This window comes from Providencia sp. PROV119 (genome assembly GCF_028482435.1).
GTDB classification, from domain to species: Bacteria; Pseudomonadota; Gammaproteobacteria; order Enterobacterales; family Enterobacteriaceae; genus Providencia; species Providencia stuartii.
Window position 1 is genome coordinate 115,343 of sequence record NZ_JAMPQL010000007.1, and the last position, 57,671, is coordinate 173,013.

At 41.9% G+C, this 57,671-nt stretch carries 49 protein-coding genes (2 of these 49 running past the window's edge); 27 read left to right on the forward strand and 22 right to left on the reverse strand.

Annotated elements, in window-relative coordinates; translation table 11 throughout:
- Positions 1 to 321 carry the final stretch of a DASS family sodium-coupled anion symporter gene (locus PSF11_RS08375; protein ID WP_004922475.1) on the forward strand. Its footprint begins 1,065 nt before the window's first position, so the window shows 321 of its 1,386 coding nt (coding positions 1,066–1,386); the start codon falls outside the window, past its left edge; it ends in the stop codon at positions 319 to 321.
- A 129-nt stretch (positions 322 to 450) separates the two neighbouring features.
- Here PSF11_RS08375 and PSF11_RS08380 read toward each other — a convergent pair whose 3' ends face one another.
- The 3 genes from PSF11_RS08380 to PSF11_RS08390 all read right to left on the reverse strand — a co-directional run bounded on the left by PSF11_RS08380 (position 451) and on the right by PSF11_RS08390 (position 6,159).
- A complete protein-coding gene (locus PSF11_RS08380; RefSeq protein WP_004922472.1) occupies positions 451 to 1,380 on the reverse strand; it encodes a two-partner secretion domain-containing protein in 930 nt (309 codons plus the stop codon).
- Positions 1,381 to 1,794: 414 nt separating this feature from the next.
- A complete protein-coding gene (locus tag PSF11_RS08385; RefSeq protein WP_004922465.1) occupies positions 1,795 to 4,956 on the reverse strand; it encodes an efflux RND transporter permease subunit in 3,162 nt (1,053 codons plus the stop codon).
- A gap of 15 nt (positions 4,957 to 4,971) precedes the next feature.
- A complete protein-coding gene (locus PSF11_RS08390) occupies positions 4,972 to 6,159 on the reverse strand; it encodes an efflux RND transporter periplasmic adaptor subunit (RefSeq protein ID WP_004922461.1) in 1,188 nt (395 codons plus the stop codon).
- Between the two features lie 133 nt (positions 6,160 to 6,292).
- On the opposite strand from PSF11_RS08390, the gene acrR reads away from it, so the two are divergent.
- The 3 genes from acrR (at position 6,293) to mscK (ending at position 10,770) form a co-directional block, all read left to right on the forward strand.
- Entirely contained in the window at positions 6,293 to 6,943 is a 651-nt protein-coding gene (gene acrR / locus PSF11_RS08395; RefSeq protein WP_004922458.1) for a multidrug efflux transporter transcriptional repressor AcrR, read from the forward strand.
- A gap of 14 nt (positions 6,944 to 6,957) precedes the next feature.
- Positions 6,958 to 7,311, forward strand: coding sequence for a DsrE/DsrF/TusD sulfur relay family protein (locus PSF11_RS08400; protein ID WP_004922455.1), 354 nt, complete (start codon positions 6,958 to 6,960; stop codon positions 7,309 to 7,311).
- A gap of 69 nt (positions 7,312 to 7,380) precedes the next feature.
- Complete coding sequence (gene mscK / locus PSF11_RS08405) at positions 7,381 to 10,770, forward strand: mechanosensitive channel MscK (RefSeq protein ID WP_121874628.1); 3,390 nt, start codon at positions 7,381 to 7,383, stop codon at positions 10,768 to 10,770.
- A gap of 6 nt (positions 10,771 to 10,776) precedes the next feature.
- Here the strand turns inward: mscK and PSF11_RS08410 are convergent, their stop codons facing one another.
- Positions 10,777 to 10,947, reverse strand: coding sequence for a DUF2496 domain-containing protein (locus PSF11_RS08410; RefSeq protein ID WP_004922449.1), 171 nt, complete (start codon positions 10,945 to 10,947; stop codon positions 10,777 to 10,779).
- Positions 10,948 to 11,348: 401 nt separating this feature from the next.
- Here PSF11_RS08410 and PSF11_RS08415 point away from each other — a divergent pair, with 401 nt between their 5' ends.
- Positions 11,349 to 12,314, forward strand: coding sequence for an FUSC family protein (locus PSF11_RS08415; RefSeq protein WP_014656558.1), 966 nt, complete (start codon positions 11,349 to 11,351; stop codon positions 12,312 to 12,314).
- A gap of 83 nt (positions 12,315 to 12,397) precedes the next feature.
- On the opposite strand, the gene priC is transcribed toward PSF11_RS08415, so the two are convergent.
- Positions 12,398 to 12,946, reverse strand: a complete 549-nt coding sequence (gene priC, locus PSF11_RS08420; protein ID WP_053110366.1) for a primosomal replication protein PriC — start codon at positions 12,944 to 12,946, stop codon at positions 12,398 to 12,400.
- A 146-nt stretch (positions 12,947 to 13,092) separates the two neighbouring features.
- Here priC and apt point away from each other — a divergent pair, with 146 nt between their 5' ends.
- The 9 genes from apt to PSF11_RS08465 all read left to right on the forward strand — a co-directional run bounded on the left by apt (position 13,093) and on the right by PSF11_RS08465 (position 23,394).
- The gene (gene apt / locus PSF11_RS08425) at positions 13,093 to 13,644 is read left to right on the forward strand and encodes an adenine phosphoribosyltransferase (protein ID WP_004922439.1); all 552 of its coding nucleotides are present in this window, start codon (positions 13,093 to 13,095) and stop codon (positions 13,642 to 13,644) included.
- 108 nt (positions 13,645 to 13,752) lie between these two features.
- Positions 13,753 to 15,684 (forward strand): DNA polymerase III subunit gamma/tau, encoded by a 1,932-nt coding sequence (gene dnaX, locus PSF11_RS08430; protein ID WP_072502457.1) that lies wholly within the window; start codon positions 13,753 to 13,755, stop codon positions 15,682 to 15,684.
- A gap of 49 nt (positions 15,685 to 15,733) precedes the next feature.
- Positions 15,734 to 16,063 carry a YbaB/EbfC family nucleoid-associated protein gene (locus PSF11_RS08435; RefSeq protein WP_004922433.1) on the forward strand — a complete coding sequence of 110 codons (330 nt, stop codon included), beginning with the start codon at positions 15,734 to 15,736 and terminating at the stop codon, positions 16,061 to 16,063.
- Positions 16,063 to 16,662 (forward strand): recombination mediator RecR, encoded by a 600-nt coding sequence (gene recR, locus PSF11_RS08440; protein WP_004922431.1) that lies wholly within the window; start codon positions 16,063 to 16,065, stop codon positions 16,660 to 16,662. The genes PSF11_RS08435 and recR overlap by 1 nt, the downstream gene beginning before the upstream one ends.
- A 268-nt stretch (positions 16,663 to 16,930) precedes the next feature.
- Complete coding sequence (gene htpG / locus PSF11_RS08445) at positions 16,931 to 18,805, forward strand: molecular chaperone HtpG (RefSeq protein ID WP_272682754.1); 1,875 nt, start codon at positions 16,931 to 16,933, stop codon at positions 18,803 to 18,805.
- Between the two features lie 192 nt (positions 18,806 to 18,997).
- Positions 18,998 to 19,642 (forward strand): adenylate kinase, encoded by a 645-nt coding sequence (gene adk / locus PSF11_RS08450; RefSeq protein ID WP_072502456.1) that lies wholly within the window; start codon positions 18,998 to 19,000, stop codon positions 19,640 to 19,642.
- Positions 19,643 to 19,770: 128 nt separating this feature from the next.
- Entirely contained in the window at positions 19,771 to 20,742 is a 972-nt protein-coding gene (gene hemH, locus PSF11_RS08455; protein WP_040132310.1) for a ferrochelatase, read from the forward strand.
- A gap of 118 nt (positions 20,743 to 20,860) precedes the next feature.
- Entirely contained in the window at positions 20,861 to 21,979 is a 1,119-nt protein-coding gene (gene wzz(fepE), locus PSF11_RS08460) for an LPS O-antigen length regulator Wzz(fepE) (RefSeq protein WP_004922411.1), read from the forward strand.
- A gap of 101 nt (positions 21,980 to 22,080) precedes the next feature.
- On the forward strand, positions 22,081 to 23,394 hold the full coding sequence (locus PSF11_RS08465; protein WP_004922409.1) for an inosine/guanosine kinase: 1,314 nt from the start codon (positions 22,081 to 22,083) through the stop codon (positions 23,392 to 23,394).
- 379 nt (positions 23,395 to 23,773) lie between these two features.
- On the opposite strand, the gene ybaL is transcribed toward PSF11_RS08465, so the two are convergent.
- Together ybaL and PSF11_RS08475 are read right to left on the reverse strand one after the other, a co-directional pair.
- A complete protein-coding gene (gene ybaL / locus PSF11_RS08470; protein WP_004922404.1) occupies positions 23,774 to 25,516 on the reverse strand; it encodes a YbaL family putative K(+) efflux transporter in 1,743 nt (580 codons plus the stop codon).
- 262 nt (positions 25,517 to 25,778) lie between these two features.
- Entirely contained in the window at positions 25,779 to 27,002 is a 1,224-nt protein-coding gene (locus PSF11_RS08475; RefSeq protein ID WP_004922399.1) for an MFS transporter, read from the reverse strand.
- A gap of 376 nt (positions 27,003 to 27,378) precedes the next feature.
- On the opposite strand from PSF11_RS08475, the gene ushA reads away from it, so the two are divergent.
- Entirely contained in the window at positions 27,379 to 29,046 is a 1,668-nt protein-coding gene (gene ushA, locus PSF11_RS08480; protein ID WP_004922398.1) for a bifunctional UDP-sugar hydrolase/5'-nucleotidase UshA, read from the forward strand.
- A gap of 78 nt (positions 29,047 to 29,124) precedes the next feature.
- On the opposite strand, the gene PSF11_RS08485 is transcribed toward ushA, so the two are convergent.
- From PSF11_RS08485 to copA, 5 genes are all read right to left on the reverse strand, one after another.
- Complete coding sequence (locus PSF11_RS08485; protein WP_014656548.1) at positions 29,125 to 29,910, reverse strand: nucleotidyltransferase domain-containing protein; 786 nt, start codon at positions 29,908 to 29,910, stop codon at positions 29,125 to 29,127.
- A gap of 166 nt (positions 29,911 to 30,076) precedes the next feature.
- Positions 30,077 to 31,168 carry a 3-oxoacyl-ACP synthase III family protein gene (locus PSF11_RS08490; protein WP_072502455.1) on the reverse strand — a complete coding sequence of 364 codons (1,092 nt, stop codon included), beginning with the start codon at positions 31,166 to 31,168 and terminating at the stop codon, positions 30,077 to 30,079.
- Between the two features lie 419 nt (positions 31,169 to 31,587).
- Positions 31,588 to 32,064, reverse strand: a complete 477-nt coding sequence (gene ybaK, locus PSF11_RS08495) for a Cys-tRNA(Pro)/Cys-tRNA(Cys) deacylase YbaK (protein ID WP_004922388.1) — start codon at positions 32,062 to 32,064, stop codon at positions 31,588 to 31,590.
- 19 nt (positions 32,065 to 32,083) lie between these two features.
- On the reverse strand, positions 32,084 to 32,884 hold the full coding sequence (locus tag PSF11_RS08500; RefSeq protein ID WP_004922384.1) for a TraB/GumN family protein: 801 nt from the start codon (positions 32,882 to 32,884) through the stop codon (positions 32,084 to 32,086).
- A 177-nt stretch (positions 32,885 to 33,061) separates the two neighbouring features.
- Positions 33,062 to 36,007 (reverse strand): copper-exporting P-type ATPase CopA, encoded by a 2,946-nt coding sequence (gene copA / locus PSF11_RS08505; RefSeq protein ID WP_072502454.1) that lies wholly within the window; start codon positions 36,005 to 36,007, stop codon positions 33,062 to 33,064.
- A 141-nt stretch (positions 36,008 to 36,148) separates the two neighbouring features.
- Between copA and cueR the strand changes: the two genes are divergently transcribed.
- The gene (gene cueR, locus PSF11_RS08510) at positions 36,149 to 36,559 is read left to right on the forward strand and encodes a Cu(I)-responsive transcriptional regulator (RefSeq protein WP_014656544.1); all 411 of its coding nucleotides are present in this window, start codon (positions 36,149 to 36,151) and stop codon (positions 36,557 to 36,559) included.
- Here cueR and PSF11_RS08515 read toward each other — a convergent pair.
- From PSF11_RS08515 to tesA, 5 genes are all read right to left on the reverse strand, one after another.
- Positions 36,513 to 36,992 carry an NfeD family protein gene (locus PSF11_RS08515; RefSeq protein ID WP_004922378.1) on the reverse strand — a complete coding sequence of 160 codons (480 nt, stop codon included), beginning with the start codon at positions 36,990 to 36,992 and terminating at the stop codon, positions 36,513 to 36,515. The genes cueR and PSF11_RS08515 overlap by 47 nt on opposite strands.
- Positions 36,989 to 37,933, reverse strand: coding sequence for an SPFH domain-containing protein (locus tag PSF11_RS08520; RefSeq protein ID WP_014656542.1), 945 nt, complete (start codon positions 37,931 to 37,933; stop codon positions 36,989 to 36,991). The genes PSF11_RS08515 and PSF11_RS08520 overlap by 4 nt, the downstream gene beginning before the upstream one ends.
- A 13-nt stretch (positions 37,934 to 37,946) precedes the next feature.
- Positions 37,947 to 38,804, reverse strand: a complete 858-nt coding sequence (locus PSF11_RS08525; protein ID WP_014656541.1) for a co-chaperone YbbN — start codon at positions 38,802 to 38,804, stop codon at positions 37,947 to 37,949.
- Between the two features lie 59 nt (positions 38,805 to 38,863).
- Entirely contained in the window at positions 38,864 to 39,649 is a 786-nt protein-coding gene (locus PSF11_RS08530) for an SDR family oxidoreductase (RefSeq protein ID WP_004922369.1), read from the reverse strand.
- A 68-nt stretch (positions 39,650 to 39,717) separates the two neighbouring features.
- Positions 39,718 to 40,359, reverse strand: a complete 642-nt coding sequence (tesA, locus tag PSF11_RS08535) for a multifunctional acyl-CoA thioesterase I/protease I/lysophospholipase L1 (protein WP_053110361.1) — start codon at positions 40,357 to 40,359, stop codon at positions 39,718 to 39,720.
- On the opposite strand from tesA, the gene ybbA reads away from it, so the two are divergent.
- The 3 genes from ybbA to PSF11_RS08550 all read left to right on the forward strand — a co-directional run bounded on the left by ybbA (position 40,327) and on the right by PSF11_RS08550 (position 45,046).
- Positions 40,327 to 41,013, forward strand: coding sequence for a putative ABC transporter ATP-binding protein YbbA (gene ybbA / locus PSF11_RS08540; protein WP_014656538.1), 687 nt, complete (start codon positions 40,327 to 40,329; stop codon positions 41,011 to 41,013). The genes tesA and ybbA overlap by 33 nt on opposite strands.
- Positions 41,010 to 43,457 (forward strand): putative ABC transporter permease subunit YbbP, encoded by a 2,448-nt coding sequence (gene ybbP / locus PSF11_RS08545; protein ID WP_004922364.1) that lies wholly within the window; start codon positions 41,010 to 41,012, stop codon positions 43,455 to 43,457. Before ybbA ends, ybbP begins: the two co-directional genes overlap by 4 nt.
- Before the next feature lie 224 nt (positions 43,458 to 43,681).
- Entirely contained in the window at positions 43,682 to 45,046 is a 1,365-nt protein-coding gene (locus PSF11_RS08550; protein WP_072502453.1) for an esterase-like activity of phytase family protein, read from the forward strand.
- A gap of 90 nt (positions 45,047 to 45,136) precedes the next feature.
- Here the strand turns inward: PSF11_RS08550 and PSF11_RS08555 are convergent, their stop codons facing one another.
- The 5 genes from PSF11_RS08555 to ppiB all read right to left on the reverse strand — a co-directional run bounded on the left by PSF11_RS08555 (position 45,137) and on the right by ppiB (position 49,474).
- Positions 45,137 to 46,387 carry an MFS transporter gene (locus PSF11_RS08555; RefSeq protein WP_014656536.1) on the reverse strand — a complete coding sequence of 417 codons (1,251 nt, stop codon included), beginning with the start codon at positions 46,385 to 46,387 and terminating at the stop codon, positions 45,137 to 45,139.
- Positions 46,388 to 46,489: 102 nt separating this feature from the next.
- On the reverse strand, positions 46,490 to 47,572 hold the full coding sequence (purK, locus tag PSF11_RS08560) for a 5-(carboxyamino)imidazole ribonucleotide synthase (RefSeq protein ID WP_072502452.1): 1,083 nt from the start codon (positions 47,570 to 47,572) through the stop codon (positions 46,490 to 46,492).
- On the reverse strand, positions 47,572 to 48,087 hold the full coding sequence (gene purE / locus PSF11_RS08565; RefSeq protein WP_004922352.1) for a 5-(carboxyamino)imidazole ribonucleotide mutase: 516 nt from the start codon (positions 48,085 to 48,087) through the stop codon (positions 47,572 to 47,574). Before purE ends, purK begins: the two co-directional genes overlap by 1 nt.
- A gap of 128 nt (positions 48,088 to 48,215) precedes the next feature.
- Positions 48,216 to 48,965 (reverse strand): UDP-2,3-diacylglucosamine diphosphatase, encoded by a 750-nt coding sequence (locus PSF11_RS08570; RefSeq protein WP_036941271.1) that lies wholly within the window; start codon positions 48,963 to 48,965, stop codon positions 48,216 to 48,218.
- Between the two features lie 14 nt (positions 48,966 to 48,979).
- A complete protein-coding gene (ppiB, locus tag PSF11_RS08575; protein ID WP_004922346.1) occupies positions 48,980 to 49,474 on the reverse strand; it encodes a peptidylprolyl isomerase B in 495 nt (164 codons plus the stop codon).
- Between the two features lie 409 nt (positions 49,475 to 49,883).
- Between ppiB and cysS the strand changes: the two genes are divergently transcribed.
- From cysS to PSF11_RS08615, 8 genes are all read left to right on the forward strand, one after another.
- A complete protein-coding gene (gene cysS / locus PSF11_RS08580) occupies positions 49,884 to 51,272 on the forward strand; it encodes a cysteine--tRNA ligase (protein ID WP_036943984.1) in 1,389 nt (462 codons plus the stop codon).
- A 726-nt stretch (positions 51,273 to 51,998) separates the two neighbouring features.
- Positions 51,999 to 52,514 (forward strand): fimbrial protein, encoded by a 516-nt coding sequence (locus PSF11_RS08585; RefSeq protein ID WP_014656533.1) that lies wholly within the window; start codon positions 51,999 to 52,001, stop codon positions 52,512 to 52,514.
- Between the two features lie 70 nt (positions 52,515 to 52,584).
- On the forward strand, positions 52,585 to 53,310 hold the full coding sequence (locus PSF11_RS08590) for a fimbrial biogenesis chaperone (protein ID WP_014656532.1): 726 nt from the start codon (positions 52,585 to 52,587) through the stop codon (positions 53,308 to 53,310).
- On the forward strand, positions 53,294 to 53,845 hold the full coding sequence (locus PSF11_RS08595; protein ID WP_004922332.1) for a fimbrial protein: 552 nt from the start codon (positions 53,294 to 53,296) through the stop codon (positions 53,843 to 53,845). The genes PSF11_RS08590 and PSF11_RS08595 overlap by 17 nt, the downstream gene beginning before the upstream one ends.
- A gap of 16 nt (positions 53,846 to 53,861) precedes the next feature.
- Positions 53,862 to 54,458 carry a fimbrial protein gene (locus PSF11_RS08600; RefSeq protein ID WP_014656531.1) on the forward strand — a complete coding sequence of 199 codons (597 nt, stop codon included), beginning with the start codon at positions 53,862 to 53,864 and terminating at the stop codon, positions 54,456 to 54,458.
- Between the two features lie 5 nt (positions 54,459 to 54,463).
- On the forward strand, positions 54,464 to 55,192 hold the full coding sequence (locus tag PSF11_RS08605) for a fimbrial biogenesis chaperone (protein ID WP_072502451.1): 729 nt from the start codon (positions 54,464 to 54,466) through the stop codon (positions 55,190 to 55,192).
- Complete coding sequence (locus tag PSF11_RS08610; RefSeq protein ID WP_042116748.1) at positions 55,192 to 55,923, forward strand: fimbrial biogenesis chaperone; 732 nt, start codon at positions 55,192 to 55,194, stop codon at positions 55,921 to 55,923. Before PSF11_RS08605 ends, PSF11_RS08610 begins: the two co-directional genes overlap by 1 nt.
- Before the next feature lie 96 nt (positions 55,924 to 56,019).
- Positions 56,020 to 57,671: the 5' portion of a fimbria/pilus outer membrane usher protein gene (locus PSF11_RS08615; RefSeq protein WP_014656528.1), read on the forward strand. It continues 949 nt past the right edge of the window; 1,652 of the gene's 2,601 nt are visible here — the first part of the coding sequence; the start codon lies at positions 56,020 to 56,022; the stop codon falls past the right edge of the window.

The following is a 57,671-nucleotide window of genomic DNA, read 5'->3' on the forward strand; positions in this document are numbered from 1 at the left end:
CATTGGTTCGTCATTATCTTAGCGGTCACTACGTTTATCATTATCTTAACGGAATTTACAAGTAATACAGCGAGTGCGGCGTTGTTAGTACCTATTTTTGCTACCGTAGCTGAAGCATTGGGCATGCCTGTTATGGCATTGACGATGATTATTGGTATTGGTGCATCTTGTGCCTTTATGCTACCAGTGGCAACACCGCCAAATGCTATTGTCTTTGGTTCTGGTTATATCAAGCAGATCGAGATGGTGCGTGTTGGTGCAGTGTTAAACGTTGCTTGTATTATTGTGATATCACTATTTGCTTGGTTCTTCTGGCTGTAATTCGAGTCAGTCATAACCGCAAAGTGATTGGAGGCCTCATGTTGATGAGGCCTCCAGCTATTTAGCCCCGCTTGGCTTAAGGTAATAGTCAAAGAGTAAAGGAATAAAATGGCATTTTATACTCAATGATTATTCGACAGTTTGTCTCACCAACTCTTGCTGGTTGCTGCCAAGGCGTAATCGTCCTGTAAGGGCAAACTGGCTATCCCCCTGTAAAGAAAAGTTCATCGCTTCAATGAGACCTTTTATATCAACCTTATTTTGTGGACACATAAAGCTGTCCTTACATTGATATCGATGGCTTTCGAGTAAAATAGAACGCCCCGTCAGTTTACCATTTTCACTTAGTTCGAATTGGCTCCCTTCACTATGCAGTGTTGTTGCTTTATATTTTGCTCCTGAAACCAGTAGACCTTCACGAATAGAGAGAGAAGCATTACCTGAGCTACTTAGATAGTTTTGGACGGCAGAGGTGATGTTGACTGCATTTTGTAGTTTTATACGGTCAGCGAATACATTGATTTTAGATAACTGTATAGGGTTAGCTTGTTGTTGATTAATGGTGACTTGGCTACCGGGAGAGACGGTAAATTTTAATTGGCTATAGTCTTTTAATGGTTTCGGTAGCAGTTTTTTGGGATCTGTTTTGTCTTTAATAAACTGTCTTTCAAAATTCCCTGCGACCAATGATAGGCTAGCAATATTGCTTGCAGAGCCGTTGTTCCATGTAATGCCATTAGGATTAGCAATGACTAAGTTGGCTGTTTGGCCTTTTATACCAATAACTCCTTGAATATTTGTAGCTTCGCTCCCGGTCACTTCGGCAAGGATCATTTTAGCGGCTTTCCCACCGAGAGCGCTATTGTCGCTGATATCATTATTAAATACTAAACCATGTTCATTAGAAGAGAGTGTTTCAAAGCGGTTAAATGAAATATGGTTCTCTAATGGAGCGGTAATATTGATGACTTTGGCTTGAGTTGTGTTGGTGGATGCGATTGCGTAGTGGTAAAAGGTAAATAAAAATAACGAGGTAATACAACGATAACGTAGTTGCATGGTGATGCTCCTTGCGATGAAAGATCCTATAAATTTAATTAAAGTATATCGGTAAAAGAAAGCGGTTAACCATATCAAAAAATATGGGGAGATAATCAAAAACAAAAAGAGTGAACATATAATAAATAAATTATTGCTTTGATTTAATAAGAGATATTTAACTTAAGAGTATTTGAAGTGAGATTGTAAACAATGACTATCAGTAGAGCCGCAAAGATACCTATTTCAGTTAAGCGTTAATTTAAATGAATAATAATGATTATTTGGTGTTTAGTATCTCTTGTGGTATCGAATGGCATTGACTGCGTCAGGCGTTATAGGGAAGGGAAGAATAATGTCACGCTTAAGCTGACAAGTAATGCATTAAAAAGGGCCACTGTTGTGGCCCTTAGCGATTATTTTAGCTGAATATAATTATTCGGCTTTTTTGACTGGATGAGCATGCTCAAGCTCTTCTGTTTTTCCTGCAAAGCGGCGACGGATCACCACGTAGAATACAGGAACGAAGAAGATAGCCAGTGAGGTTGCAGCGAACATACCACCCAGAACGCCTGTACCAACGGAGTTCTGTGCTGCTGAACCTGCACCATTACTGAATACCAGTGGGATAACACCTAACATAAAGGCCAGTGATGTCATCAGAATGGGTCGTAAACGCATTTTCACAGCTTCTAATGTCGCTTCAACTAATCCTTTGCCTTCTTTTTCCATCAAGTCTTTGGCGAATTCAACAATCAATATTGCGTTCTTCGCCGACAGACCAATGGTTGTTAAGAGGCCCACCTTGAAGTAAACGTCGTTCGACAGTCCACGAACGGAGGTAAACAGTAATGCACCGATAATACCCAATGGAACAACCAACATAACAGAGAATGGTACAGACCAGCTCTCATATAGGGCTGCCAGACATAGGAAGACAACAATCAGTGAGATAGCATACAGGGCAGGTGCCTGGTTACCAGACAAACGCTCCTGATATGACATACCTGTCCACTCATAACCAATCCCTTTCGGTAGGTTTTCAGTTGTCAGTTTTTCCATCATCAGCATAGCATCACCCGTACTTTGACCAAATGCTGCTTGCCCTTGAATGTTCATTGAAGGAACACCGTTATAACGCTCTAAACGCGGTGAACCATATTTCCAAGGATCTTGAGATTCATCCAAGAAGGCAGAGAATGGCACCATGTTCCCTTCGGCATTTCGAACATACAATGAACTAATATCCGAAGGTAGCATACGGCTTTCTGCATCACCTTGTACGTAAACTTTCTTAACACGACCACGGTCGATAAAGTCGTTTACATAAGTACCACCGAAAATTGAACTAAGCGTTGCATTGATATCTGCAATAGCGACACCTTGTGCTTGCGCTTTTTGTTGATCAATATAGATACGGTATTGTGATGTATCATCTTGCCCGTTAGGACGAACACCTTGCAAAATTTCAGGGTGTTGAGCCGCTAAACCAAGTAACTGGTTACGTGCCGCCATTAAGGCATCATGTCCTAAGTTACCTTGGTCAACCAATTCAAAGTCAAAGCCGTTGGCCGTACCTAACTCAACAATAGCAGGTAGGTTAAAGGCGTAAATCAATGCTTCTTGCTTTTGTGATAGTGCAGCGTTTGCACGACCCACAATCGCTTCAACGTGGTTTTCATCGCCTTTACGTTCACTCCAATTCTTCAGAACCACGAATGCGAGACCCATGTTTTGGCCTTGACCCGCGAAACTGAATCCACCAACGGTAAAGACAGACTCAACGTTACGTTCTTCTTTGGTATGGAAGTAAGTGTTAACTTCATCCAGTACAGCTTGTGTTTGCTCTTGCGTTGATCCTGGTGGTAATTGAACCATCGCTAAGAATACCCCTTGGTCTTCTTCTGGTAAGAATGAAGAAGGAAGGCGGATAAACATTAACGCCATACCTGCCACTAATACGAGATAAATGAGCAAGTAACGGCCTGTACCATTCAACATGCGGCTAACACTATCAGTATAGTGGTGTGCTTGCTTTTCGAATGTACGGTTAAACCAGCCGAAGAACCCTTTTTGGCTACCATGACTGCCTTTTTTAATTGGCTTTAATATAGTGGCACAAAGTGCAGGGGTTAAGATCATTGCAACCAGTACCGATAAGATCATGGCTGAAACGATGGTAATGGAGAACTGACGGTAAATTGCACCTGTTGAGCCACCGAAGAAGGCCATTGGAACAAATACCGCGGACAGTACCATGGCGATACCCACCAACGCACCTTGAATTTGCCCCATGGACTTCTTGGTTGCTTCTTTTGGTGATAAACCTTCTTCTTGCATAACACGTTCAACGTTTTCAACCACAACGATGGCGTCATCCACGAGAAGACCGATAGCGAGTACCATCGCAAACATGGTTAAGGTGTTGATCGAGTATCCAAATGCGGCCAAGACGGCAAATGTTCCCAACAAGACGACAGGAACCGCAATTGTTGGTATCAATGTGGCACGAATGTTCTGTAAGAACAGATACATTACTACAACAACCAGCATGATTGCTTCAACGAGCGTTTTAACAACTTCGTTAATCGAAATCTTAACGAATGGCGTTGTATCATATGGATAAACAATTTCTAACCCTTCAGGGAAGAATGGTTCCATATTCGCTAGTGCTGCACGGACATTGTTCGCCGTATCCAGCGCGTTAGCGCCCGTCGCTAGCTTAATACCGATACCTGCTGCGGCTTTACCATTAAATCGCGCAATGGTGCTGTAGTTTTCAGCGCCAAGTTCAACCGTTGCTACATCTTTTAAACGTACTTGAGAACCGTCTTTATTGACTCGTAAGAGGATATTGGCGAATTCTTCAGGGTTGTTTAAACGGGTTTGTGCAATGATAGAAACGTTCAAGCGTTGGCCTGCAACTGGAGGTGTTCCCCCTAATTGACCTGCCGCCACTTGGTTGTTTTGTACTTTAATTGCATTGATAACATCGGTTGTTGTCATGTTGTACTTAACGAGCATTTCTGGTTTTAACCAGATACGCATCGCATATGGCGTACCAAACAACTGTGTTTCACCAACACCATTAACACGGCTAAGTGGGTCTTTAATATTAGAGCCAACGTAGTCGGCAATATCATATTGTCCCATTGAGCCATCGGCAGAAACGAAGCCGGCTACCATTAAGAATGAGCTGGTAGATTTATCAACGCTAATACCTTGTTGCTGTACTTCTTGGGGAAGTAATGGCATCGCGAGCTGAAGTTTGTTTTGCACTTGAACCTGTGCAATGTCGCCATCCGTACCGGCTTCAAACGTCAGCATGATATTAGCAGAACCTGATGAATCACTGGTTGATGACATATACACCAAGTTATCGATACCATTCATATTCTGTTCGATAACCTGAGTCACTGTGTTCTGTACCGTCGATGCATCGGCGCCCGGATAGTTTGCCGAGATAGAAACAGACGGCGGTGCAATGGTCGGATACTGTGCCACAGGTAACTTGATAATTGCCAACAGACCAGCAAGCATAGTAATAATAGCAATTACCCATGCAAAAATTGGTCTTTCTATAAAAAACTTAGGCATTAATCAACCGCTCCCTTACTTAGACTTTTGTTCAGGTTGTGCCTGATTGTCTATAGATTGCGCTTCTAAATTAGCTTCCTTAGGAACGACAACAAGACCTGGTTTGATTTTTTGGAGGCCAATCACAATAACGCGATCGCCATCTTGCAAACCATCAGTGACTAGCCATTTGTTGCCTACAGCTTGTGCTGTTTTTACTTTTCGGACTTCAACTTTATCGTCTTTACCTACCACCATGACTTGAGCGTCACCTTGTGGAGTACGAGCCAAACCTTGTTGAGGAACCAAAATCGCTTTTTCCATGACACCATCTTCTAAGATAGCGCGCACAAACATTCCTGGCATAAGCTCTTTATTTGGGTTCGGGAAGACTGCTCTCATTGTGATTGAACCTGTTGTTTCATCCACAGTGACATCAGAGAATTCCAGAGCACCTTTTTGGGCATACTCTTGGCCATTATTAATGACTAAGCTCACAGGGGCTTTGCCCGGCTCTTTTTGTAGAGCGCCTTTTTCTATCTCGTTACGTAGACGCAAGAAATCTTCACTGGATTGCGTCACATCAACATAGATAGGGTCAAGCTGTTGAACTCGCATCAACTCAGTGGCTTGACCAGAAGAAACTAAAGCACCTTCGGTGACATTTGATTTCCCCGTGCGACCACTGATTGGCGCAGTAACTTTGGTATAGTTCAGATTAATACGCGCAGTTTCAACGGCAGCTTCTGCTGCTTTCACAGCCGCTAAAGCTTGTGCATAAGTTGATGTTGCCTGATCGTATTCTTGCTGACTAATGTAATTAGTACCTAAAAGTGGCTTGTAGCGTTTTACCGTCAAACCGGCCAAATTTGCATTAGCTTGCGCTTTAGCAAGTTCAGCTTTCGCACTATCATAAGTGGCTTGGAAAGGCGCTGGATCTATCTGATATAAAGACGTTCCGGCCTCAACATCGCTACCTTCTTTGTAGTTACGTTTGAGTATAATGCCACTTACCTGTGGACGGACCTCTGCGACACGATATGCGGATGTACGTCCAGGTAATTCGGTCTTGATAGTCAGAGGTTCGGCTTTTAGCGTAACAATTCCTACTTCAGGCGCCGGGCGTTCACCGCCACCTTTCTGTTCATCGTTACAACCTGATAAAGCTAAGCCACCTGAAAGAACCAACAGAGCCAGAGGTAACACCCCTCTGTTTTTTCGCATAAGTTAACCTCAATTAATCAACATGAGTAAAAAACAATATAAGAAAAATGGTAAACAATAAGATTTATCACTATGCTATAGTACAAACATACACGAATGTATGTAAATCAGCTTTGTCGATAAACGAGTTACAATGGCACGAAAAACTAAACAACAGGCCGAAGAAACCCGTCAGGAAATTTTAGATGCTGCCATCAAAACCTTTTCTGAACGAGGTGTATCGGCGACATCTTTAGCCGATATTGCCAAATCCGCTGGTGTGACCCGCGGAGCGATATACTGGCATTTCAAAAATAAAGTCGACCTATTCCACCAAGCTTGTGAGTTTAGTGACAGTCAAATACAACAGGCCGAAAATTATTATCGTTTGAAGTATAGTAATGATCCACTGGCAATTCTAAAAGAAATTTTAGTTTATATTTTGACAGATTTTATTGAAAGCCCTAAAAACCGCGCTTTGATGGATATTCTGTTCCACAAGTGTGAATTGGTAGGGGAAATGGCGGCCATTGTTGATTTAAAAAAAGAGAATTACGTTGCTAGCCATCATCGTATCATTGAACTCCTACGCCATTGTGTTGAAGCAGGGCAACTCCCAGCTAATCTCGATTTAGAGTGTGGGGCAATTATGATCCGCGCCATGATGGCTGGGTTACTTGAAAACTGGTTATTGCAGCCTGATAGTTTTAAGATACATAAACGTACGGAAATATTGGTGGAAACGATGCTAGAAACATTGAAATACAGTCCATCATTACGCGTAAAAACGGATCAGACTGAATAACCGGAGAAAATACCATGTCATCAATTTTGATTATTGCTAATGGCGCCCCTTATGGTAATGAAACTTTATTTAACTCATTACGTTTGGCGATTACACTCAAAGAGCAGCACCCACAAACAGAACTGAAAGTGTTTTTAATGTCAGATGCGGTTACAGCGGGTCTTAAGGGGCAAAAGCCGAAAGAAGGTTATAATATTCAACAGATGTTGGAAATTCTAACGGCACAGCAAGTGGCGGTGAAATTATGCAAAACCTGCACAGATGCACGTGGTGTGAGTGAACTTCCCTTAGCCGATGGCGTGGAAATTGGCACTTTAGTTGAACTTGCAGCTTGGACATTAGAAGCAGATAAAGTTCTGACATTTTAAAAATATAATGTGCTGTTAACAAAAGTTAGCAGTACATTATTGACTCAACAAGATACAAAAAAACCTTTTATGGGTTCATCCATGCAGACGACTAAATATCAATGGGTTCGGCAATTCATCATGATTTGCGCACTCTTTATGTTGCTTTTTTCTGGCTATAGCCATGCGGTGGTAAATAGCTCTCTTCCAAATAAAAATGATATTCAAAATAAACTGAATACATTAAATAAAAAAAGCCATCCGAGTGCTGAAGATAAACTGGCTATTGCAGATATTGAAAAGTCGCTGGGTTTTTATGATGAGTTAAACAAACTTGATAGCAAGTCGGATGAACTGCAAAAAAGTCTAGATAGAGCGGGTGAAGATGCAAGGCACGCTGTTCGTGCTTTGCAGCAGCTTAAAAAGAGTAGCGAAGAAGATGCACTGAATTTTGCTAATAGCATCAAAAACATTCCCCAAAGTCAGCTGGAAACTATGCTCAGTAATACCTTAGAGCAGCTACAAGCAGAGCAAAATGATTTGGCTAGCTATAATAGCTATTTAATTAGTTTGCAAACTCAGCCTGAAAGGGCGCAAACCATCATGTTGGAGAATGCTCGTCGGTTACAAGAAATTCGCAATGAATTAAATAATGTATTTAATGACTCGGCAAAGTTACGCGATACGCAAATTGAGCTACTGCAAATAGAGCAGAATTATTTGCAACAACAAAATGAATATCAAAAGCGGGTATTACAAGGCAATACTCAGTTGCAAGAAGTATTACAAAAGCAACGTGACTATACGATTTTTTATATCGAACAACTTGAAAAACGGATTGAATTGCTTCAATCCTATATCAGTGATAAACGGCTTAATGACTCTGAAGCAACGGCAAGAGAAGCACAAACCTCCACTGAAAGCGATTTACAACTAAAACAAAACCCATTAATTCAAAAAGAATTAGCGATGAATAATGCCCTGAGTGAGCGCTTGATTGAAGTCACTCAAGGAAATAACCGCATGGTACAAAATAGCATTCGCGTGAAAGCGTGGCTAGAACGAGCAACGCAATCAGAACGCAACTTGAAAGAGCAAATTAATGTCCTACGTGGAAGCCTATTGTTATCGCGTATTTTATTCCAGCAACAAATTGACCTTCCTGATGATATTTTAACCAAAAATCTGCCTAATACGATTGCTGATTTACGTCTGGAGCAGTTTGACGTTAATCAACAACGTGACGCTTTATACCAAGTGAATAATTATATTGCGAATATAGAAAAGCAATTAGCAGAAAAATCAGGCGCTGAGCAAGGTAATAGCCAATTACTTTCCACAGAAGATAAAGAGGCATTAACGAAGCTGCTGGATGTAAGGCGTGAATTACTAGATGAATTAAACCTGCAATTAGGTAACCAAATTTCTCAGGCCATTAATTTGCAGCTCGACCAAAAACAGTTATTGAGTGTAGTGAGTTCACTGGAACATACGTTGGCGCAACAAATTTTCTGGGTAAACAGTAATAAGCCGATCGACCTTACTTGGGTCAGTGCATTTCCAGAAGCGGCAACACAACAAATCAATAATTTTGATTTTAGCCTGTCAAAAGGCAGCATCAAAAAAGGAATAACAAACTCATTATTTGTCGTTGTTCCACTGCTATTATTGGCGTTAGTGTTTGTTTGGTTATACCACAAAATTTCGGCTCGCCTACAACAGATAAATCAAAGCTTATCTAGCTTAAGGCAAGATAGTTTATTAAATACGCCATTCGCGCTGTTCTTGACTCTTTTGCAAACCTTACCGACGGCGTTAGTGCTGGTGGCTTTAGGTTACTGGTTTTTAAAAACAGGTAATGTTCAAGGTGAATTTGTTTGGGCGCTCTGTTTGCAATTAGCCACTTTTTGGGTGTTATTTGAATTAACTTGGCGTGTGTTAAAACCCAAAGGAATCGCAGAAAAACATTTTGGTATTGACCCCAAATTTGCCGCACAAACACGGCGTCGAGTAACGCGTCTGTCACTGCCTTTATTGCCATTAATTTATTTTTCTACGTATGGGGTGATTAATCCTCTAAAAGTTTCTGAAGACGTGATTGGGCAATTAATTGTTTTATTGTCATTGTTGATGCTGTTTATTTTTACATTGCCATTTTGCAAACATATTTGGAAAGAGAAGGGCAGCCATTTAACGCGTTCAGTAGTGATAACAATATTAACGTTCTCGCCTTTGGTATTGATTGGTTTAATGATGGCTGGGTACTACTATACAACGTTGCGTCTTGCTAATCGTTGGTTAGATAGCCTGTATTTATTGCTGCTTTGGTATATCACTTATAATGCGTGTTTACGTGGTCTAACATTAGTGGCTCGGAAACTCGCTTATCAACGCGCAATTGAGCGTCGTAAAGCACAAAACCAAGAGGAGAGTGAGAACGAGCCAATTAAAGAGCCACCAATGACGATTGAGCTTATTAGCCAACAATCATTGCGCTTAACCACAATGGTCTTGTTTATTATCTTTGCATTAGGTTTTTATGCCATTTGGTCTGATTTCATTACTATTTTCTCATTTTTAGATAGTGTTGATTTATGGCATTACACGGCAACGACCGCCGAAGGTAGCAACACCTTACAGTCGGTGACCTTAGCAAACTTATTATTGGCTATGGTGATTATTGTGGTGGCATGGATCATGACTCGTAACTTGCCGGGATTATTAGAGGTTTTAGTATTATCACGGTTAAAATTACGTCAAGGCTCAACCTACGCGATCACGACAATTTTAACTTACATTATTGTCGGGATCGGGGCGATAACTTCTCTAGGTATGCTAGGTATCACATGGAGCAAACTGCAATGGTTAGCGGCCGCATTAACGGTTGGTTTAGGTTTTGGTTTGCAGGAAATCTTTGCTAACTTTGTTTCCGGGATCATTTTGTTATTTGAGCGCCCGATCCGTATTGGCGATACCGTGACTATCGGCACCTACTCAGGTACGGTGAGTAAGATCCGTATTCGAGCAACAACCATAATTGATTTTGATCGCAAAGAAGTGATCATCCCAAATAAAGCATTTGTAACGGAACGCCTAATTAACTGGTCGCTTTCAGATACCGTCACGCGGATCACGGTTGCACTTGGTGTGGCATACGGCTCTGATCTCGATAAAGTGAAACAAGTGCTACTTAATGCGGCGACATCGAATAGTAAGGTGATGACAGATCCTGCACCAGCGGTATATTTCACAGGATTTGGGGCGAGCACCTTAGATCATGAATTGCGTTTTTATGTACGCCAAATTGGTGATAGAGGAACGACCAGCGATGAAGTACATCGTGCAATCGACAGGTTATGCCGTGAAAACGATATCAATATCGCCTTTAACCAACTAGAAGTTCACCTTCATAATGACCAAGGTGAAGTGATCCAAGAAATTAAGCGTGACCCAAATTTAAAGAAAGGGGATAACGATTAACACGGTTTAGTCATTGGTTAAACAGGTTGCTTCGGCAGCCTGTTTGACTAAATAGTCATGTTTTACAATTTCAAGGGCTTTGAGAACAATATCAGTTTCAATATCTGATGTTTCAAGTAAGTAGATTAAATCAACAGCAAGCTGTGTTTCTTTTGGGGCATCTTTTAAAGAATCCATTCTGACTCCTTATTATTGACAGCGGGCTATTATGATACGAATTTTTTGCTATTTATATATTGATAGATATTAAATTTTTATCGAAATGTGAGCAAGTTGATATTATTTAATGATAACGGTGATGATTTTCACTGTAAAACATGAACAGATATTGAGCATATTTATCATGAGTATATGAATTGCTAAATCGAATAATGATACTACTAATGTTAAATATATCGGAAAATTATTAATTCAACTCATCTTTTATTGATGACTGAAAATAGATTGTATTGATTTGATAATCTAAAAATTGTTATTTCTTTATTTATTAACATTATGACAGTATATTTATTGTTATTGAATTATATGCATGCTAATGTTGCTAGTTATTATTAGTGGTATAACTAGGTGATTTTGTGGTGAAATTATCAGAAAGTTTTTATTTAACAATTTGTATAGTGATAAGTTTTATTGTTACTTATTATATTGCAGGTATTGATGCGACGTTATGGAGCTCGCTATCAACACTTCATGGTTATACTATTTTTAATAAAGCCACACGTTATAAAAATATAATTTATTCATTATTATGCTCGCTGTTTGTTTTTGTAGGAACTGCACTTGGCTACTATTTAGGTTTTAGCTATCTATTTTTTATTGTTTTATTCTTATCACCTTTTTTCTACTATCAACTTTATAATGTTGACTCCTCTTTAGAGATGTCATTTAAGTACTTTATGATTTTCTTCATCATAGGGGCGACATTGAATAAATCCAGTTTTGATGGTCTGGTGATAGGGTTACTGATCGGGACGTTCATAACACTAACCTTTTGTTATAGCATCAGTAAACGGAAGAAAATTACTTTTTTTCAAATTAAAAGGTATATTTCATTAAAAAGGGATAGGGTCACTTACCATTTGATCTGCCAGTCACTGATCTACGCAGTTGGTTTATTATGTTGTGTCTTATCATCAAGAGCAATCAACGTTGATCACTTCTTTTGGGCGCCTTTGACCTTTATTTTTGTATTAAATCCTAAGTTAACAAATATTGTTAAATTAACTCGTGATAGAGTGATTGGCACATTGATTGTTGTTTTTGTTCTTTACTTGGCATTTAACGCATCGGTATTAATGCCATACATTGGTTTTGCATTAATTCTTCTCTTTTCGTTTTTAATTCCAATTAGTAATACAAAGAAAAATAACGTATTTGGAACAATTTGTCTCACAGGGCTTGTATTATCGCTTATTGAAATGTCGATTTACTTTAATAATGTTGACTATCACTTATTGTCCGAAAGGATCATGGAAACATTGATAGGGGGTCTATTTGCGATAGTAAGTAGCTACTGTATTAAATTGGTTATGAAAGGTAAGTAATCAAGATTATTAATATAAAGCAATTGTGTAGCCTTCGTTTTCTGTTATGGAATGAGGCTACATCCAAAAATGGTTCGCTTTATTTAATCTAAATATTGATTTTCTTGATGTTCTATTGCTTTTTCGATTCGTATCAACGCTTGTCGGCAACGGTATAAACGGCCGGCTAATGCGGCGATATCTTTTTGGCATTGGTGGCGTTGTGCCTGATTGGTTAGACTGTTTAACTGTAATTCGCGTTCACTCACCATTGCTAATAAACGGCGCTCATAGTCTTGATGTTGGGATAAACGCTCATATAGGTCGACTTGCTCTTTCTTTTCTTGATAATGACTCTCCTTTTTACGTAAGCCCTGTGTCGATAGTTCACGAGATAGCGCTTGAATTTGGTGAGCAATTTTTTCTGTCAGAAAGTTAACTTGTTCTTTATGGTTGAGTGACACACTGTGACAAAGTTGCTGATACAACTTATCTAACTCTTTCTGGCAATCTCCTAGATGCGTTGATTTTGTACTAAAAAGCTGAGTATCAAAGCGAGCGTGTGAAAATTCCTGATCTGCAATAGGCGCAATACGAGCTTGCAATGCGTCAATTTGCGTTTTTAGCGCATCTAAAAGAGGCTGTACTTTCATTTTTGTTCTCGCTAAAAGTGAAAAATCATGGAAAATTGATGTGTAACAATAAAACTTGCCGCAAATAAGCAGCCCCTTATTGCATTTTTATGGTACTTTAAATAGATTCTACCTTTTCGTGTTTACTATACTGATTGGCACTTATTATGACTGCTAAAGAGCAACAACTGCAATTAATTAAAGAAAGTATTGCAACCATCCCTAATTACCCAAAAGAAGGGGTGCTATTTCGCGATATTACCACACTATTAAATAACCCTGCTGCTTATCAGGCCACCATCGATTTGTTGGTTGACCATTACAAAGATAAAGGGGTAACTAAAATTGTAGGTACTGAAGCCCGCGGTTTTCTGTTTGGTGCACCAGTCGCATTACGTTTAGGGGTTGGTTTTGTTCCTGTACGTAAAAAAGGGAAATTGCCCCGTGAAGTATTAAGTATGACCTATGACTTGGAATATGGTACAGATACTCTTGAAATCCATCGAGACAGTATCCAGCCAGAAGATAACGTCTTAGTCATTGATGACCTGCTGGCAACAGGGGGAACGATTGAAGCGACAGTAAGAATGATCAAGCAACTCGGTGCTAAAATTGTTGATGCTGCCTTCATTATTAGCCTACCTGATTTAGGTGGCGAGGAGCGCCTTGCCGCAGAAGGGATCCACTCATTTAGCTTAGTCGAGTTCCCAGGTCACTAATTCTCGTTTCCTCACTATTTTCCTTACTATTTTTATCACGGTCTCGCCGTAAGGGCAGAGGCTGTGGTAGCATGGTGCTATATACCATGTTTAGAAACTGCATAATTCATGAGCTATCAGGTACTTGCCCGTAAGTGGCGCCCCCAAAAATTTTCAGATGTCGTAGGTCAACAACATGTATTGACCGCGCTTGCAAATGGTCTGGAACACCAGAGGCTTCACCACGCCTATCTTTTTTCAGGCACTCGTGGTGTCGGCAAGACGACAATTGCTCGTCTGTTTGCTAAAGGTCTTAACTGTGAAACGGGGATCACTGCGACACCTTGTGGTAAATGCACAAATTGCCAAGAGATAGAACAAGGGCGGTTTGTGGATTTGATTGAAATTGATGCGGCATCCAGAACAAAAGTGGAAGATACGCGAGAGCTACTGGATAACGTTCAGTATGCCCCTGCACGTGGACGCTTCAAAGTTTATCTGATTGACGAAGTTCATATGCTATCGCGCCATAGCTTCAATGCGTTGTTAAAAACCCTTGAAGAGCCGCCTGAACATGTCAAATTTCTTTTGGCGACGACAGATCCGCAAAAATTGCCAGTGACTATTTTGTCACGTTGCTTGCAATTCCACCTAAAAGCGTTGGATGTCAGCCAGATAAGCGAGCAACTTGAGCATATTCTCACCGCAGAAAATATTGAACACGATACTCGCGCGCGCCAACTGATCTCTCGCGCTGCTGATGGCAGTTTGCGAGATGCCCTCAGCCTAACTGACCAAGCGATTGCGATGGGGCAAGGAAAAGTGACGGCAGATATTGTCAGTCAAATGCTCGGCACGCTCGATGATGAGCAGCCACTCGCTATCATCGAAGCCTTGGTTCGAGCTGACGGTATTGCGGTCATGTCAGAGGTAGAGCATGCGGCGAGCCGAGGAGCGGATTGGGAGAATTTGCTGGTTGAAATCCTCTCCTTGTTGCATCGTATTGCCATGATCCAGCTGTTACCAGCCGTTAAAGAGACGGATCCATCATCAACAGAGGGGCGGCTCAGGCAAATTGCCCGAATGATCTCACCTGCTGATTTGCAACTCTTTTATCAAACCTTGCTTGTTGGTCGTCGAGATCTTCCCTATGCCCCTGAGCGTCGCATGGGGGTTGAAATGGCGCTGTTACGTGCACTGGCATTCCATCCCAAAAGCATTATTGAGGAGCCAGTGACACCCACGGTAGTGGCTGCACCAGCACCGACAGCGATAGAGCCTGCTCGTTCTGTACCGCCTAAGCCAACAGCGGCAACAGCAAATGCTGCAATATCGGAAAATAGCCCGACATTGCAGCTACTAAAAGCAAAGGAAGCGTTACACTCCTCTCAAAATGAGGGACCTGACGCAAAAAAGAATAAACCGGCCGCGCCTGAAAAGGCTAAGCCGGCGATGTCAGCACTTGAGAGGCTGGCCGCCGTCACTAGCCAGCACCAACAAAATATGGCTAGCCGCGCATCTGACGTAAAAAAAGCGGCGAAACCAAAACCTTATCAGTGGCGTCCACAGTCTGAAGAGGCTAATACCAAAGAGGCGGTTACAACACCAACAGAAATAAAAGAAGCGTTGGAATATGAGAAAACCCCGGAATTAGCCGAGAAAATTACTGAAGAAGGTCGGGCGCGTGATAGCTGGTCTGCCGAGATCGCACAATTAAATATTCCTAAGCTGGTTGAACAATTAGCTTTGAATTCATATATAGAGAAAATAGACAGCTCGCACATTGTACTTCATTTACGCTCAGCACAGCGTCATTTGAATAAGCCTTCAGCGCATGAAGCGTTACAAAGTGCATTGAGCCAACATTATGGTCAACCTGTTGAACTGAAAATCGTTCAAGATGATAATACGGCAGTAAAAACGCCACTTGAATGGCGACAGGCGATTTATGAAGAGAAACTGGCGCAAGCCCGTCAGTCAATTATTGCGGATAAAACGATTCAAAAGCTACGCTCAATGTTTGATGCGCAGCTAGATGAAGAGAGTATTCGCCCCGTTTAACGCTACAGTCTCTGTTAGTAAGCTGTAGCCTCAGTAGTGAGAGATAACTATGTTTGGTAAAGGTGGTTTGGGCAATTTGATGAAACAAGCCCAACAAATGCAAGAAAAAATGCAGAAAGTTCAGGAAGAAATCGCCAATCTAGAAGCAACAGGCGAATCTGGTGCTGGCCTAGTCAAAGTTACCATCAATGGTTCACATAACTGCCGCCGTGTTGAAATCGATCCGAGTCTTCTTGAAGATGACAAAGAGATGCTAGAAGACTTAATTGCGGCAGCATTTAATGATGCGGCTCGCCGTATCGAAGAAACGCAAAAAGAAAAAATGGCAAGTGTTTCCAGTGGAATGCAATTGCCACCAGGCTTTAAGATGCCGTTCTAATGCAAACAAGTCCGCTTCTTGAGTCATTGATGGAAGCCTTGCGCTGTCTCCCTGGTGTAGGACCAAAGTCAGCGCAGCGTATGGCATTTCATCTGCTTCAGCGTGATCGTAGTGGCGGCATGCGCCTTGCGCAGTCGCTCACTCGAGCCATGTCTGAAATTGGTCATTGTCGCGATTGCCGCACCTTTACAGAACAAGAGGTGTGCAATATTTGTGAAAATCCACGTCGCCAACAAAACGGGTTGATCTGTGTGGTCGAAAGTCCAGCAGATATCTATGCTGTTGAGCAGACAGGGCAATTTTCTGGGCGCTACTTTGTACTGATGGGGCATTTATCACCCCTTGATGGTATTGGGCCGATGGATATTGGGCTTGATAGGCTAGAAGAAAGGTTGTCTTCTGAAACCATTATCGAAGTGATACTTGCGACAAACCCAACTGTAGAAGGTGAAGCGACGGCAAACTATATTGCACAAATGTGTGCCCAATATGGGGTGGCTGCAAGCCGCATTGCGCATGGCGTACCTGTCGGTGGTGAATTAGAAATGGTTGACGGCACAACGCTATCGCATTCACTTGCGGGTCGTCAGCGCCTCTAATTTTTACTCCAAGCTACAGCTTTACAGACTTCCTAACTATCTGAGTCACATACTTAGGTATGCGACTTGGAGTGCGTACGCTTACGGCCCGCTGTAGCTCGCAGCTTCCCGCCTTTCGCCATTCTTTTTTCGCTTTTCGTTAGCTGTTATCTTTATTGTCGTAATGCATTTTTTACCTTAATGAGTTGAATTCCTATTTTTTGCCCCCAATTAAACTCCATCGATAAGTCAAAATTATCCCATTAGATTGATGATATAAGAGGCATTAATGAGTATGAAAGGACAAGAAACTCGTGGGTTCCAATCCGAAGTTAAGCAACTTCTCCAGTTAATGATCCACTCTCTTTACTCAAACAAAGAAATCTTTTTGCGTGAACTTATTTCAAACGCATCTGATGCGGCAGATAAATTACGTTTTCGTGCACTTTCAAAGCCTGAGTTGTATGAAAATGATGGTGAGTTACGTGTTCGTATCAGCGCGAACAAAGAAGATGGCACCCTAACAATTAGCGATAACGGTATCGGTATGAGCCGTGATGAAGTGATTGAGAACTTAGGGACTATCGCTAAATCAGGAACAAAAGCCTTTTTAGAATCTCTGGAAAGCGACCAAGCGAAAGATAGCCAAATGATTGGTCAATTCGGTGTTGGTTTCTATTCTGCATTTATTGTGGCTGATAAAGTGACCGTCCGCAGCCGTGCGGCTGGTGCAGCAGCAGATCAAGGGGTATTTTGGGAATCAGCAGGTGAAGGCGAATACACTATCGCTGATATCGAAAAAGCCGATCGTGGTACGGAAATAACCCTTCATTTACGCGAAGATGAGAAAGAATTTTTAGATAGCTGGCGCTTGCGCTCGGTAATCAGCAAATACTCTGACCATATTGCATTGCCTGTTGAGATTGAAGTTAAGAACGAAGAAGATGGCACTATCACTTGGGAAAAAATTAACCAAGCGAAAGCACTGTGGACGCGTAATAAGTCTGAAATTTCCGATGAGGAATATACCGAGTTTTATAAGCATATCTCTCATGACTATGCAGACCCACTGACTTGGTCTCATAACCGTGTTGAAGGTAAACAAGAGTACACAAGTTTACTGTATATCCCTTCACAAGCCCCGTTTGATTTGTGGAATCGTGAGCAACGCCATGGTTTGAAATTGTATGTTCAGCGCGTCTTTATTATGGATGATGCAGAACAATTTATGCCAAACTATTTACGTTTTGTCCGCGGTGTATTGGATTCAAACGACCTACCACTCAACGTGTCGCGTGAAATTTTACAAGACAGCGCATTGACTCGTAGCCTACGTAGTGCACTCACTAAACGTGTTCTGCAAATGTTAGAAAAATTGGCGAAAAACGACGCAGAAAAATACCAATCTTTCTGGCAACAGTTCGGTTTAGTGATGAAAGAAGGGCCTGCAGAGGATATGAGTAACAGTGAAGCTATCGCTAAACTGTTACGTTTTGCATCAACCCATAACGATAGCAGCGTGCAAAATGTGTCTTTGGAAGAGTATGTTGCTCGCATGGTTGAAGGTCAGGAAAAAATTTATTACATCACTGCTGATAGCTATGCTGCCGCGAAGAGCAGCCCACATTTAGAGCTATTCCGTAAGAAAGGCATTGAAGTATTGCTACTTTCTGATCGTATCGACGAATGGATGATGAACTATCTGTCAGAGTTTGATGGCAAACAGTTCCAATCTGTTAGTAAGGCTGATGAGTCACTAGATAAGCTGGCGGATGAAAACAAAGCTGAGCAAGAAGAAGCTGATAAACAGTTAGAGCCATTTGTTGAGCGAGTAAAAACGTTGCTGGGTGATCGCGTCAAAGAGGTTAAGTTAACGCATCGTTTAACGGATACCCCAGCGATTGTCACGACCAATGCGGATGAAATGAGTACTCAAATGGCGAAACTCTTTGCCGCAGCGGGTCAAACAGCGCCAGAAGTTAAATACAACTTTGAACTGAACCCTTCACACCCATTGGTTAAAAAAGCATCTGAAATAACGGATGAAGCGCTGTTTGCAGATTGGGTTAATGTGTTACTTGATCAAGCGCTATTCGCTGAACGCGGTACCTTAGAAGATCCAAACTTATTTATCCGCAAAATCAATGAATTATTAATGAAATAATGAGATAATTGATTTTCGTTTTTGAACAAAAACCACGTTTTAGCGGGCGCTTTAGCGTGGTTTTTTTCTTTTGCGAAAGAAGTTAAATGCGAAAACGTTTACGTGTCTTCTTGAGTAAAGCGGCATGCTAATGGTATGGTATCTTGTTTTCTTTTCAAATTATAAAAAACTAAATAGCAAGGGGTTTACGCAATGCGTATTATTTTGCTCGGTGCTCCAGGCGCCGGTAAGGGCACTCAAGCTCAATTTATTATGGAGAAATTTGGTGTCCCACAAATTTCAACTGGCGATATGTTACGTGCAGCAGTTAAAGCAGGTAGTGAGCTAGGTTTAAAAGCAAAAGAGCTAATGGACAATGGTAAATTAGTGACTGATGAGTTAGTGATTGCATTGGTTAAAGAGCGTATCAAACAAGATGACTGCCGCAATGGTTTCTTGTTGGATGGGTTCCCACGTACCATTCCTCAAGCAGACGCGATGAAAGAAGCAGGCATTAATGTCGATTTCGTATTAGAATTCGATGTGCCTGATGAAATCATTGTTGAACGTATTATTGGTCGCCGTGTGCATGCGCCATCAGGTCGTGTTTATCATGTGACATTTAACCCACCTAAAGTTGAAAACAAAGATGATGTCACTGGTGAAGAGCTGACTATCCGTAAAGATGACCAAGAAGACACCGTGCGTAAGCGTCTGGTTGAATACCATGACTTAACAGCACCTTTGGTTGCTTACTATCAAAAAGAAGCTGATGCGGGTAACACCAAATACTTCAAAATCGATGGTACACGCAAGGTCACTGAAGTGAGTGAAGAATTAGCGAAGATCCTTGGCTAATATTCAACAATAGTTATCAACAAAGGCAGCGATTATCGCTGCCTTTGCTTTTCAAGCATTAGAAAACAATAAAAGACAATATTTTGTGATATAAAGTTGGGAATAATTATCATTAAGGAGTAATTACCATGTCAAAAAGTCAATACGGCATTTTATTGGTTAACTTAGGAACCCCTGATTCCCCAACAACCCCAGCAGTGAAACGTTACCTTGCAGAGTTTTTAAGCGATGTACGAGTGATTGATGTTTCACGTGCGATTTGGAAGCCTATTTTATACGGTATTGTCTTGCCATTTCGCTCACCAAAAGTGGCTAAACTCTATCAATCGATTTGGACAGAAGAGGGGTCACCCTTACTTGCTTACACGCTACGTCAGAAAGCAAAGCTATCAGCTTGTTTTCCTGAGATCCCAATGGAAGTTGGGATGAGCTATGGTTCACCATCATTGAAAAGTGCAATTGATTCATTAATGAGCCAAGGTGTGACAGAGTTGATTGTGCTACCTTTATATCCACAATACTCTTGTTCAACCACCGCCGCAGTTTATGATGGGATCTCGGCAATTTTCCGCCAAATGCGCACGATACCGTCCTTACATTTTATTCGTAGCTATGCGACGCATCCTGCCTACATTCAAGGGTTGGTCAATTCCATAGAGCAAAGTTTTGAGCAGCACGGGGAGCCTGATCGATTAATACTGTCATTTCACGGTATTCCTAAACGCTATGCAGACACTGGGGATATTTACCCTCAAGAGTGTGAAGCAACGACACGTTTAGTCAAAGAAGCCTTGAATTTCCCAGCAGAGAGAGTATTGATGACCTATCAATCTCGGTTTGGGAGAGAGCCGTGGTTAACCCCTTATACTGATGAAACGATGAAGCAATTACCCTCACAAGGTGTAAAGTCAGTACAAGTTATTTGCCCCGGATTTTCAGCGGATTGCTTAGAGACACTAGAAGAAATTAGTGAGCAAAATCAACACTTTTTCAAAAGTCAGGGCGGAGAATCGTATCATTATATCCCTGCGTTGAATGATAATGATGATAGTATTAACTTATTTAAATTACTTATTACTAGTACAATAAATACAATCTAAAGTTGTAATTGATATTAAATATGGCGTTAATCGATATATCATAAGTATCAAAATTCACTATACTAGTTAATATAAAAAGTTAATTTATTGTTAATATTTGTATTTTATTGGAACTGATATGAGCACTGATAGAGAGTCACCGGATGGCAAAACCGCAAAAGGAAAGCAAGTCTCACCATTTAACTCACAGCAAAGCGATGAAATCGATTTGATGGCTTTATTCGCTGTTTTATTAAGGAATAAGCTTCTTATTATCGTTATTACTGTTGTTATCACGCTTATCAGTATATTTGTGGTATTTCAGTTGCCTCAAAAGTGGAGCAGTACGGCTGTTGTCATCCCACCTTCTTCTGAGGAAATTAAAGATATCAATACATTGAGCGCGCAGTTGAGTGTGCTCGATGTTAAGATTGATTTATCGGCACAGCAGATCTTTAATGCCTTTATTGACCAGTATCGTTCGAAAGTTAACCAAGAAGCTTATGTTCGGAGTACCAATTACTTCAAAAAGTTGTCAGAGCAAGTGAATTCTACAGATAAAGAAAATGAGCAGCAGCGGCTAGTCAATACTATTATTTCGAATAATATCGGCCTTAAGGACCAGTCAAAAGAGAAAAACAGTACCTCTAGCGACATCATACTGACTTTTGTGGCGCCAACACCTTCTGAGGCCCAAGACTTACTGTCTGGTTATGTTCGCTATACGGCAACTAAGGTCAGAGAGCAGTTTAAGAAAGATATTCAAAATGCGATTGCACAGCAATTGGTCTATGCTAATGAAACTTTTAAGCAAGAAGTGACAAAGATCCGTTCTGAATATGATGTAAAAGTTGAAAGGTTAAAACGTGCTATTGATATTGCAAAAGCAGCGGGTGTGCGCAAGCCCATTGTTAGTGATTCGGCAATCATTAGTGATGACCCCGATTACCCTATTGCATTAGGTACGGAAGCTCTTGAGAAGAAGTTAGCGATTGAATTACAAAACCGTGATATCGCTCTGTTGAATGAAGACCTACAAATTCGCCAACATTACATTAAAAATCTATCAGAGCTTGATATTGATACCCTTGACTTTATCCCTGCTAAATTTATGTTAGCGCCGGATCTACCCACTCAAAAAGATTCACCTAAATCAGTATTGATTATCATGCTGAGCGCTATTTTAGGCTTTATTCTGAGTTGTGCTTATGTACTGTCGCGCGAGCTATATCGCGACTATCACAAGAATAATAGCTAACTAAAAGGTGTTATTGATGTAAGCCAGCGCCTTTGTCTAAGGTGCTGGTTTGCATTTATCGTGCTAGAATAGTGCCATGTATACTCTCTAATTTATCCATTATGAAATTCCCCGGTCAACGTAAATCAAAGCACTACTTTCCTGTTAGCCTCAGAGACCCGCTGTTACAGCCTATTAAAGAGCGTTTAGATGATGGCGAAAACTGCCAATCTTATATTGTCGGTATCGATCAAACACTGGTCGATATTGAAGCTAAAGTCGACGATGCATTCATTGAACGCTATCAACTCAGTAAAGGTCACTCTTTAGTGATTGAAGATGATGTTGCAGAGGCTTTATATAAAGAGCTAACCAGTAACGCATTAATCACACATGAGTATGCTGGGGGAACCATCGGGAATACGCTGCATAACTACTCCGTGCTGGCGGATGATCGCTCGGTGTTATTGGGAACGATGTGCAATAACATTCAAATTGGAAGCTACTCTTATCGCTATTTATGCCATACATCGAGCCGCATGGATCTCAACTATTTACAAGGGGTCGATGGGCCAATTGGTCGCTGCTTTACCCTTATTGCTGAAAACGGTGAGAGAACCTTCGCGATTAGCCCAGGGCATATGAATCGTCTACGCCCTGAAAGTATCCCAGAAGAGATTATTGCTGGCGCTTCGGCGTTAGTTTTGACCGCTTATTTGGTTCGTTGCAAGCCCGGTGAAACCATGCCAGAAGCCACGATGCAGGCGATTAGCTATGCTAAAAAGCATAATGTTCCCGTTGTATTAACACTCGGTACTAAGTTCGTGATAGCGCAAGACCCCCAGTTTTGGCGTGATTTTCTGGCTGAGCATGTCTCTGTTGTCGCGATGAATGAAGATGAGGCGCTAGAGCTAACAGGGTGTAATGACCCGTTGTTAGCTTCGGATATGGCTCTAAATTGGGTCGATCTTGTGCTGTGTACGGCGGGGCCATCAGGGCTATATATGGCAGGTTATACGGAAGAAGCATTTAAACGCACCACCCAACACCCATTATTACCGGGCGCTATTCCTGAATTTAACCTCTATGAATTTAGCCGCGCAATGCGTCAGCAAGATTGTGAAGTTCCTATGCGCATATACTCTCATATTGAGCCTTATATGGGGGGACCTGAAAAGATCATGAATACTAATGGTGCAGGAGATGGCGCGTTATCCGCATTGCTACACGATATCACCGCAAACTCCTATCATCGCTTCAATGTGCCTAATTCCAGTAAGCATACGCGCCAATATCTAACTTACTCTTCGCTTGCTCAAGTGTGCAAATATGCAAACCGCGTGAGCTATCAAGTCTTGACTCAACATTCGCCGCGTTTAACGCGTGGCCTACCTGAAAAAGAAGACAGCTTAGAAGAGTCCTATTGGGAGCGTTAATACGCAAGCCTTTGCATAATGCCTCATTGTTTGAGCAAAACAGTGGGGTATTTTTTTACCTCAATGCCAGAAAAAAATTCCCCCACATCGTGGGGGAAGAGGACACAAAAAATATCATCAATAATGGTTTAGGCGGGGATGAGTATAACGACTTATCTATGCTAAAAAGTGGAGAAAATGTGAATCTATTTATTATTAATTATTCTATTTTAGAATTTTTAATAGTGAAAAATCGCATATTAGTCGGGGGCGAACAGTTCACGCTCTCTCAGTAAACCAGTCATGATTGTAAAGAGTAAGCTGCATCCCTGATACAGGGATTAACACAACAGAATTACCAGATAAACAAAGGGAAGCCGAAGCTTCCCTTAAATGTGTTTTAATGAGAGGGTTTTAGATATTCATCTAGACTTTTACCTTCACCGGCTGTGGGAGAAGGGTCATCATCCATTGAGCAACCATACTCAGTGACATCATTACACATAAAAGTTGCCATCGCTTTAGCAATTTCATGTTCACCAATAATAATATGCTCAGCACCACGCTCTTTAATAAAGCTGACTTCATCATCGTAGTGCGCGCGAACAATCACTGTGATATCTGGGTTTAGCTCTTTAGCATGCGCGACGATTTCACCTGCTTCATAACCATTTGGAATGGTAAGAAGCAGCGTTTTTGCACACTCAATACGAGCAAGGCTGATGATATCTCTATTAGCACCGTTACCTAAAATAGCACTGAACCCGTTTTCTGCTAGCTCCTCAAATTTAGCGCGAGTATCTTCAACCACGACTAATGGGATATCACGTCTACGCAGTTTATCTGCCAGCATAGTTCCTACACGACCGTAACCAACGATAATTGCATGGCCACAAATATCGACAGGAATTTGAGTTTCTTCTTCCAAAGTCTCTTCGAGTAACTGCTCTTCGGCGGTTTCGGTCTTCTCTAAGTACTTATCCAATAAGCTGAACAGCACTGGGTTAAGCATAATAGAGACAATGGCACCGGCTAACACAAGGTTTTGCGCCTCTTTATCCATCACGCCAAGCGCCATTCCCATCCCCGCTAAAATAAAGGCAAACTCACCGATTTGGGCAAGGCTGACAGAGATGGTTAATGCGGTTCGCCGCGAGTGACCAAATAAACGCACAAGCACCAACGCTGCGGCGGATTTACCCACAATGATAATAGCGAGAACAGCAATCACACCTAATGGGTGATCAATAATGACCACAGGGTCAAATAGCATACCAACAGACACAAAGAATAGAACAGCAAACGCATCTCTGAGCGGTAATGTGTCTTGTGCTGCACGGTGGCTTAGTTCTGACTCATTTAATACCATACCAGCAAAGAACGCGCCAAGAGCGAAGGAGGCATCAAATAAGGCGACAGCCGCATAGGCGATACCTAATGCAAGTGCCAATACAGCCAATGTAAACAGTTCACGAGAGCCGGTGGATGCGGTGCGCGATAAAATCCAAGGTATGACTCTGCGGCCAATCACTATCATGAGGATAATGAAGGCGACAACTTTACCTATTGTCCATGCAAGACCGATGAGTAACTCACTTAAGCTGGCTTGCTCTGAATTCATAATCGCGGCGGCGGCTGGCAGTAGTACCAGTGTTAATACCATTGCCAGATCTTCAACAATCAACCAGCCGATAGCAATTTTACCGCGTTGGCTGTCAATCAGTTGCCGCTCTTCTAAGGCGCGAAGTAACACTACGGTACTGGCTGTGGATAAACAGAGGCCGAAAACAATCCCTGAAAAGGTTCCCCAACCAAAAAGGGTGGAAAGGCCTAAACCTAACAGTGTAGCAACCGCAATTTGTGCAATAGCACCGGGAATGGCGATGGTTTTAACCGCCATAAGATCTTTAAGCGAAAAGTGTAACCCAACGCCAAACATCAGTAGGATAACACCTATCTCAGCGAGTTCAGGTGCAAGTGTTGTATCGGCAACAAAACCAGGTGTAAAAGGACCGGCCAAGACTCCAGCCGCAAGATACCCTACTAGAGGGGAAATTTTTAATCGCTGAGCGATCATACCTAACAAATATGCAAGGGCGAGACCACCAACAATGGTTGTGATTAAGGGCGTAGAATGCTCCATTTAGTCTCCTTTTATTAATTTGAATTTTTAGGAATAAAATTCCCGTATTTTGGAATGCGCTTTGCATATAATTCTATTTTATCGTTATTTGAGAAAAATTTCCTTAAAAAATTTCAATGTTTTTCAAATAAAAGTACTGTATTAGTGCTAAATCGTTACAAAGATGTCATTTTTATGATTTTTTATTGAATTTTAAGTGGGATATAGAAGGAAATGCCCATACTTATTTTTCAATAAGTATGGGTGAAATAAAGAGAAATGGTTATTTTTGTTCTAAATTTGGTAGTAGTACAGTAAAAATTCCTAATAATGGTAGAAAAGCACAATATTGATAAACTTGTTCAATACTGGTCTTATCGGCAATCTGCCCTAGCACTGCCGCTCCAACGCCTCCCATACCAAATGCTAATCCAAAAAATAGCCCTGAAATCATGCCTGTTTTACCGGGGATGAGATCTTGTGCGTAGACTAAAATGGCTGAAAATGCAGAAGCTAATATTAATCCGATAATAACGGTCAAAATACTGGTCCAGTACAGGGAAGCATGCGGTAGCATTAGCGTGAAAGGCGCAACGCCTAAAATAGAAAACCAAATAACATATTTGCGCCCGATCTTATCGCCAACAGGCCCACCAATCATGGTTCCTGCTGCGACGGCAAAGAGAAAAATAAACAGATGGAACTGGGCGTTTTGTACACTAACACCAAATTTATCAATGAGATAAAAGGTATAATAGCTACTAATGCTGGCTAGATAAAAGTACTTGGAAAAAATTAAAATCAGCAATATCGTCAATGAGCCAATCACCGCTTTACGTGGTAGTACTTTGACTTCCACGTGACGAACTGGTTTTTTGCTGGTGGTGCGATGCTGTTGCTTATACCAACGGCTCACTTGCAATAAAACCACAATAGCTAATAAGGCCGCCAGAGAGAACCAGCCAACGTTCCCTTTACCATATGGCTCAATGATGAGTGCCGCGAGTAGCGGGCCTAATGAGGAACCTAAATTTCCACCGACTTGGAAGAACGATTGTGCAAGGCCATGTCGCCCCCCTGATGCCATACGCGCAACGCGAGATGATTCAGGATGGAATACGGAAGAGCCTGTTCCTACCAGCGCAGCAGCAAGCAAAATAACCGGGAAGGTTTCCGCCATAGCGAGTAGCAACAAACCTGTTAGCGTAAAGCCCATTCCTATTGGGAGTGAATAAGGTTGTGGATGTTTGTCAGTATAATAGCCAATGATTGGTTGTAGTAGTGATGCCGTAATTTGGTAAGTCAACGTGATCAAACCAACCTGTGCAAAACTTAATGAAAAGTCGGATTGCAATAACGGATAAATAGCTAATATCAAAGACTGGATCATATCATTCAGTAAATGAGAGAAGCTAATTGCGGTTAGAATACTGAAAACGGTTTTGCCTGTTTTGCTGATAGGCTTTGATGGTGCGGTATTGCTAGAACTTGTTGTTTGGTCGCTCATAGTTAGTAACTTCTAGTTGTGTTGCACAATTGTTATCAATATAGCGTATTTGTAATTTATTTGAACTAATAAATATCACGATAAAAAAAGTCACTCGTGTCATTATTTTGATTGATGTCTCACTTTAATGAAACAAGCATCATTTTATGCACTGGTTATCTAATTATGATCGCGGTTTTGTGCTATATACTCATCATACTTCAACGTGTGGTGCTACTGACGGCGCTCATTCGTATGAGACACAGCCTGCCTTATATTTCTATGGTAATACGTCCGTGACGTATCTTAAATGATATAGAGTATAAGATAGGCGGTGATATTAAACTTATTATCTACTTATACCGCACAAAATTCCTATATCGGCAGGGAGAAAGAGATGAAATTAACCTTTAAAGCATCGGTATGCGCATTAACGGTATCTTTAGCACTGTTGCCTATCGCACAGGCAAATGCTTGGGAAAAAGATAAAACCTATAACATCACCATTTTGCATACTAATGACCATCATGGTCACTTCTGGCATAACGATCACGGTGAGTATGGCTTAGCGGCTCAAAAAACGGTGGTTGATGAAATCCGTGATGAAGTTGCGAAACAAGGTGGAAGCCTATTGCTGCTTTCTGGTGGTGATATCAATACAGGTGTACCTGAATCTGACTTGCAAGATGCAGAGCCTGATTTTAAAGGGATGAACTTAGTCGGTTATGATGCGATGGCATTAGGTAACCATGAGTTTGATAATCCGCTTGAAGTGTTACGTACCCAAGAAAAATGGGCTAATTTCCCATTCTTATCTGCCAACATTTACCAAACTAGCACCGGTAAACGCTTGTTCAAGCCTTATCAAATTTTTGATAAGCAAGGCGTCAAAATCGCCGTATTAGGATTGACCACGGACGATACAGCGAAACTCGGCAATCCAGCTAATTTCCCAGACGTGGAATTTAGAACGCCATCGGTAGAGGCGAAAAAAGTGATTGAAGAGCTGCGTGAGACTGAAAAGCCAGACATTATTATTGCAGCCACCCATATGGGGCACTACGATGACGGTCAACATGGTTCGAATGCACCGGGTGATGTTGAAATGGCGCGTAGTTTACCTGCTGGATATTTAGATATGATAGTAGGTGGTCACTCACAAGATCCCGTTTGTATGTCTGCGGAGAATAAAAACTATAAACAAGTCGACTATGTGCCGGGAACACCTTGTGCACCTGATAATCAAAATGGCACTTGGATCGTTCAAGCCCATGAATGGGGGAAATATGTCGGTCGCGCAGATTTCGAATTTAAAAATGGTAAGTTCACACTGAAACATTACCAATTGATCCCTATCAACTTGAAAAAGAAAGTGACTAAAGAAGATGGCACCACTGAGCGTGTCTATTACACTCAAGAAATTGCGCACAACCCAGAAATGATGAAGTTACTGACACCTTATCAAGAGAAAGGGGGTGAGCAGCTGAATGTTAAAGTTGGCTCTGTTGAAGGCAAACTCGAAGGCGACCGTAGTAAAGTTCGTTTTGTGCAAACTAACATGGGGCGTCTCTTGTTAGCGGCACAAAAAGAGCGTGCAGGTGCTGATTTTGCAATTATGAGTGGCGGCGGTGTCCGTGATTCGATTGAGAGCGGTGATATTACATATAAAGATGTTTTAAAGGTACAGCCATTTACGAATGAATTAGTGTATGTTGACTTCAAAGGCAGCGAAGTGCTTCCATATTTGCAGGCTGCTGCGAACATGAAACCTGATTCAGGCGCTTACGCACAGTTTTATAATGTCAGCTTGACTGTTAATCCGGATGGTAGCATCAGTGACGTGAAAATTGATGGTAAGCCAGTTGATCCTGAAAAAACTTACCGTATGGCAACACTGAATTTTAATGCTATAGGCGGTGATGGCTATCCGAAAATCGATAATCATCCTAACTACGTCAATACAGGGTTTGTCGATGCAGAAGTGTTGAAAGGCTATATTGAAAAACATTCACCACTAAAAGCGGCAGACTATGAACCAAAAGGCGAAATTGTTTATAAAAAATAATGCCCAAGTCGCCTATTAATAACATTTCAATAGGCGAGTGAACTGCTTACAAGGCCTGATCCCAGACAGTAACTGGGGTCAGGCCTTTTCGTTTGCTTTCATACTTTCATCTGCTTGCAATAGGCGAGTTATTGCCGTGTGCAAATGGGGGATAAAATCTTTTTTAGAGTAAGTCGCGAACTGGATTTGCGCCATAAAAAAGGGTAATTGATGCGCTAAGGCGGGATATTTATTGTGTAGCCGAGTGATATGTTCATCTAATGTATCTGGCCAGTCGGTGTCGTTAGGCGTCCGTAAAATATTTGTAGAGCGGATAAGTTTCTTAGAAGCTTCTTTGGATAATTTTAAGAACGTTGCCTGATCATCCGTACTTGCCATTTTCTGAATGTAATCTAAGAGAGTGGTGTGATAATCACCATTGACGGCTAAGGCGATGGCCCTTGATGGGCGGAATAGGGGAAAATATCGGGAAAGGTCGTCACCATAAATGATACGGCAATGGTGCTTTAGCCAGTATCCCCAACTGTTGGTGTTATTCGGTGACAGCACCTCCTGTTGACTGGCTATATCGAAATCCACCTTTGGAACAATAGGGTAAAGTCGAAGGCTATTTTCGCCTATCTTGCTGAGCGCTAAAGCCTCTGTGTTATCAATATTGCCGTGAAAAATAACACAGAGATCCAGATCGGATTTAGGAGGAGTAGCTTTGCCACGTGCAACGCTACCATAAATAAAAATACTGCAAATTCTATCGCCATACTGAGCGAGTAGTTGTGATTGAACAGATGTGAGTAGTTCTTGATATCTCGCGGGTATAGGTTGCTTTTTTAATGTGCAGATATAGCCATTTTCATCAACTGCCATTTTTGAGTACCTTTTTCATGATGAAGATTGCAGTAACAAGGAGCGTTTTATTCCCCCTTTATCTCGAGAAATCTATTTTGTGATCTGACCAAAAATAACGTAAATCCAGCAAGTTAACAAATGCCGTTGGTTAAGCTTACTAATTTTGCACCTTGAAAGAGGTCATCTACGGTATGTCTTTATGATCGATCACGGAAGCAGGCTCCGGTGGTGCACCAAGGATAACATTAGGCCAGCGCAATACAGCGGCTGACGCTTCTGTTTGTCCTCCGTAGGCGTATAACAGCATAATGCCGCCGGGCTTAATCGATTTTTGTATCGCTGCGGTATACAGATGGATCGGCATCATGGCGGGGCCATTGTAAGCAAATTGAGGAAATGTATTGATGACCCGTTTGGGTTCGATCCCCAATACATTAGCGGAAAACTCGGCATGCCAAGCTGTCGGGGCATTGAGTGCGACACAATCGATATCGTTAATAGAGAGTTTTGCTTTGGCTAATGCGCCTTTTACGGTCTGTTTAAGGTAATATTCCGCTGTTGAACGTAGCACGTGGGTTACTGGCTTATTGAAACTGAGGCGGATATGTTGCGCTGTTGGCGAATATTGGTCTTCGACGACCTTAAAGCACCAAGTGCCACATGTTTCACCAAGGTGTAACGATTTAGAGCCCAGCAGGCCATATCCTTCTTTAACAGGGCCTACGATGAAGGCGGTGGATGCGTCACCATGAAAACGCATGGCGGCATTGTCGTCGTCAAGTGCCCGAGAGAATAGTGCTGTGGCAATGACTAATACCTTGTTATTTAAGCCGCTGCTTACCAAGCCACAAGCTGTTAGTAATGCTGACATCGAGCTATTACAGGTTGCCCCAATATTAAAGGCGCCACCACCGATACCGAGTGCCTGTGCGATATAGCCTGCATCACCACAACCAATATGGTCATCAAACATGGAAGTGACAATGAGGCAATCTATATCACTAGCGGCGACTTTTGCGGCTGATAACACCTTGGTTGCTGCTTTGATCCCGAGTGAGGAAGCGCTTTCATGATTGACCACGACTCTGCGCTCGACACTGCCTAAAAAGGGATCGGATAGATAAGGTTGCATGGCTTTATCATAAAGAGACAGGTGTTGGTGAGTTGAAAATTTAGGTGAATGAGAAGAGGTGATGGCCTCTTTATCCCACCATGCATTAGTGCGTAAACCTTCTGGTAAATGAATGGCAACAGCTTGAATTCCAACTGATAACATAGGTTCTCCTTACATGGTTTCTATGATGATGCCAAATGCATTGAGTGTTCATAACATTCATCGCAAATAAAACAGAAACGGTTTTTAACCTTTAGGAGTCTGTTTGAGTTGTTACTATTAATACGGATATAAATTATTATTTTATTTATACGGTAAATAATAATTTTTGGATTTTTAAATGTAATATAAAAATAAATATTAATTTATAATTTTCATAATTCAAGCTGGTAGCATATAAAAATATGCTTATATATCAATCAATTTAATAAAGGTGCTCATTTATTTTAGATGATGACTATTTTATAAAGTTATGATAAATCGACTGGCTTATGACTTATAAATAATAAAGCATAAACCAGTATGATGAATTGATAGTGTAAGGGAAATGAGAGTATTATCGATAACAACGCTCAGGGGTTTTACACTTTCTTTATTTCAGCAAATGTTGCATTGAGAACGCGAGCTAAATCCTGTGGCGCTATTTCAATGTCTAACCCTCTTTTACCGCCAGAAATAAAGATGGTGGAAAATTGTTGCGCTTGGCTATCGATAACGGTAGGCAGACGTTTTTTCTGCCCTAGTGGGCTTATCCCTCCAACTAAATAACCTGTTGTTTTTTGTGCTATCTGTGGGTCGGCCATTTCAACTTTTTTGGTTTTGAAAACCTTAGCAACCAGTTTTAAATCTAACTGCCCTGATACAGGGGTTACTGCGACCGCTAACGTTTTTTGATCACCATTAAGTGCAATAAGTAGCGTTTTGAAAACTTGTTTAGCATCTAAACCGAGTTTGCTCACTGCTTCATTACCAAAATCATGCACATTAGGATCATGATCATAAGGGTGGAGCGTGAAGTTTATTTTTTGTTTTTCAAGTAACTTTACAGCGGGAGTCATGTTTTTACCTGTTTTGTATTCAATTTCGTAGATAACTAACTAAACTATCATCACCAAATAAATGTAAAGCACCAACGGTAACCACATAATTACCATCAGGTAATGCCTTTAGCTTGCTACTCCAATCTTGGTTACGTTGTTCCATGAGAACACGATAAACATCATCACTGAATGTTTTAGGTAATGTGACACGGTTATGGGGTTGGTAATCAAGCCACCAGCTTATCATGGTCTGTAATGAACGGGCATTAGCGCGCCAGTGCTCTAACGTATCTTGTAATAAAGGTAAGCCTTCTTGGGGCAAGTTTAATAATAGCTCGACTTGCGCATCAGTACCTTCCAACTCGATGATTTTCATCCGCTGAGATTGTGCATTACGGAGTAATTGGTAATCAATCCCATAGTGCCCGTGTAGTCCTAACCCTTGAGCTTGGGTGGATTGTAAAATTAGGGCGACTTGCCATGAGGGTAACGCATCAAATTGGCTTGGATTTTGATGTATTTCTTGGCAGCAACTTTGCAGTCGTTGATATTCGTCAGTGCTTAGGCGATCTTGTAGGGGGGCACGAAGAGCATTATCGGTTATAAAGGGGGAGCGGGTATCCGTGATGTCGGCTTCAACAATCAGGGCATCGGCTCGGTTGAGTTTATCGAGAAGAATGTCAGAAAGTGGAAACATGTTTTCAGTTCCCATATGAATACTACCAACAATATGCAGCTTAAGATTTTTTGATAAGCGAACATCAATAGCTGGATAAGGGTAGACGGGAGCTGCTTCTGTATGTAACCAGTTTTTTAAGTTTTCGAGCAGCTTGGCCATTTCACTTTCCTACGTTTTAGTATCAGTCCTTTAGATTAAACAATCTTGTAGCGATTTGCGACTCACTTTGCGCTATTTTATCTGTAAAATTGGATTGGGGTTAGGCATGATATCACGAGCAATTTACCTAAGCGTGAAAAGCCCGACATTCAGTTAAACTCAATGTCGGGCTGTAGCCTATTGTTGTTTCGGTTTAAAGCGTAGCAGTCGGTTGGCGTTAGTCACGACGGTGATTGAGGAGAGGGCCATTGCTGCACCTGCAACCACAGGGTTCAACAATGTTCCTGTTAGAGGGTAAAGAATACCCGCTGCAATTGGGATCCCCAATGTGTTGTAGACAAAGGCACCGAATAGGTTTTGTTTCATATTGCGCAATGTGCCTTTTGAAATGGCAACCGCATCTGCAACACCATGTAGGCTTTGGCGCATTAAGGTAATCGATGCTGTTTCTATCGCAATATCACTGCCGCCTCCCATTGCGATACCAACATCGGCACGGGCCAGTGCGGGGGCATCGTTGATCCCATCGCCAACCATTGCCACTTTATGGCCTTTGGCTTGTAAAGCTTCGATTGCAGCCGATTTACCATCTGGCATGACGCCTGCGATCACTTCATCAATTCCCGCTTCTTTTGCGATGGCTTTTGCGGTAACTGGGTTATCCCCTGTTAACATAACTAAACGAAAGCCTTGTTTATGTAAGCGAGCTAAGGCACTGACGCTGTCTTCACGTAATGGATCACGGATAGAAAGCAATGCAGCGATTTTATCTTCTACGGCTAACAAAACGGGGGTGACCCCCATTGAAGCTTGTTGATGCAATGTTTCTTCAATCGCACTGGTATCGATATGACTTTGCATCAATAATTTTTGGTTACCAAGTAATACCGTTTTGCCTTCGATGACGGCACTGACACCGAGACCCGCTAATGTCCTAAACTGTTCGCTTGTAGGGAAGGAGAGCCCTTTGGCTCGATTGACAATTGCACGAGCAAGCGGGTGGTTAGAGCCACTTTCCAATGAAGCCGCAAGTTGTAGTACTTCTGTCTCAGAAAAGCCATTAAAGGTATGGATATCGGTAACCTGTGGCATGCCTTCTGTTAATGTGCCCGTTTTATCGAAGACGATAGTGTCTAACTCACTTGCTTGTTGCAGAGCATCGGCATCACGGACAAGCACTCCAAATTCTGCCGCCCGCCCAACGCCAGAGATGATTGACATGGGGGTCGCCAGACCAAGAGCACACGGACAAGCAATAATCAAAACAGTCGTGGTGATGACTAATGCGTAGGTAATTTGCGGGGCTGGGCCGACAAAATACCAAATAAGCCCTGAAATAACAGCAATGGCAACCACGACAGGTACGAATATCGATGAAATACGATCGGCTAATTGGCCAATTTGAGGCTTACTGCTTTGAGCTTGGCGCACAAGATGGATAATACGCGCTAGTGTGGTTTGGCTACCCACAGCCGCCGCGCGAAATAACACAGTACCATCTTGAACGACAGTGCCTGCATGTACCTGATCGCCTTTGCTTTTTTGTTGAGGAATGGGTTCACCGGTTAGCATCGCTTCATCTAGCCAGACTTCACCTTCAATAATTTCGCCATCAACAGGTACACGATCCCCCGTTGTTAGGCGTAAAGTCATCCCTTTTTTGACTTGCTCAAGTGGCATATCCACTTCACCTTGCTCGGTAACCACGCGGGCAGTCGGAGGCGTCAAGTCCAGTAATCGCTCTAAGGCTTTTGAGGAGCGCTGGCGGGCACGTTGCTCTAGTGCATGGCCTAAATTAATCAGACCAATAATCATCGCACTGGCCTCATAGTAGAGATGGCGTGCTTGTTCAGGGAAAATCTCAGGCCACAAGTTGACGACAATTGAGTATAACCAAGCAGCACCTGTACCGAGTGCGACCAAAGTATCCATTGTCGCACTGCCATTTTTTAGGCTTTGCCAAGCGTTTTTATAGAAATGACCACCAGCAAAGACCATCACGGCGAAAGTTAAAACCCCAATGGTTAGCCAAATTGAGTGGTTTTGTGGCGTGAGCATCATATTGTCGCCGATCATCCCCCAGATCATCACAGGGATACCAAGGGCTAATGCAAGTGCAGATTGCCAACGAAAACGGCGCATATTTGCATCAGCGACTTGTTGCTGCCGTGCTCGGCGTTCAGCTTCGTCTTGTATGATTTCGGCGCCGTAGCCAGCGTTTTCCACCGCAGCTATCAGTGCGGCTGGCTGCGCGGTTCCCGTCACTAGCGCGCTACGTTCAGCAAGGTTAACACGGGCATTTTCAACGCCCGGAACACTGTTGAGGGCTTTTTGCACTTTATTAACGCAACTTGCACAAGTCATACCATCTAATAATAGCTGGATACTGTCATCTGAAGGGGAGATGTCAGGTTGCTCGCCTAAATCGGACTCTTGAGCCGGTATTTCACAGATTGCCGCTGAGTCAGTTTCCGGCTGTTCAGGCGATTTTGCCAGCGGCTGCGTTTTTGGGAAGTTAGCCCCCGCTTGATTTAATGTGGCTTGGTAACCCGCATCAGCCACAGCGGCAATTAACGCCTCTACAGGTGCGTTACCATATATCACGGCAGAGTTAGTATCGACATCCACATGATCAACACCGTCAACGGCCTCAAGGGTAAGGCGGGTTTTTTCAGCGCATTTCATGCAACTAAGCCCCGATAATGCTAATGTCACCTGACTGGGTTGTGCCACTTTTGCATGATAGCCTGCTTGCTCAACCGCATTAATTAAGGTATCTGCTGCTGCACTACCGTAAACTTTTGCTTGTTGAGTATCGACAATAGCAGCCGCTACACCGTCAACCGCTTCAAGTGCTTGCTGTGTTTTACCGGCACAGTTCATGCAGCTAAGGCCGGATAGCTGTAGCGTGATATCCGGTTGTTCGGCCATTTTTGCGTCATAACCCGCCTGTTGAATAGTTTCAATCAATGATTGAGCGCTAGCATTACTTTCAATCACTGCATACTCAATGGTGACGTTGAAATGATCAATGTCCGAGCGGGCTTCAAGTGCTTTGGTGACTGTACCAACACAGTGCATACAACTTAGCCCTTGCAGGGAGAGAATGATTTTGCTACTCATAAGTAAAATCTCCTTAACTCATGACGGATCCTGTCGTTTTTATTATCATGGCAGAATACACTGAAATTTTTAAACAAATATAAATTTTTTGATATGTAGGGAAGGTTAAACCTTCCCTCAAGGGTAAGGTCAAGGGGTATGATGAATATTAGTGAAATTGCCAAGAAAACCGGTCTTACCGCAAAGGCCATTCGTTTTTACGAAGAAAAAGGTTTAATTACTCCACCTGAACGGGGGGAAAATAGTTATCGCTATTATCAAGATAGACACCTTAATGAATTAGGTCTGTTAAAACAGGCAAAAGATGTCGGTTTTACGTTAGAAGAGTGCGGCGAGTTATTGAGTTTGTTCCGTAACCCAGCAAGACACAGCGCGGATGTGAAAAATACCACAATGGCGAAAATTGCAGAGTTAGAGCAGACAATCGCGAAATTGTCTGCTATTAAAGATACGCTGCAAAACTTAGTGGACGCTTGTCCCGGTGATGAGAATGCAGACTGCCCGATTATTGATCACTTGTCTCGGGGTTGTTGCCATCATGATAAGGCTTAACATGCAGAGTGATCCCATCCACTGAGGTGATGATCACCTCAGTGCCTGCTTTTAAAGGTTGCTCACTGTATGTTCGCCAACTGCCATCGGCTAGGCGTGCGCGGCTAAAACCTTCATCCGTATCGGAAATCAGACGGACTTTAGTGCCAATGAGTTGGTGGCTCTTTTGGTTGACCTCATCTGCTTGTGAGTTTTTACGTAAACTCAACCACTTCCGCCATAATACGGCTGAAAGGATAGTTAAGATAGCAAATAAAATCCCTTGCCATTCCCAACCCAGAAAAGGCAGCACGAAAGTAATGATCGCCACCGCAACAGCAGCGATCCCCGACCATAATAGATAACCACCTGTGCCGAGCAGTTCACCAATCAGCAATAAACCACCAAGGCACAGCCAAAACCATGCGGGTTGAGCGCTGATAAGTTCTATCATGAGTTTTCCTGTTTCTTATTCGAGTGCGTTTTTTTGCTTTCACCGACAAGTTCAGCAATCCCTCCGATAGCGCCCATTAAATTGCTCGCCTCAAGTGGCATCATGATCACTTTACTGTTGTCAGCAGAGCCAATACTTGTCAGTGCCTCGGTATATTTCTGAGCAACGAAATAGTTGATTGCTTGCATATCACCCGCCGCGATAGCCTCAGAAACCATCTTAGTCGCTTTTGCTTCCGCCTCAGCAGCCCTTTCACGGGCTTCTGCTTGTAAGAATGCAGATTGACGATCCCCTTCTGCTTTGAGAATTTGTGACTGTTTTTCACCTTCCGCTTTCAAGATAGCCGCTTGACGAATACCTTCAGCTTCCAGAATGTCGGCACGCTTAGTACGCTCTGCTTTCATCTGCGCATTCATCGCGTTGACTAGCTCTTTCGGTGGCTTAACATCACGAATTTCGATACGGGTGATTTTCACCCCCCAAGGGTTGGTTGCGTCATCCACAATGTGCAGAAGGCGTGAGTTGATGGAATCTCGTTGTGACAACATCTCGTCCAGCTCCATGGAGCCTAATACGGTACGAATATTGGTCATTGTCAGGTTCAAAACAGACAGCTCAAGATTGCTAACTTCATAAGCTGCACGCACTGGGTCAACGACTTGAATAAAACAGACGGCATCGATGGTGACGTTAGCATTATCACGCGAGATAACTTCTTGCGATGGGATATCAAGGACTTGCTCCATCATATTGATGCGACGACCTATTTTATCCATAAATGGCACAATAATATGTAACCCCGGCTGCAATGTTCTGGTATAACGACCAAAACGTTCAACCGTCCATTGATAGCCTTGCGGTACTGTTTTGACACAGGTAAAAACAATAACAATCGCAATAAAAATAATAATCGGTATAGCACCAAACGCGAACAAATCCATGATCATTCCTTATTTAGTAAAGTAATGAATATACTTGTCGGCGATACTTACTGGCCATCGCATCTCCTGTTCCCATTGCCGACATAATATCCATCATTGTTTTTTTCACGGCGCCATCTCCAGCGCTGAGGTCTTTTTTCAAGAAGCTAAATAGCATTTCTAAAGCTTCTTCATTGCGATTCACTTCATGTAATTTTAATGCCAATTGCACAGCTAGCTCGGCATTGTCTGAGTCAGCATCAAATTCTTGTTGTAATTGCTGGATCTCTGGCGTATCCGCCGCTTGTCTGAGCAACTCAATTTGTGCCACTAACCCTTGATAGCGGCTATCTTGGTCCTGCATCGGAACCGATGTCAGTGTTTTTTCTGCCTCATCCACAAGATTCAGACCGATCTGTGTTTCTGCTAATAACAGGGTGATATCACTGTTTTTCTCATTAAGCTGATGCGCTTCTTTAAGTAACGGTAGCGCTTCCTGAGGTTTCCCCTCAGCAATCAACTCTGCTGCTTGTGCGGCTTTCAACTCTTCTGGACTAGGCAATACGCGCGAAAGCATCTCTAATACGACTTCTTCGGGTTGAGGGCCTTGGAAACCATCAACAGGACGACCTTCTTGCAGAATATAAACGGTTGGTATTGCTCTAAGACCAAATTGAGCTGCAACATTTTGCTCTACGTCACAATTGACGCGCGCCAACATAAACAGACCCGCATAGTCATTGGCAATTTTATCGAGAGTCGCACCAAACTCTTGACAGTGCGGGCTTTGTGCAGACCAGAAGTAGAACATAACTGGCATCTGCATGGATTGTTCTACAACTTGGTGTAAATTTTGTTCATTAACATCCACGATTTGGGCAAAAGATTGCATAAAATATCTCTTTTAAATAAGTTTTTAATACTCTAAAGGTGGGGCTATTTTATTTTTTTTCAAGCCTTTTTTCCCTGACCTGCCAGTATTTTATCCATCAAGCAATCCGGTAGCAGCCGTTTCAGTATGCGAACTATGACGGTGAGCAAAGTGACTGAATAACGGATACGTGGACGAGGGCTTTCAAGGGCATGTACCAATTTTGCGACCACATGTTCTGGCGTTAAGGTAAAACGTTGTGCAATTCCTGGGTTTTTAACCGGATTATCTTGCTGTGTTTGCGCCACATTACTGGTGAAATTGGTATGGATGGGGCCTGGTTCAATTAAACTGACATGGACACCCGTGCCTTTTAGCTCCAAACGGAGCGCATCGGACCATGCCTCTAACGCATATTTACTCGCTGCATAGGCACCACGACCCGGCGTTGAAATAATTCCCATTACCGAGCTAGTTTGTACGATACGCCCCTCATGATGAGCTAGCATGGCTGGAAGCAAGCGCAAGGTCAATTGGTGTATTCCGAAAAAGTTAGTCGAAAACTGAGACTCTAATTGCTGGCGGTTAATACTCGTCAGCGCGCCGTACACACCAAAGCCGGCATTATTGAATAAGCCAAAAAGGCGCCCTTGGCATAGCGTCAATACCTCATCGGCAGCGCTATCTATGCTATGGCTATCATCGAGGTCGAGTACAACAGTATCGAAGCCTAGTCCTTTTAGGTGCAAAACATCAGCTTCTTTACGGCAGGCAACTATCACATGATAACCTCGTTTGCGAAGTGTTTGGGCGGCACAAAAGCCAATACCGCTAGAAGCACCGGTGATAAATACCGACTTTTGCATAACTTTACCTACCTATAGGCTCAAATTGATATAAAAACTGCTTTACAATTACCCACTTATTTATTCTTTTAATTTGCTGAAGAAGTTAAATAAGGGAGTAATTGTTTTTCCATAAAATCAGCGATAGAAGGTTGAGCTTCTACAGTTGGGTGAATACCATCTTGTTGGATCCACTCAGGTTTAGTAATGATGGTTTCCATATAAAAAGGCAGTAGTGGAACCGCGTTTTGTTGTGCAAGTGCAGGATAAACATTTTCGAAACTAGAAGTATAACGCTTACCGTAGTTCGGCGGTATACGAATTTGCATTAAAAGCGGTTTCGCACCGGACTGCGTTATTTGTTCAATAATTTGTTGTAGTGTGTTCTCCATCTGTTTAACAGATAGCCCTTGCAAACCATCGTTTGCACCTAACTCGATCAATACCCAATCGGGTTTGTGTTGTTCAAGTAAGGCAGGAAGGCGCTCTAGCCCTTGGGCTGAGGTGTTTCCACTAATGCTACCGTTAATGACAATAACGGGTGGCGACGATTTCTGCCAACGTTCGGCAAGGAGTGAAGCCCATGCTTGCTCTGCCGGTAAGCGATAGCCTGCACTGAGGCTGTCACCAAGGATTAACAGTTTTGTGGCTGCGAGTGTTTGCCCACTTGCGACAAATAATAGGAGAAATACCAGTAAATGTCGGCGGAAAATATTCTTGAAGTTCATCATCTCATTAAACGTGTTGGTCAAGGGGAACATGAACTCACTATATTGCAAGGTGTTGAACTAATTGTCGAGTCCGGTCAAACAATTGCATTAATTGGCGAGTCTGGTTCTGGTAAGTCGACTTTATTAGGCATTATTGCCGGTTTAGATGATGGTAGCAGTGGCAGCGTTAGCCTATTAGGGCACGAATTGACCCAAATGGATGAAGAACAACGCGCTTATTTGCGTGCCCAGAGTGTGGGCTTTGTTTTTCAATCTTTTATGTTGATACCAACACTTAATGCCCTCGAAAATGTGCAATTGCCTGCTCTATTGCGAGGTGAGCCAGAGTCACAGAGCTATCAACAAGCAGCCGCCTTGCTTTCTGAACTTGGGTTAGGCCATCGCTTAAAACATATGCCGGCGCAGTTATCTGGAGGTGAACAGCAGCGCGTTGCATTAGCAAGAGCATTTAATGGGCGGCCTAAAATTCTGTTTGCCGATGAGCCAACGGGAAACCTTGACCGACATACTGGCGATAAAATCGCCGATCTTCTATTTTCCATGAACAAAGAGCATGGCACAACATTGATCCTTGTGACACATGATAACGAATTAGCTGCCCGTTGCCAGCGTCGCTTACGACTGGTAGATGGTGTATTGAGGGAAGAAGCATGATTTGGCGTTGGTTTTGGCGTGAGTGGAAAACGCCATCACTTCTGATCGTCTGGCTGGCGCTGACTTTAGCCGTCGCTTGTGTGCTTGCTTTAGGGCGTATTAGTGACCGTATTGAAAATAGCATGAGCTACCAAAGCCGAGAGCTATTAGCGGGTGACTTGGTGTTGCGCTCCTCTTATCCCAGTGATCCTGAGTGGTTGCAACAAGCAGAAGCGATGGGGCTAAAACTAAGCCAACAAATGTCGTTTTCTACCATGGCTTATTCGACGGCTGATGAAGATTTACGTCCACAATTAGTGCTGGTTAAAGCCGCAGATCAGGCTTATCCACTTTATGGTGAGCTTATCACTGAGCCAGCCGGACTTCGACCAACCAAAGGGGAAATTTTAGTTGCCCCTCGCTTGTTGGAGTTACTTAACTTAAAAATTGGCGATAACATCGATATTGGCGACGCGACCCTAAAAGTTGCTGGAACATTAGTCCAAGAGCCGGATAGCGGCTTTAACCCATTCCAAATCGCTCCGAGAGTACTTATCTCATTAGAAGATGCTGAATTGACAGGCGCCGTACAGGTGGGGAGTCGATTAACCTATCGAGATATGTTTGCTGGAGAAACCGCCACAGTTGATGCTTTTGAATCTCAGTTTGATGGGCAATTAAGAACGGATCAACGTTGGTTTACGTTAAAAGAAAATAGTGGGGCGGTAGGAAAAACTTTCCAGCGGGCGCAGCAATTTTTATTACTGTCGGTATTGCTGACATTGTTGCTAGCAATAGCGGCGGTGGTGGTATCGATGACTCACTATTGCCGTAGCCGCCACCAATTAGTTGCTGTACTTAAAACCTTGGGTGCAGGGCGCTCGGCGTTACAAAAATGGATAATAGGCCAGTGGTTGGCTATTTTGATAGCCGCAGCCTTGCTAGGGTCGCTACTAGGGCTAGCTTTTGAAGGTATTTTAATGCAAATACTCGGTGCAATGCTGCCGAAAGCGTTACCTTCTGCCAGTTTATGGCCATGGGTTTGGGCGATTGGAACTTTGTTTGTGATTGCTATTCTCGTGGGGATTCGTCCTTATCGCCAGTTAATTGCAACGCAGCCATCACGGGTATTACGTGAAGATGCTAACTCACCTGTTTGGCCATTACGTTACTATTTACCTATTGTCACCTTAATTGTTGTTGGTGGGTTATTTCTGTTTACAGGTGTGAACCCACTATTATGGTCGATTTTAGTGGGCATCGTAATCGTCGCTATTTTATTAGCTTTGATTGGTTGGTTGGGGTTATGGGTACTACGCCAATTTAAGTTTAAGCAATTAAGCTTACGGCTTTCGGTGAGCCGTTTATTGCGTCAACCTTTACAAACGGTCTCGCAAATGAGTGCCTTTTCACTCTCATTTATGCTGTTAGCCCTGTTGATCCTAGTCAGAGGGGATTTATTGGATAGATGGCAGCAACAACTGCCAGCGGATAGCCCTAATTACTTTTTGATCAATATGAATGAATCGCAGATTAAACCTGTAACGGAGCTACTTGTGCAACACCAAGTGAAGCCGACGGAGTTTTATCCTGTGATCTTAGCGCGTTTATCAGAGATAAATGATAGCTCAGCGATAGAGTGGGCGGACGAACGTGATCCAAATAATAATACCGTGCGACGCGAGCTGAGCCTAACATGGCGAGCTAAACTACCGGAAGCCAATGTGGTTGATGAAGGCACTTGGCCGCCTAAAGATGGTGAGGTCTCTATCGAGCAAACCGTCGTGAAACAATTAGGACTTAAAATCGGAGATAAACTCACTTTTAATGCTGGCGCTCAGGTATTTAGTGCAACAGTCACTAGTATTCGTACTGTTGATTGGGAAAGTTTGCGACCAAACTTCTTCTTTATCTTTGCTGAAGGAACATTAAAAGATGTGCCTGCAACATGGATGAGCAGTTTCCATTATGATGGCGACGGTAAGCTACTGACAGACTTAAGTCGTCATTATCCAACCATCAATGTATTGGATACAGGGGCATTAATTACTCAAATACAACAAATCCTTCAACAGGTCAGCCAAGCACTGGAAGTGATGGTCGTGTTGGTGATCTTTTGTGGCCTACTGTTGTTATTAGCGCAAATTCAGGTTGGTATGAGTCAGCGGGAGCGTGAGTTAGTGGTCTATCGTACCTTGGGGGCAAGCCGGAAACTGATGCGTAAAACCTTATGGAGTGAGTTTGCGCTATTAGGGCTAATGGCTGGATTAGCTGCTGCCTTTGGTGCTGAGGTCGCTTTATGGTTACTGCAAACTCGCGTGTTTGATTTCCCTTGGCAGCCTGAATGGTCAATGTGGTTACTATTACCATTATGTGCAGCCCTATTACTGTCTATTTGTGGTAGTTGGTTAGGATTAAGATTGCTAGGAACAGGCAATCAGCATCGTCGCATGCCGAATAATTAATCGCATTGATATACCACACAACAACCTTTCAACGCCCAGATCGCAGATAACATGTGATCTGGGCTATTCCCTATTTAGCCGCGAATTTTATTTCTTTGAAAAATAGCTTGTTACTTGCCATAGTTGAATAAAATAACTGTCTTATATCTATCACTAAACTGTCATCAATGCTGTTTATGATCCTATGGTCAACAAATGATTAACTATTTGATAGGAATATAATAATGCAGCATCGCCGCACCATAAAATTGCGCTCTTTATCATTACTCGCGACATTGATTACTTTTTCTACCACGGGATACGCACAACAAGAAGTTTCAGCAACATTAGCAGGGCACGCGGTGTTACCTGTGAATTCGACGATATCTGCCCCAACGGATGCAGCGAAAGATTTACAAAACAGTGGTAAATACACGACGGGAAGTCGTATTGAGACATTGGGAAGCGTTGAAGGGAAGTCAGCCGATCGCCCGACAGGCATGCATGTTCCCATTAAAGGGCAGCCATTACAAGGGCACTCAGGCATCAAACGTATGTCAGATGGCACTTATTGGGTACTGACTGACAATGGCTACGGCAATAAAGTTAACTCACCTGATTCAATGCTGTATTTAACTCAATACGACATCGACTTTAAAACTGGAAAAGCAACGCCATTAAAAACGGTTTTCTTTCATGATCCCGATAAAATCATTCCGTTCCATATTATTAATGAAAGCACGGATAAGCGTTATTTAACCGGAAGTGATTTCGACCCTGAAAGCTTCCAGTTTGCCGATGGCGCATTATGGGTTGGAGAGGAGTTTGGCCCGTATTTGATTAAGATGGATCTGAATGGCAAGGTGCTTGCTCTCTTTGAAACGTACGTTGATGGGAAAAAGGTCGTGTCACCAGATCATTATCAAGTGACAACACCGGCTAAGCCAAGCGATAGCGTCAGCTTTCAAGTGAACCGTTCAAAAGGTTTTGAGGGGATGGCCTCATCGCCAGATGGTAGCAAACTCTATCCAATGCTCGAAGGCGCATTGTGGGATAGCGAAAAACAAGATTATGAGAGCGTAGAAGGGAAACGGGCTGCACGCATTCTTGAATTTGATGTGAAAAAACAACAATGGACGGGGCGTAGCTGGTTATATGTTTTTGAAGATAATCAAAATGCCATCGGTGATTTTAATATGATTGACGATACTCATGGCTTGATTATTGAACGTGATAATGGCGAGGGAACTGCCGATAAAGCTTGTGCAGAGGGGGCTGCGGATACCCAACATTGCTTTAGTCATTTAGCTAAATTTAAGCGAGTTTATCGGGTTGAATTTTCCGATAAAAACCAAGGTAAGCCAGTTAATAAGCAAGCCTATGTAGACTTAATGAATATTAAAGATCCTGAAGGCGTCGCGAAGAAACCATTGAATAATGGCGTATTTACCTTCCCATTCTTTACAATTGAAAATGTGGATGTTGTCGACGGTGAACACATCATTGTTGGCAACGATAATAATTATCCATTCTCATCCAGTCGCGAACCGAACCAAGCGGATGATAACGAATTTATTTTATTGAAAGTGCCTGCGTTGTTAAATCCTTAATTTCCTTGTCTATATTGATTTTGCTCGGGGAGTAGCCCGAGCTTTTTTATTTATCGCCAATTGTAAACATCGTGATTTTTACCGCCACCATTATTTTTTAGCGGATAACTCAGGCGGCTTCATCATTAATGTAAACATTAGCACCACAATAACGGGAGCCACAATAATAAGAAATGCCGGCGTGAAACTGTGCGTATAATCTTTAATAGCACCAGCAATAAAGGGGGCTAAGCAAGCGAGGGTCGATAGCAAATTAACGACAGAAAATAACTCTAAATAGGGGCCTCTGCCAAAATAGTTCGATAATAATACGCTAGATGCTAAGAAAGTCATGCCATAGCCGATACCAACACAGAGCACAAACAGTATTAACCATAACCAAGAGGTGGCGATACTGAGAGAAATAACCCCAATGATCATAATAATCAAACTACCAATTAACAGTTTTTTCGGTTCCAACCATTCGCCCGCCGCACCGCCAATAAAGCGTGAAAATGCGTTCACAAATGCCATGGTACTGAGTAATGAAACGGCTACGGTGATCCCAAAACCACGCTCTTCAATATGAGCGACGGCAAAACTGTTTACTGTAATACCGCACCATAAAAATGAGGTATAGGTTGCTGCGATTAAATAGAATTGCCAAGTACGTAGCGCACGGCGTACTGTCCAAACTTCTTTGGTGCGATAAATAGGTTTGCTAACATCACTGACCTGTTTTTGTACCACGCTTTTAGCGTGTTCACGTTCGCGTTGACCTTCGCGTAAGACCAAAATAGTCAGCAGTGTGACAATACCGAGATAAAGCGCACAGAGTACCCAGTGCATACGCCATGACCCTAACTGGTTTGACGCATAGAAATAGATCCAAGGCCCCGCGACGCCCCCTAATCCCCCGATGGTAAAATAGAGGCCAAAAGCGAGAGACTGTTTTTCAAATAGGCGAGAAAGAACATAGGTTCCCGGAACGGTCGCGAGTAGAGTAAAGCCTATACCTATCAGGGCAGTACCGAGAAAATAGCGACTGATGGTTTCGGTCGAATAGAGGCTATAAAACCCCGCGATAAAGACGAGAGCACCGAGTAAAAGGGTGAGGCGAACGCCGATTTTACGGATCAGGACAGACGGAAGAAAACTGGCTAAACCACAAGTCAACCCCAATAACGTGAAACCAAACCCTGCCTCTGTCCAACTCCATTGCAGTTCCTCAATCATACTGGGGAGAACAACACCTAACGAGGTAAAGGTTGTCGCGGTGGCTAAAAAATAGACCATCCCTAACAAAATGAGGATACTCCACTGATAAAGTGGGCTAAACAACGGGGAATTTGAGGCTACCATGTCAACTCCGGTCACTCTGCCTGTTTTTTGCACAAAAAAGACAGCGATATAAACGCAAAATGCCCGAAAATATCGGGCATCGTATCGCGCTATTTTCCCTGTTTATTGGGCATAGTACCAGTTTAATTTTGCTTTTGCCCATTCAATGCCACTTTTGTACTCATTTGGTAACATATCGACGAGTGCGTCTAATGTATCAGCAAGCTTTGACGGAGCATTATGCGTGAGATTTAAATGACCAACCTTGCGGGCTGGGCGTACTTCTTTTTCATACCAGTGTAAGTGTACGAGTGGTAGTCTGAGCCAGTGTGAGTTGACATCAGTACCAATCAAATTAACCATAACGGATGGACTAAACACTTCAGGTGATGGCATTGGTAAATCTAAAATAGCCCTCAAATGTAGCTCAAATTGGCTAATGGAGGCGCCATTTTGAGTCCAATGGCCGCTATTATGCACGCGAGGAGCAAGCTCATTGATGAGTAACTTATCACCAACCACAAAGCATTCCATTGCCATCACGCCAACATAATCTAACTCATTCATTACTGCACTCAACATGGATTGTGCTTGTTTTTGTTGTGAGTTATCTGCCTTCGGAAATGCTACGCTGGTACGTAAAATCCCTTCTTGATGTAGGTTATGGGTAATCGGATAAAACACACTCTCACCAGCGCGGTTACGCGCGCCAATGACTGAAACTTCGGCATCAAAAGGGATACCTTGTTCGACAATGCACTCCCCGTAGATTTCATCGGGCAAGCTGGTTTCATCACCAGGGCGAACACGCCATTGACCGCGCCCATCATAGCCACCAGTCCTACGTTTAACTATCAAAAAATCGCCAAGCGTTGAGAATAACTCAGGCCATTGATCTTTGGATTCAAGACAGGCCCAAGGAGCGGTTGCTAGGCCCAATGAATCAAATAGACTTTTTTGGGGAAACCTGTCAGCTAGGCGAGGGAAAATATCGCGATTAATAAATGCATTATGGCGAGCCAATTCTTTGGTCAGTGGTGTCTCAGGCCAGCGCTCAATTTCTGCAGTAATGACACTTTGTTGATAGGGAACGGCTTCTGGCTCGGCATCTAAACCAACAGGAAACACCGCGATACCAAGTGGTTCACCTGCTTGGCGTAACATTCTTCCTAATTGACCATTACCAAGGACACAAACAGGTTTCATTACGCCTCCCGAGGGTCTGGGTTGTTCAACACGTCATTAGTTTGACTTTCGCGCCAAGCCGATAGGCGTGTCAATAAGGCTGTGTCAGTGTTTGCTAAAATTTGCGCTGCCAATAATGCCGCATTTGCTGCTCCAGCTTTGCCAATTGCTAATGTGCCAACAGGAATACCTTTTGGCATTTGCACAATAGAATAGAGACTATCGACACCGCTTAAAGCCGCACTTTGTACAGGAACACCTAATACAGGAACCAATGTTTTCGCAGCTAGCATCCCCGGCAAATGTGCCGCGCCACCTGCACCAGCAATGATCACATCAAAGCCATTTGCTTTTGCTTTTTCAGCAAAGGAGAATAATTTATCAGGCGTACGGTGTGCTGAGACGATTTCAACGTGAAAGGGCACTTGCAGCTCAGTTAAAACATCCGCCGCATGTTGCATAGTTGACCAGTCACTTTTAGAACCCATAACAATGGCGATTTTAGCCGCAGATTGTGCAGATACTTGGGCAGTCATTTGATGTGATCCTGTGGTTAATAAACTTTCACCGTGAGGTGGGAAAAATAAATTACCTCGATCATATCATGGTAAAAGGGTAAGGAAAACGTTTGCGTGGTTAAAATGTCAGCAAACAGACTGGGGGTTTAAGAGCGAGTCGAGTGTGTCTCAGGCTCGAAAGGGAAAAAAATAAGTTCGATACCTTGTTCGTTAATCACAAATGCGGAGCCTTCATGGTGCCATGCTCCCAATACACCACGATAGCAGCACTTATCACCAACCTTCACTTCATGAATAGCAGGACGATGTGTATGCCCATGGATCATCCAATCAGCTTGGTAATTTGTTAAGGCGTTAATCACCGCTTGTGGGTTGACATCCATGATTGATTCGGCCTTCATACTGCTGGCGTATTGGCTGTTTTGGCGCATTTTTTCTGCTATCCGTCGGCGAATAAACAGCGGTAGGGCTAAAAATAGGCGTTGGATCCAAGGCGTATGCACTTTTTTACGGTAATTTTGATAAGCCTGATCATCAATACACAGTGTATCACCGTGTAAAATGAGTACGCGTTTACCATAAAGCTCCAGTAATGTTTCTTGGTTGAGTATAGTCATACCACATTGTTTGGCATAACGTTTCCCAAGTAAAAAGTCTCGATTACCATGGATAAAGTAGCAGGGAATGCCTCGCTCAGTGAGCATTGTTAGGGCATTGGCGACTTGCTGGTGGAGTGGGGTTTTATCGTCATCACCAATCCAGTAATTGAAAAAATCACCGAGTATATAGAGGCTATCGGCATGAATTGCTTGCTGATGAATAAAATTCATAAAACCGGCGGTGATCGCCGGTTCATCTTCACTCAAATGCAAATCTGCAATGATATAAGTGGACATATTGTTGAGTCGAATTATTCGCTAACAGTCACTTTTTCGATCACAACATCTTCGCGAGGAACGTCTTGGTGGAAACCGCTGTTTCCTGTTGCAACGCCTTTGATTTTGTCAACAACGTCCATGCCTTCTACAACTTCAGCAAAGACACAATAGCCCCAGCCTTCAGGACGTTCTGAACGGAAGTTAAGGAAGTCGTTGTCAACAACGTTAATGAAGAACTGTGCTGTCGCTGAGTGAGGATCGTTGGTACGTGCCATAGCAAGAGTACCACGCGTATTTTTTAAGCCATTGTTAGCTTCGTTTTTGATTTGTGCTTTTGTTGCTTTTTGTTTCATGCCTGGCTCAAAGCCACCGCCTTGGATCATGAAACCGTCAATGACTCGATGGAAAATGGTATTATTGTAAAAACCTTCACGGCAATAGCTTAAAAAGTTTTCGACAGTAACAGGGGCTTTATCGTCAAAAGTCTTAATAACAATATCACCGTGATTGGTATGAAAAGTAACCATAATAGCTATCCTGAATAATTGTTTTATTGCGCCTTCTTATGAAGGCGTTGTTGTCAGAAAGTTTATATCACAGATGAAACCTGACTTGAAGTCACAGTCTGGTTTGTAAAAGCAGCGAGTGATAAAAATAGACAGGTAAACACTATGGTTAAACCTTGCATTATTGCAATGTTCAGGTTTCAATATCACTCTATTTAACAGGTTGATACCTTATTATTGAGATACCCCTTATAGCTTGAGCGAGTAATACGCTAAATAATTCAAGGTGTAACAGGGCGGCAACAGACTAGTCGGCTAGGCATAGGCAATATGTATGGCTAGCGTTAAAGGCAGTCGCCGTTTGTGTTGCGGCTTGAATCAAGGTAAGCCAGTAAGGAAAAACACGTACACATTAAACGGAATAGTTCAGATGCTACAGATTTTTAATACACTGAGTCGTCAAAAAGAAGAGTTTAAACCCATTCATCCAGGGAAAATAGGGATGTACGTGTGTGGTATCACCATTTATGACTTGTGTCATATTGGTCATGGTCGAACCTTCGTCGCTTTCGATGCGATTAGCCGCTACTTGCGCTATTTGGGATATGACCTGAATTATGTGCGTAATGTAACAGATATTGACGATAAAATTATCAAACGTGCGGCTGAAAATAATGAAACCGTCGATTCGCTGACAACACGGATGTTAGCTGAGATGCATAAAGATTTTGATGCATTAAATATTTTACGCCCAGACAGTGAGCCGCGAGCCACCCAGCATATTGATGAAATTATCGAAATCACCGATCTGCTTATTAAACGAGGTCACGCTTATGTGGCAGATAACGGTGACGTGATGTTTGAAGTCAAAACGGATAAAAATTATGGTCAATTGTCTCGTCAAGACCTAGAGCAGCTGCAAGCTGGGGCACGCGTTGAAGTTGCTGATTCAAAACGTAATCCGATGGACTTCGTTCTTTGGAAAATGTCAAAAGAAGGCGAGCCTAGCTGGGAATCACCATGGGGGTTAGGTCGCCCAGGTTGGCACATTGAATGTTCCGCGATGAATAGCAAAGCATTGGGTAACCATTTTGATATTCACGGCGGTGGTTCGGATTTGATGTTCCCACATCATGAAAACGAAATTGCGCAATCATCTTGTGCTCACGATGGTCCTTATGTGAATTATTGGATGCACTCAGGAATGGTGATGGTTGATCGTGAAAAAATGTCTAAGTCACTGAATAATTTCTTTACTATCCGTGATGTGCTTGAGTATTACGACCCTGAAACAGTGCGCTATTTCTTGCTATCTGGTCATTATCGTAGCCAACTTAATTACACTGAAGAGAATTTGAAACAAGCACGTACAGCCTTAGAACGTTTATATACTGCCTTACGTGGTACTGATAAATCAGTCGCCCCAGCGGGTGGTGAAGTCTTTAAAAAACGTTTTGAAGATGCCATGAATGATGACTTCAATACACCTGAAGCTTATTCCGTACTGTTTGATATGGCGCGTGAAATCAACCGACTGAAGTCAGAAAATAAGGTTGCAGCCAATGAATTGGCCTCTGAGTTACGTAAATTAGCGGGTGTGCTTGGTTTACTTGAGCAAGACCCGGAAGCCTTTTTGCAAGGTAATGCTCAAGGTGAAGGCGACGAAGAAGTGGCTAAAATTGAAGCGTTAATTAAACAGCGTAATGATGCTCGTAAAAATAAAGAGTGGGCATTGGCTGATGCAGCCCGTGATGAACTGACGGCAATGGGAATTGTATTAGAAGATGGTGCTCAAGGAACAACTTGGCGCCGTAAATAGTCTTATCTTTATTTAAAATCAACCCGTTAAAATTTGAGTAGATAGCACTCAATCATTTTAACGGGTTTTATTATATCTATCGATATTCAACAGCTAGCCCTATTATTAGCGCAATAAGTCAAATTTTTATCGATTCAGCTTAATAGATTAGCTGAATTAAACTTTATGCGGTATCACATATTAATTATCTTTATATTTATAAAATAGAGATAGAAAAAAACAGCGTTATTTTGGGAGTAAACGCAAGACTGGCCTTTTTACGACTATCATAATAAGTGTATTTTGAATAAGTTGTATTTTATAATAATTAATTATTTTTAACTTTTTTAATAAATAACAGTTATTGTCATCTAATGGTAATAAGTATTAACACCTAATTGAAATAAAAAACTACCAATGGAATCTAATATAAATTTATATTCTAATTTTGAGTTTAATATTTAATCGTTATGGATTTTGTTGCTTGTTTTTTCGCTTTAAGTGTTTTTACTATATTATTTTAAATAAAAACTTAGATTTATATAAAGGTAAAAATAATATAATGACGTGATATTTTTCAATTATTAAAATTGTAGGTATTTACATACTTTTATTTTTATCTATTATTCTGATGAGTAGGAATAAACTCCTATTCTTGTTTTAAATTGATTTTTTATTTCTTTATTTTGTATTTGTTGTGGGGTCTATTTAGGCTCTATTAATCACTACTTGTTCATGAGGTATATCATGGCTTTTAAAACTAAGTTAATTACAGCGATGTTATTTACCGGTGTCAGCCTAGGTGCTGTTGCTGGTAGTAATAGTGACAATATTACACTTAATGGTGTAATTACGGCGGTAACTTGTAATGTGACTGCTAATGGTGGTAATTCAGTATTTTATGTAGGTAAATTTGCTCAAGATACCTTTAGTCCAAATGTACAAAACGGTGATACTCCACTTGTCGTACAATTAGATGCGTGTGACAAGGCATCCGATAAAGGTGCACTGTATGTACAAGGCACAACGGCTACTTCAAATACTGCAAAAAATATCTTCATTGGTGAAAGTTCAACCGTTGGCTTTATGCTGCAAGAAGAGGGTAAAACCGATCAAGTTGTTGCAAACAAAGCAATTCCTGTGACTGTTTCTGATACTGCACCAATAACGTATACCTTCAAAGTTGGTATGGGTACAACGGATGCCTCGCCTGCTGTTGGTGCCTATTCAGCGCCAATTATTATTTCTTACGCATCTGAGTAATTAATAATATTTGAAGCGCAGAGCCCTGCGCTTCATTTTATCGTTTAAGGTGAATTATTAGGATAGGGAAATGATAGTAAAAGTATTTAGAGTTATCGGAACCATATTATTATTACTGAGTACAACTTCAGCAATGGCGGGGATCGTGCTGCATGGAACTCGTATAATTTATAATGAAAGTCAGGATAATGTAGGGGCTAATATTACTATCAAAAGTGAAGATAATTCGAATACTCCTTATTTAGTTCGTACGCAAATTTACCGTGATGTACAGGGGCAAATAGCGCAAAATAATTTTATCACCACACCTTCAATGTTCCGTTTAGAACCGAGTGACTTGAATCAAGTTAAAATTCTAAAAGTTAAAAATGACTTACCTAAAGATCGTGAGTCTATTTTTTATTTTAGAGCAATAGCGTTACCTGCAACGGATAGGTTAGATAATAACTCTACCCCCAAATTAGCAGGCTCATTGCAAATCGCAACGGGAAACACAATAAAATTATTCTATAGACCTGTTCAGTTTTCTGTCAGCCAAAAAGAGGCAATGGGCTTATTGAAGTTCTCTTTGCAAAATAATGGCTTAAAGGTGACCAATCCGACACCTTATTATATTACGCTCAGTGAAATCAAAGTGGGCAATAAGCTCGCTAAGCTGGAGCCTAAATTAGGTAATACCATGATTTCGCCTTTTAGTGACATGCTGTATCAAGATATTCACCAAAAAGGCAAAGTACAGTGGAGCGCAATCAATGACTTTGGCGGAAAGGATCAATTCGATGGTTGGGTTCAATAAGTCTTCCTCGATCTTTTTTGTGCTGATGCTAACTAACATTGGCCAATTATATGCGGTAGGTACTGCAGAAGTTGATCTGTCGGCTTCCTTAGTCGATGGTAGTTGTTCCATTGAATTATCAGATAAGGCGCTACATTTTAAGCCTTATTCGGTTGCTAGTTTCCCAACAGCAAAAACAACAGTTGAAATTCAACCTATTTCAGCAAAAGTGACCTGTGAAGGGGGAAATACCACACCGTTATTAACATTAAAAGGCATAACGCCTTATAGCGGTAATAATCAAGTTTTTTTAGACAGTACGCCTAATGGCACAGGGTTTATGATCCAGCATGGTAAAAAAGAGCTTGGATTAAATGATTTCTATAATGGTGACGCGCTAGAAAATCAAGGAAAACAGGTGGCTTTAACACCGCTAAATTCATCGAACCAATTTTCAAGTACCGAGTATTTTGGGATTGGGCTTGTAAGCGTGGATAACACAGTTACCCCTGATTTTTTAAAAGCCAATATTACATTTACCGTTCTTTTTCAGTGAAAAGTAAGGGGCCACTGTGCAGAATTTTTTTACATTGTATAAGAAATTAAAGCGGGTGACGCAAATTAGCTTGATGATACTGACATTGAGTTATTTACCCTTAGCAAAGGCTGCACCAGTTCAAATAAATTTTTCAGCTGAATACTTTCAAGGCACATGTGAAATTAGCGTTAGTCATCCAGTTATTGCGTTTAATAATGGCGCTAATATTTCGACCTCTCAGGTTAAAAATGGTACAGCTAAACAAGAAAAATTTACCTTAGACTTTATTGATTGTGATAGTAAAGGGTTAACACACTATACGCCGAAAATTAAAGTTACGGGGGAAAGCAAAACCCTTGGTGGGCGTCATCTATATGTGAACTCAGCAAGCTCAACTACTAAAGGGTATGGTTTTTTACTTAGTACTGAAGGAAATACTTATTTCAAGAAAAATACTAATGTAGCCGAAACAGGATTAATTAATGCTAATTGGGTGGCAGAAAGTCCATTATCAATATTGAATAAAACCAAAATACCATTTACGGCAACAATTTCATGCGGGAATTGTAGTGGCGAATTACAAGCTGGGAAATTACACAGCACCGTAACTTTTCAATTTCTTTATGACTGAAAACGATGATGAAATATTTCTTAGCTTTATTAACATTATTGCTTAGTTCTCTATTTAATAGCGCTATTGCGGATGGCGGTGTGTTATTGAATCAAACGCGTGTGATCTTTTTAGAGACCGATAAAAACACAAAAGCAACGATTCAAAATCGTAGCAATAATACCTATTTAATTAAAGTTAATGCACTTATTTCACCTGATAGCTTAGAAAAGGCTCCCTTTTTAGTAAATCCACCATTATTTAGAATGGAGCCACAAAGTCAAAATACGGTAGTGATTGTTCCTAATCAGATAAAGCATCTACCTAAAGATAGGGAATCGGTTTTCTATTTAAGCTTTTTAGCAATACCGAGTATACCTAAGGAAGGATTAAGTGAGGAGAGTGATAATTACTCACAAGTTTCTTTTGGTTTACAAATGGTGATTAAACTATTTTATCGCCCTGAAAGTATTATCAAGGGTGTAAATTCGTCAGCATCACAACTCACTTTTCAACAAAAAGTAAATGTTTTAGTTGTAAATAACCCAACAGCCTATTTTCAGACCTTTTCTTCGTTAAAGGTGAATGGACAACAAATTGATAATCAAAATAATGGAATGATGGTTGCACCGTTTTCGGAAATAAAATATCACATCAACCAAAATGCTAAAGAGGTAACTTGGCGAGTTGTTAATGATTTTGGTGGAGAAAGCCGAGAGTATCATTATTTAATGAGTCATACGGAGAAAAAATAATGAGACGCTCATCATGGTTTACTTTGTTTATTTTTCATTGCTTCTGGTTATTTTCTCTTTCATCTTATGGGCAAAATATGGTGAAGCATGATGGCATTGCCATGCAATCGACAAGGGTCATTTATCCAGAGTCTGCGAAAAAAGGTGTACCCTTTAAAGTGACTAATTACAGTAATATGGCTTATTTATTGCAATCTCAAGTTGTAAACCCAAATGATGATGGACTTAATAAGCCTGATTTTATTGTTTTGCCGCCATTAGAAAAAATAAATGAAAAAGACGCGGTCGTATTAATGATTAAATCAATTAATCATAAAATGCCGCAAGATCGTGAGTCACTATTTATTCTTAACATTAAGGCGATACCTAATCAGAAAAAAGAAACAGGCCATACAGGAAAGTCACAAATGATTATTGCGACACAGAATCATTTAAAACTTTTTTATCGCCCAAGTGGTTTACCCAAATATGGTACTGATGAAATATCAAAAAAATTAGTTTTTTCTCGTGATAAGGACTCTTTGATTGTTAAAAATCCAACACCTTATTATGTCACTTTTTATTCAATAAAAGTGGGCAATCAAGATGTTGACTCTTTATCTCTATTTGAAATGGTTCCACCTATGGGGCAACAGCGGTATCCATTACCTGAGAATATTAAAGGTGAGCTTGAATGGAGTTTAATTGACCAAGATGGTGGAGTAACACAGCAATATACGCGTTTATTGTAATTATTTCAGAACTCGTTATTGAAATGAATATAAGTAAAAAAGAGCACTTACTGCTTTAGGCTTAATTTTGCTATTGATAAGTCAATGGATATAAATATGAATAGAAATAAGCACACACTACCTGCTTGCGTAAGTCCAGCTAAGTTTACATGGCATCCTATTGCGTTGTGCTTGATGTTAAGCATTCACTCCGCTACCGCAGAAGATTATTTTGATCCTGCTTTTTTACAAGCAATGGGAGAAACCGATCAAGTTGATTTATCCGTGTATTCTAAAAAAGGGAGTATTGCTCCGGGTGAATATCTCGTTTCTGTTTATATTAATAAGGTCGGTATTGGGCAACTTCCAATTACATTTAAGGAAAATAAACAAGGCGTTGTTTCTCCAGTATTAACACCTGAGCTACTAGAAAAACATGGCGTTAATATTAAGCAACTTCCTACAACAAAGGATTTGCCGTTAGATTACCCGATTGATAATTTGCCGGCTTTGATCCCAGATGCATCAACACATTTTGATATTTCTATTCTAGAACTTGAAATCAGTATTCCGCAGATAGCAATGAAATCGAGCCATACTGAGGTACTCGATCCTGACTTATTGGATTATGGGATCCCGGCACTTATTGCGAATTATAATTTAAGTTATGGGCATACTGAAAATAGTTCACGGTATAGCTCAGATAGAAAAACCGATAACTTCTTTGCAACAGTAAGAGCTGGTTTGAACGCGGGGGCATGGCGTTTACGGAGCACGATCACCCATAGCCAAATAAAAACGGATGGTGGTGATAACCAAGATAATAACCAGCACTATACCCGTTTTACGAATACATATTTATACCGCGAATTATTCCCACTGCGCTCTGTGCTGTTAGTTGGTGAAAATAATACGGGGAGTGATGTTTTTGATAGTGTTCCTTTTCGCGGTATAAAATTGAGTTCTAGCGAAGAGATGCTACCAAGCCAGCTACGGGGCTATGCTCCACCCATAGAAGGGGTTGCGAATAGTAATGCAAGGGTAACCGTTCGCCAAAATGGGAATATTATCTATGAAACCTATGTCGCTCCAGGTGCTTTTTACATCAATGATATTCAAGAAGCAGGGCTTTCAGGTGACTATGATGTCACTATCACTGAGGCAAATGGTACTGAACGGAAGTTCATTGTGCCTTACTCATCATTACCTGTCATGCTAAGGCCCGGTGGCTGGAAATATGAAGTTACGGTTGGACGTTATGACGGTAATGTGACGAATCAATCCCGCGAGGCCGATTTTTTATTAGGAACGGCTGTTTATGGGTTACCTTATGACACCACAGTTTATGGTGGTGTATTAGCTGCTGAAGATTACCAAGCTGCAAACGTAGGAACGGGTATTTCACTAGGCAACGTAGGTGCCATTTCTCTTGATATCACGGCTTCTGCTGCAAAATTAAATCACAACTCACGGAAAACGGGGCAGTCTTATCGCCTTCGTTACTCGAAAAGTATGATGAATACGGGAACCTCCGTAGATCTCACCGCATTACGTTATTCAACACGTAACTATTATAATTTTAGTGAATTTAACTCTGAAGGTTATCAGCTTGAAGACGGGGTTTACCCGTGGTCAATGCAAAGACGGCGTAGTAGTTTCCAAACTCAAGTCAGCCAGCGTATGGGAGAATGGGGAACAATTTACCTTCGAGCTACGCGTGATGATTATTGGGGAAGCTCTAGAACCCAAACTGGAGGTTCGATTGGCTA

Excerpts from the sequence above, each read along its gene's own strand:
- mscK (WP_121874628.1), top strand. The coding sequence starts at position 7,381 with ATGGGTTCATCCATGCAGACGACTAAATATCAATGGGTTCGGCAATTC.
- PSF11_RS08610 (WP_042116748.1), top strand. The coding sequence starts at position 55,192 with ATGAGACGCTCATCATGGTTTACTTTGTTTATTTTTCATTGCTTCTGG.
- htpG (WP_272682754.1), top strand. The coding sequence starts at position 16,931 with ATGAGTATGAAAGGACAAGAAACTCGTGGGTTCCAATCCGAAGTTAAG.
- PSF11_RS08475 (WP_004922399.1), bottom strand. The coding sequence starts at position 27,002 with ATGAGCGACCAAACAACAAGTTCTAGCAATACCGCACCATCAAAGCCT.
- PSF11_RS08390 (WP_004922461.1), bottom strand. The coding sequence starts at position 6,159 with ATGCGAAAAAACAGAGGGGTGTTACCTCTGGCTCTGTTGGTTCTTTCA.
- dnaX (WP_072502457.1), top strand. The coding sequence starts at position 13,753 with ATGAGCTATCAGGTACTTGCCCGTAAGTGGCGCCCCCAAAAATTTTCA.
- PSF11_RS08435 (WP_004922433.1), top strand. The coding sequence starts at position 15,734 with ATGTTTGGTAAAGGTGGTTTGGGCAATTTGATGAAACAAGCCCAACAA.
- PSF11_RS08500 (WP_004922384.1), bottom strand. The coding sequence starts at position 32,884 with ATGGCCAAGCTGCTCGAAAACTTAAAAAACTGGTTACATACAGAAGCA.
- ppiB (WP_004922346.1), bottom strand. The coding sequence starts at position 49,474 with ATGGTTACTTTTCATACCAATCACGGTGATATTGTTATTAAGACTTTT.
- ybbP (WP_004922364.1), top strand. The coding sequence starts at position 41,010 with ATGATTTGGCGTTGGTTTTGGCGTGAGTGGAAAACGCCATCACTTCTG.
- cysS (WP_036943984.1), top strand. The coding sequence starts at position 49,884 with ATGCTACAGATTTTTAATACACTGAGTCGTCAAAAAGAAGAGTTTAAA.
- PSF11_RS08530 (WP_004922369.1), bottom strand. The coding sequence starts at position 39,649 with ATGCAAAAGTCGGTATTTATCACCGGTGCTTCTAGCGGTATTGGCTTT.
- ybaK (WP_004922388.1), bottom strand. The coding sequence starts at position 32,064 with ATGACTCCCGCTGTAAAGTTACTTGAAAAACAAAAAATAAACTTCACG.
- ybaL (WP_004922404.1), bottom strand. The coding sequence starts at position 25,516 with ATGGAGCATTCTACGCCCTTAATCACAACCATTGTTGGTGGTCTCGCC.
- copA (WP_072502454.1), bottom strand. The coding sequence starts at position 36,007 with ATGAGTAGCAAAATCATTCTCTCCCTGCAAGGGCTAAGTTGTATGCAC.
- PSF11_RS08410 (WP_004922449.1), bottom strand. The coding sequence starts at position 10,947 with ATGGATTCTTTAAAAGATGCCCCAAAAGAAACACAGCTTGCTGTTGAT.
- recR (WP_004922431.1), top strand. The coding sequence starts at position 16,063 with ATGCAAACAAGTCCGCTTCTTGAGTCATTGATGGAAGCCTTGCGCTGT.
- PSF11_RS08595 (WP_004922332.1), top strand. The coding sequence starts at position 53,294 with ATGGTTGGGTTCAATAAGTCTTCCTCGATCTTTTTTGTGCTGATGCTA.
- priC (WP_053110366.1), bottom strand. The coding sequence starts at position 12,946 with ATGAAAGTACAGCCTCTTTTAGATGCGCTAAAAACGCAAATTGACGCA.
- PSF11_RS08380 (WP_004922472.1), bottom strand. The coding sequence starts at position 1,380 with ATGCAACTACGTTATCGTTGTATTACCTCGTTATTTTTATTTACCTTT.
- apt (WP_004922439.1), top strand. The coding sequence starts at position 13,093 with ATGACTGCTAAAGAGCAACAACTGCAATTAATTAAAGAAAGTATTGCA.
- PSF11_RS08520 (WP_014656542.1), bottom strand. The coding sequence starts at position 37,933 with ATGGATTTGTTCGCGTTTGGTGCTATACCGATTATTATTTTTATTGCG.
- acrR (WP_004922458.1), top strand. The coding sequence starts at position 6,293 with ATGGCACGAAAAACTAAACAACAGGCCGAAGAAACCCGTCAGGAAATT.
- PSF11_RS08385 (WP_004922465.1), bottom strand. The coding sequence starts at position 4,956 with ATGCCTAAGTTTTTTATAGAAAGACCAATTTTTGCATGGGTAATTGCT.
- purE (WP_004922352.1), bottom strand. The coding sequence starts at position 48,087 with ATGACTGCCCAAGTATCTGCACAATCTGCGGCTAAAATCGCCATTGTT.
- PSF11_RS08585 (WP_014656533.1), top strand. The coding sequence starts at position 51,999 with ATGGCTTTTAAAACTAAGTTAATTACAGCGATGTTATTTACCGGTGTC.
- PSF11_RS08490 (WP_072502455.1), bottom strand. The coding sequence starts at position 31,168 with ATGTTATCAGTTGGAATTCAAGCTGTTGCCATTCATTTACCAGAAGGT.
- PSF11_RS08465 (WP_004922409.1), top strand. The coding sequence starts at position 22,081 with ATGAAATTCCCCGGTCAACGTAAATCAAAGCACTACTTTCCTGTTAGC.
- cueR (WP_014656544.1), top strand. The coding sequence starts at position 36,149 with ATGAATATTAGTGAAATTGCCAAGAAAACCGGTCTTACCGCAAAGGCC.
- PSF11_RS08605 (WP_072502451.1), top strand. The coding sequence starts at position 54,464 with ATGATGAAATATTTCTTAGCTTTATTAACATTATTGCTTAGTTCTCTA.
- tesA (WP_053110361.1), bottom strand. The coding sequence starts at position 40,359 with ATGATGAACTTCAAGAATATTTTCCGCCGACATTTACTGGTATTTCTC.
- hemH (WP_040132310.1), top strand. The coding sequence starts at position 19,771 with ATGTCAAAAAGTCAATACGGCATTTTATTGGTTAACTTAGGAACCCCT.
- PSF11_RS08525 (WP_014656541.1), bottom strand. The coding sequence starts at position 38,804 with ATGCAATCTTTTGCCCAAATCGTGGATGTTAATGAACAAAATTTACAC.
- ybbA (WP_014656538.1), top strand. The coding sequence starts at position 40,327 with ATGTCGGCGGAAAATATTCTTGAAGTTCATCATCTCATTAAACGTGTT.
- PSF11_RS08400 (WP_004922455.1), top strand. The coding sequence starts at position 6,958 with ATGTCATCAATTTTGATTATTGCTAATGGCGCCCCTTATGGTAATGAA.
- PSF11_RS08485 (WP_014656548.1), bottom strand. The coding sequence starts at position 29,910 with ATGGCAGTTGATGAAAATGGCTATATCTGCACATTAAAAAAGCAACCT.
- PSF11_RS08555 (WP_014656536.1), bottom strand. The coding sequence starts at position 46,387 with ATGGTAGCCTCAAATTCCCCGTTGTTTAGCCCACTTTATCAGTGGAGT.
- PSF11_RS08570 (WP_036941271.1), bottom strand. The coding sequence starts at position 48,965 with ATGTCCACTTATATCATTGCAGATTTGCATTTGAGTGAAGATGAACCG.
- PSF11_RS08590 (WP_014656532.1), top strand. The coding sequence starts at position 52,585 with ATGATAGTAAAAGTATTTAGAGTTATCGGAACCATATTATTATTACTG.
- PSF11_RS08515 (WP_004922378.1), bottom strand. The coding sequence starts at position 36,992 with ATGATAGAACTTATCAGCGCTCAACCCGCATGGTTTTGGCTGTGCCTT.
- adk (WP_072502456.1), top strand. The coding sequence starts at position 18,998 with ATGCGTATTATTTTGCTCGGTGCTCCAGGCGCCGGTAAGGGCACTCAA.
- ushA (WP_004922398.1), top strand. The coding sequence starts at position 27,379 with ATGAAATTAACCTTTAAAGCATCGGTATGCGCATTAACGGTATCTTTA.
- PSF11_RS08550 (WP_072502453.1), top strand. The coding sequence starts at position 43,682 with ATGCAGCATCGCCGCACCATAAAATTGCGCTCTTTATCATTACTCGCG.
- purK (WP_072502452.1), bottom strand. The coding sequence starts at position 47,572 with ATGAAACCTGTTTGTGTCCTTGGTAATGGTCAATTAGGAAGAATGTTA.